We start from the raw sequence: 53,652 nt of genomic DNA on the forward strand, positions 1-53,652 counted from the left end.
GCCGCGGCCGATGCGTCCGGCGTGGCGGCGGCCGGCGCGGCCTTTTGCAGCATCTCGATCTTGGCGGCCGCGCGCAGGCGCTTGAGCTCGACGTCGGCCGCGTCCTTGGCTTTCTTGTTGGCCAGGAACTGCTCGATCTGCGGCGCCGCCGCCTCCAGCGCGACCGGGCTGTCCTTGGTGTCGGCGATCGCGTTCACCAGGCTGCGCTCGCCTTCACGGATGATGAACAGCTGGCCCTTGCCCAGCGAGGTCAGCTTGGAAGCCAGCTGCGGCGGCAGGTCCGAGGTAGCACGGCTGAGCTGGCTGCGCGCGTACTTGATCTGCTGCGCATCGAACAGCGCCGCCACCTCGTCCACGGTCTTGACCTTGTCGATCGCGGCGCGCATGGCGTCGTCCAGATCCTTGCTGGCGAGTACCAGCTGGCGCACGTCGAAGATCTTGCGCTGGGCGAAGAACTCCGGGTGGGCCGTGTAATATTCCTGCACCTCTTCCTTGGTGGGCTTGACCGGCGTGCCGATCTTCTTCTGCAGATAGAACTGGGCCACGATCAGCGCCTTGGCGCGTTCAATCGACTGCGCCACCTTGGGATCGCGATCGAGCTTATCCTTGAGGGCGGCGTTGAGCAGCAGCTGGCGGTCGATCAGCGACTCCAGCAACTGCTTGCTGGCCTGCTGCTGCTGCTGCTGCTGGACGCCGGCGCGCTGCAGCTCTTCGTTCAGCTGCAGCACGGTGATTTCCTCGCCGTCCACGCGCGCCAATGACTGTCCCGGCTTCTTGTCGCTGGCGCCACCGCAGGCGGCCAGGCTGGCCGCCACCAGCAGCGCGGCGGCGTAGGTCACACGGCGGCCCGGGCGCTGGAGGCTGGCCAACTTCAATCGCGACAGTTTAGATTGGTTCAAAATAAGGGTTCCTAACGAGTTTTCTATCCGCCTGGAAGCGTATGCCCCCAAGCCCCACCACGCGCAAGGACGTGGCATAACGTTGCAAATATTGACAGGAATAATACAAATTTGCAATAGCCGCACGGCGCCGGCGCGGCGCGGTCATGCCGCGTCACCGCCGATATTTTAGGCGTTCCCGCGGCCGATCGCGCACTTTATTCAACCGTGCCGATGTCATTTAAGCAAAAGCTAAGTCAATGCGCGTTTTCGCGCTTGAGCACCACGCCGACGGTCTTGAAGATAATCACCAGATCGAGCAGCAGCGACCAGTTACGCAAATACGACAGATCGTACTGGATCCGCGCCTCCATCTTGTCCAGCGTCTCGGTTTCCCCGCGCATGCCGTTGACCTGGGCCCAGCCGGTGATGCCCGGCTTGACCTTGTGGCGCAGCATATAGCCCTTGATCAGCTTGCGGTACTGCTCGTTGTGCGCGACCGCGTGCGGCCGCGGACCGACGATGCTCATCCGCCCCTGCAGGACGTTCAGGAACTGCGGCAGCTCGTCGAGCGAGCTGCGGCGCAGGAAGGCGCCGATCCGGGTGACGCGCTGGTCGTTCTTGCTGGCCTGCACGATGGTGCCGCCGTCGTCGACCGTCGTCATCGAGCGGAACTTGTAGACCACGATCTCCTCGCCGTACAAGCCATAGCGGCGCTGGCGGAAGATCACCGGCCCCGGCGAGGTCAGCCGCACCGCCAGGGCGATCACCAGCATCAACGGCAGCAGCAGCGCCAGGATCAGCACGCCCAGCAGGAGATCGCTGGCGCGCTTGACCATGCTGTTAATGCCGGTAAACGGCGTCTCGCAGATGGCCACCACCGGCATGCCGCCCATGCTGTCGAAGCGCGCCTGCATCAGGTCGAACACATAGATATCCGGCAAGAAATACACCGACGCCGTCGTGTCCTGCAGCTCGTCGAGCAGGCGGCGGATGCGCGGCTGCGCCGAGATCGGCTGGCTGATGAAGATCATCTTGACGTTGTGCTCGCGCACATAGGCGCTGACCTGCTCCATCTTGCCCAGCATCGGATGCCGCAGGCCGGCCGGGTGGCGGTCGGCGGTGCGGTCGTCGAAGAAGCCCAGCATCTCCATGAACAGGTTCGACTGCTGGTCGCAGGTGTCGGCGAAGCGCAGGCCGACGTCGTTGGCGCCGACGATGATCGCCGAGCGCATTTCATGGTTGCGGTTTTTTCCGACCAGCAAGCGCCAGACCGCGGCGCGGCTCAGCAGCGACAGCAGCGGCGCGGCCACGCTCCAGCACAGCAGTACAGCCGGGCTGAAGTAGCCGCCCAGGCCGCTGACCATGCCGATCAGGCCCAGGATGGCGGCCGTCAGCACCCAGCTGACCAGGGTGTCGCGCATGTAGGCGCCCATGCGCCCGCTACGCCAGGTGCGGTAGGGGTCGATGTAATTGGCCACCGCGCTGGAGATAAAGAAGGCCAGTATCATCAGCACCAGGTAGTAGCCGGTGAAACGGTGGTTCAACAGCACGCAGCTGCCGTACAGCGATCCCATGACGATCAGCGGATCGGAAACCCGCTGGACGAACGGGACTAAGGGAATGTCATTCAGGGCCATATTCAGAACTGCGTATTGGCATTAATCGAGAAGCCGGTGGCTCGGTAAGCGCCCAGGCCGAACAAGGCGGCGCCGTTGCGGGCGTCGCGGTACAGCGATGCGCGCAACTGCACCGCGTCGGCCGGCACGAAGGTGACGCCGAGCGTGCTGTGGCGGGAGGTGTCGCCGCTCGCGCCGAAGGCGGCGCGGTTGACCAGGTTGAAGTCGCGTTTTTCATAGCGCAGGCTGGCGTCGAAGCGCAGCTTGGCGGTGCGCGCCCAGACCGCGTTGAAGCTGGCGCCGCGGTTCAGGCTGTAGCTGACCAGCGAACTCTCGATCGGCGAGAACTCGCGCCAGGCCGCCGCCGTCAGGCTGACCGCCGAGGTCGCGGCCCAGTTGGCGGACAGGCGCGTGTTGAAGCCGCTGGTGTCCTCGTTGCTGGCGTACAAGTGGGTGCGCCGGGCGCGGCCGCCGAGGAACTGGGCGTCGAAATTCTGGTTCAGGCGCCAGACGATCCGCGCCTTGAGCTCGTCCTGGTTATAGCTGCTGTCGAACACCGTGTGGGCCAGGCCGCCCTGCAGGGGATAGCGGCCCTCGGTGCGGCGCGCCACCAGGCCGACCGTGCTGCCGGTGCCGACCGCGTAGTCGAGGCCGGCTTCGTAGCTGCTGTCGATGCGGTTGACCACCTGCTGGCTGGCGACGTCGTACGACGATTTTTCGCGCGCATAGCCGCCGCGGACGCGCCAGCGCGGATGGAAGCGCCAGCCGCCGTCGACATAGGTGCGCTCGCGCTGCCGCAGCACCCGCTCGTTGCTGCGCACATCGGCGTAGGACGCCAGCGTGTCGCTGTAGGTGGCGCCGGCATGGCCGTCGACATTGCTGCCCAGATACCAGCTCAGCGCGGCCTGATAGTCCTTGCCGTTGTAGTTGAGCTGGCTGAACCGATTGTAGCGCACGTTGTTGAGGTTGCCTTGCAGGGCCAGCACCTGGCGGCCGAAGGTTTGGTTGTAGCTCAGGCCGACCGTGGCCTGGCGCCAGGAATCGCCGCGTTGGCCGCCGTAGCCGGGGGCGTCGTCGGCCAGGCGAAACAGGTTGTTGTCGTGCGCATAGGTCAGGCCGCCGCTCACTTGCAGCGGATCGGCGGAGTTGGCGTGCGCCAGTGAACAGGCCATATAGCCGAAAAAGAGGAACCAGCTACCTGCAGGGCAGGCATATCGCGAGAAACTGAGCATTGTTGATCGTCGTTTGATAGTGTCAGACAGTTAATAAATGATCATACTACCAATAGCGCCAACTGGCAGTATAAATAATCCACCCCCCCAGCACGCCATTGGTGACGGCGTGCGCCAGAATGGGGACCCATAAGTTGCGCGTGCGCATGTACAGCAGACCGTAGACAGCCCCGGCAACCATGCCTGAGAGCCACAAGTCATGTTCGACAGCGAATAATATCACCGTAACAACAAAAGCTCGCCACTTTATGTGTGCGGGGTCTAAACCGGCGAAATCCGGGCGCTCCAGCCAGCGCATCAGGAACGCGCGCCAGAACAGTTCCTCCATCACCGGCACCACCAGCGCCGCGCCGCCCAGGCGCAGCGCGGCCAGCACCCAATCGATGCGGCCATCGACCAGCGGCGCGTAGCCGGTGGCGCTGCCCAGCCGCATCCACGGCGCGGTCAGCGTAATCCACAACCCGAACACCACCACGCCGGCCAGCAGCGCCAGCGCGACGGCGGCGGCGCCCGGCCAGCCCTGGCGCAACTCCTGGTAGTCGCGCCGGAAATACCACAGCACCAGCACGACGGCGCCGATCTTGGCCGGATACAACCAGTGCAGTTGCCCGGGCGCCCAGCCCGCCCTGCCCAGCAGGTCGGCCAGCAGCACGAACGCCATATACACCAGGAACGGCAACGTCCGCGCCACGGCGGCGCGGCTGAAGGAAGGCAGCGGGTAACGGTTGCGGACAGCGGACATGAGACCTTTCAACGAGTGGTGGACGGGCATCGACGGCGCGGCGCGGCGCTCACTCCCGGGCGCGCGCTTCGATCGCTTCCCATTTTTCCAGCGCCTCCAGCAACAGCCCGTCGATCTCGGCGTAGCGCTGGTTGATGCGCTTGGACTCGGCCGGATGCTGCTTGTAGAAGTCGGGCGCGGCCAGTTGGGCGCTGATGGCCGACTGCTCGTCCTCGAGGCTGGCGATCAGCAGCGGCAACTCCTCGAGTTCGCGCTGCTCCTTGTAGCTGAGCTTTTTCTGCTTGGCCGCCGCGGCCGGCGCCGCGACTGCCGGCGCGACGCTGACGGCCGCGCCCCGGCCCGCCTTGGGCTTGGCCGCCGCCACCGCCTGGACCCGCTCCCAGTCGGTGTAGCCGCCGACGAATTCGCGCCACATGCCGCCGCCCTCGGCCACCACCACCTGGGTGACGACGTTGTCGATGAAGGTGCGGTCGTGGCTGACCAGGAACACCGTGCCGGTGTAATCCTCCAGCAACTCCTCCAGCAGTTCCAGCGTATCGATGTCCAGATCGTTGGTCGGCTCATCGAGCACCAGGCAGTTGGCCGGCTTGGCGAACAGACGCGCCAGCAGCAGGCGGTTGCGCTCGCCGCCCGACAGCGATTTCACCGGCGAGCGCGCGCGCTCCGGCGCGAACAGGAAGTCGCCCAGGTAGCTCATCACGTGCTTGCGCTGGCCGTTGACCTCGACCCAGTCGCTGCCGGGGGCGATGGTCTCCATCAGATTGGCCTCTTCGTTGAGCTGACTGCGCATCTGGTCGAAATACGCCACCTGCAGCTTGGTTCCCAGGCGCACGGTGCCGCTGTCGGCGCTCTCTTCACCCAGTATCATTTTCAGCAAGGTGGTCTTGCCGGCGCCGTTGGCGCCGATCAGGCCGACTTTGTCGCCGCGCAGGATGGTGCCGCTGAAGTCCTGCACGATCACTTTGTCGCCGTAGCGCTTGCAGACATTTTCCAGGTCGGCCACGATCTTGCCCGAGCGCTCGCCGGACGACACTTCCAGCTTCACCTGCCCCTGCTGTTCGCGGCGCGCGGCGCGCTGCACGCGCAGCGCCTCCAGGCGGCGCACCCGGCCTTCATCGCGCACCCGGCGCGCCTTGACGCCCTTGCGTATCCAGACTTCCTCCTGCGCCAGGAATTTGTCGAACTTGGCCGCCTCGACCTCTTCGACCTCCAGCTGTTCGCTCTTGCGGGTCTGGTAGGCGGAGAAATTGCCGGGATAGGACAGCAGCTTGCCCCGGTCCAGCTCGACAATACGCGTGGCAACATTATCAAGGAAGCTACGATCGTGAGTGATAAACAACACGGAGCCCTTGAAATCGCGCAGCAAGCCCTCCAGCCACATGATGGACTTGAAATCGAGGTGGTTGGTCGGCTCATCGAGCAGCAGCACGTCCGGCGCCGACACCAGCGCCACGGCCAACGCCACGCGCTTCTGCATCCCGCCCGACAGCGTGCCCATGGCCGAATCGGCCGCCAGGTTCAGGCGGTCCAGCGTGGTTTCGACCTTATTGGCCAGGCCCCAGGCGTCGGCGGCGTCGAGCTGCACTTGCAAGTCGTGCATCCGTTCCAGCAGCGCGTCGTCGTCGCCGTTGCCGAACTGGCCGGTCAGCGCCTCGTACTCGGCCAGCATTTGTTGCTGGGCGCCAAGACCGGACGCCACCGTGTCGAACACCGTGCAGAGCGGGTCGAACTGCGGCTCCTGCTCGACATAGGCGATTTTCACGCCCTGTTGCATGACCAGCAGGCCATCATCGAGCTTGAAGCGGCCGGCGATGATTTTCAGCAGGGACGATTTACCGGTGCCGTTGCGGCCGATCAGGCCAACCCGTTCACCAGCTTCAATCGACAATTCTGCGTGATCGAGCAGTGCCACGTGACCGAACGCTAGTTGCGCGGACGAAAAAGAAATAACAGCCATAGTTTATAATCGTGTGCAGCCGCGGCACCAGGGCGATGCAGCGAAAGAGAAGCAAAAAAAATGGTACCGCCAGCGGGAATCGAACCCACATCTACCCCTTAGGAGGGGGTTGCACTATCCATTGTGCGATGGCGGCACGTGCGAAGAGCCACTATTGTACAGGTTAGCAATTGAACCGCTCAAGGAAGCTGATGTTAAATTCGCAGATCCCGACCACGCGCCAGCGCGGCGCGGCATTGCTGGTGCTGTTGGCGATCTCGGCTTTGGGCGCCGGCGCGATCCTGATCGGCACTTTCAGCCACACCGACCTGACGGGGCGCCGCGAGCGGCAGACCCGGCAAACCCTGGCCGAGGCGCGCGAAGCCTTGCTGGGCTTTGCCATGACCCAGGGCCGGCTGCCGCGCCCGGCGATCTCCGCCACCGACGGCCGGGAAGATCCGAGCCCCTGCGCCGACGAGCGCAGCTGTACCGGCCTGTTGCCATGGGTGACGCTGGGCGTCGGCGACATCGACGGCTGGTCCAAGCATCTGCGCTACAGCGTGACCCCGGCCTTCACCGTCGCGCCGGTCGATCCGCTGCAGGTGACGCCGAACAAGGTGGTGCTGGGGCGTTACCACAGCGGCGAGCAGTTCTATCTGCAGGGCCAGGCGGCGTGCAGCATCGTCAACCCTTGCCTGGCCGCGGTGTTGGTTTCTTTTGGGAAACGCAACTTCGGCCTCAGCGCCGACGGCCTCGCCCAGGCCAACAACGGCACCGGCAACGCCGACGAAGCGAGCAACCACAGCGTCCACAACCGCTTCATCCTGCGCGCCTCGACCACCGACGCGGCCGCTCCCGGCGGCGAATTCGACGACGCCGTGCAATGGATCACGGTGAAAAAGCTCTACACCGCCATGAACTCCGCCGGCCAACTGCACTAGCGCGGCGGCTCGACCGGCACGATCGCCGTCACCTCGATCTCCACCCGCGCCCTGTCCTCGACCAGCCCGGCCACCTGCACCGCCGTCATGGCCGGGAAATGCAGGCCGATCAGCTCGCGGTAGGCCGCGCCGACTTCCTTGTAGGCGCCGACGTATTCCTTTTTGTCCAGCACATACCAGGTCATGCGCACGATGTGCTCGGGCCGCGCGCCGGCCTCGGCCAGCACCTCGACCGCGTTGCGCAGCGCCTGGCGCACCTGGCCGGCGAAGTCGTCGGTGTGGAACACGCCCTGCCCGTCCCAGCCTATCATGCCGCTGACGCACACCGTGCGCCCGCTGGCGGCCACGCCGTTCGAATAGCCACGCGGCCGCACCCAGCCCGGCGGTTGAAGAAATTCCATCATTGTTCCTTGGTGTTTGCCGCGCGCAACAATTCGCGCGCGATGATCAGTTGCTGTACTTCGGTGGCGCCCTCGTAGATGCGCAGCGCGCGGATCTCGCGGTACAGCCGCTCGACCGGCTGCTCGCTGACCACGCCCAGGCCGCCGAACATCTGCAGCGCGGCGTCGATCACCTGCTGCGCCGTTTCGGTGGCGGCCAGCTTGGCCATCGCCGCCTCCTTGGTCACGTTGCGGCCCTGGTCGCGCTGCCAGGCGGCGCGGTAGGTCAGCAGCGCGGCGGCGTCGATGCCGGTCGCCATCTGCGCCAGCTTGGCCTGCGTCATCTGGAAATCGGCCAGCATCTGGCCGAACATCTTGCGCTGCATGGCGTGCGCCAGCGCCTCGTCCAGCGCGCGCCGCGCGAAGCCCAGCGCGGCCGCCGCCACCGAGGTGCGGAACACGTCCAGCGTGGACATCGCCACCTTGAAGCCCTGCCCCGCCGCGCCGATGCGCTGCGCGGCCGGCACGCGGCAATCGCGGAACACCAGCCGCGCCAGCGGATGCGGGGCGATCACCTGGATCCGCTCGGCGATCTCGAAGCCCGGCGTAGCGGCATCGACGATGAAGGCGCTGATGCCGCGCGCGCCAGGCTGTTCGCCGGTGCGGGCGAACACCACGTAGAAATCGGCGATGCCGCCGTTGGAAATCCAGGTCTTCTCGCCATTGAGCACATAGTGCTCGCCATCCTGCACCGCCGCGCACTGCATGGCGGCGACGTCGGATCCGGCCTGCGGCTCGGACAGCGCGAAGGCCGCTATCGCCGCGCCGCGCGCCACGCGCGGCAGATAGGCCTCGCGCTGGGCCGGCGTGCCGTGCAGGCTGATGGCCCCCGAGCCCAGGCCCTGCATGGCGAAGGCGAAATCGGCCAGGCCGTTGTGGCGCGCCAGCGTCTCGCGGATCAGGCAGATGGCGCGGGTGTCGATGCCCTCCCCGGCCGCGCCGGCGATCGCATGCCGCAGCCAGCCGGCGTCGCCCAGCTGGCGCACCAGCCGGCGGCAGGCGGCATCGACGTCGGCCTCGTGCTGCTGCGCGATGTGCTGCGCGGCCCAGGCGTCGAGCTCGCGCTCCAGCACCACATGGCGTTTCTCGAAGAACGGCCATTCCAGATAGGTTTTATCGCTCATCAGTCGCCTTCGAATTCAGGTTTTTGCTTGGCCACGAAGGCATGGTAGGCGCGGTGGAAATCGTTGGTCGCCATGCAGATCGCCTGCGCCTGCGCTTCCGCTTCGATGGCTTCGTCGACGCCCATGTTCCATTCCTGCTGCAGCATCTTCTTGGTCATGCCGTGGGCGAAGGTCGGACCGTCGGCCAGGCCCTGGGCGAAGGCGTGCGCCGCGGCCAGCAACGCCTCCGGTTCCTGCAGGCTGTTGAAGTAGCCCCAGCGTTCGGCCTCCGCGCCGGACATCGAGCGACCGGTGTACAGCAGCTCGGCCGCGCGGCCCTGGCCGATCACGCGCGGCAGCAAGGCGCAGGCGCCCATGTCGCAGCCGGCCAGGCCGACCCGCGTGAACAGGAAGGCGGTCTTGCTGCGCGCCGTGCCGAGCCGGATGTCCGAGGCCAGCGCCAGGATCGCGCCGGCGCCGGCGCAAATGCCGTCGACCGCCGCCACGATCGGCTGCGGGCAGGCGCGGATGGCTTTCACCAGGTCGCCCGTCATGCGCGTGAACGCCAGCAGGCCGGGCATGTCCAGCCTGGTCAGCGGGCCGATGATGTCGTGCACGTCGCCGCCGGAGCAGAAATTCTCTCCGGCGCCGGTGATGACCACGGCCTTGACGTCGTCCGCATAGGCCAGCGCGCGGAACAGCTCGCGCAGCTCGGCGTAGGAATCGAAGGTCAGCGGGTTTTTGCGCTCGGGGCGGTTCAAGGTCAGCGTGGCGACGCCGCCGCTGACTGCAAACAGAAAATGGCTGGCCTGGTAGTCGGCCAGCGCGGTGCGGTTGCCGGGCAGTCGCTGGGCTTCGCCGGGAAGATATCGCATGGTGTGGTTCCTTATTTTTCGTCCGGGGCGTTCAGGTGCTGCTTCATCTGCGACAGCAGGTCGATCATCTGGCTCTTGTCGGCGCCGGACAGGCCTTGCAGCAGCTCGGCGATCCAGCCTTCGTGTTCGGCGGCCATGGTGGCGAAGGCCTTGCGGCCGGCCGGCGTCAGCTTGACGCTGTAGGCGCGGCCGTCCTTCGGGTCCGGCACGCGCACCACCAGCTTCTCCTGCTCCAGCTGGTCGGTGATGCCGGTGATGTTGCCGCCGGTGACCATCATGCGCTTGGACAGCTCGCCCATGCGCAGGCCTTGCGGATAGCGCTCCAGCTGCGCCATCAGGTCGAAGCGCGGCAAGGTGATGCCGAAGCTGGCGCGCAGCCGGCTGCGGATCTCGTTCTCGATCCGGACGGTGCAGGACAGCATGCGCAGCCACAGCTTGAGCGACTGATGATGGTCCTGCGTCAGGCGGCTGGCCAGGTCCAGCACCGGCGCATCCTCGTCGTCGAGCGGGTTCTGTTCGTGTTCGTTGTCTGAAAATGGTGGCATAGTTTCCTTGTACTTCACATGACTTCGCCGCCGGCGACGGCGACGGATTGTCCATTCATGGCGCCCGCTTCGGGCAGGCAAAGCCAGGCCACGGCGCTGGCGACTTCCTCGCTTTGCACCAACCGCTTCTGCGGATTGCCGGCGGCCAGCTCGGCGCGCGCCTGGTCCTCGCTGCGGCCGGTCCTGGCGACGATGTTGGCGACCGCCTCGCGCACGATGTCGGTTTCGGTGTAGCCGGGGCAGACGGCATTGACCGTCACGCCCTTGGCCGCCACTTCCAGCGCCAGCGCGCGCGTCAGGCCGATCACGCCGTGCTTGGCGGCGACGTAGGCCGACACGTAACGATAACCGACCAGCCCCGCCGTCGACGCAACGTTGACGATGCGGCCCCACTTCGCCTCCAGCATGCCGGGCAGCGCGGCCTGGGTGCAGTGGAAGGTGCCGGTCAGGTTCACGTCCAGCATGCGCTGCCACAGCGCGGCGTCGGTCTTGCCGAATGGCGCGGGCACGGCCTGGCCGGCGTTGTTAACCAGGATGTCGATGCGGCCGAAGCAGGCGACGGCGGCGGCGAAACCGCTGCGCACCGATGCCTCATCGGTCACGTCCAGCACCTGCATGGCGACCGCGCCGCCCAGCGGCTGGGCGATGGCGTTCATGGAATCGACGGCGGCCAGCAGCGCCTGCGCATCGCGGCCCGCCAGCGTCACGCGCGCGCCGCGCAGCAGCAAGGCCTGCGCGCAGGCGGCGCCGATGCCGCGCGCGCCGCCCGTCACCAGCGCATGCTTGCCCGCCAGCGGCAGGTTCGCGCCAACCGGGGCCGAACCTGGCGCCAGATAGGCCGCGCGGGATTTGTTGGTGGTGTTCATCGGCTCATCCTTCCAGCAGCCTGGCCGCGACCTGCTGCGGCGTGAGGCCGCTACTGGCCGCCGCCAGCTGGCGTTCGCGTTCGAGATTGCGCTCCAGCTGCTGCTTGGCCGGCAGGTACTGCTTGGGCCAGGCGATGGCGGAATAGCCGATCTTGGCCGCTTCCGCCAGCGTCCACGCCGGATTGGCCAGGTGCGGGCGGCCGACGGCGCACAGGTCGGCGCGGCCGGCGGCGATGATGCCGTTGGCGTGGTCAGCCTCGAAGATCGAGCCGACCGCGATCGCGGCGATGCCCGCCTCGTTGCGGATGCGGTCCGCGAACGGCGTCTGGAACATGCGGCCGTAGACCGGCTGTTCCAGCTTGCTGACCTGGCCGGACGAGCAGTCGATCATGTCGGCGCCAACCGCCTTGAACAAGCGGGCGATGTGCACCGCGTCGTCCGGCGTGATGCCGCCTTCGACCCAGTCATGGGCGGAAATGCGCACGCTCATCGGCTTGTGCCGCGGCCAGGCGGCGCGCATCGCCGCGAACACGCGCAGCGGATAGCGACAGCGGTTTTCCAGGCTGCCGCCGTATTCGTCGCCGCGCTCGTTGGTCAGCGGCGAGATGAAGGACGACAGCAGGTAGCCGTGGGCGCAGTGCAGTTCCAGCCAGTCGAAGCCGGCCGCGTCGGCCGCCTGCGTGGCGCGCACGAAGTCCGCTACGATGCGGTCCATGTCGGCCAGCGTCATGGCGCGCGCGGTCTGCGATATGCCGGCCAGGTATTGCTGCGGCGAGGCCGAGACCAGCGGCCAGTTGTTCTGGTCCAGCGGCTGGTCGATGCCGTCCCACATGGCGCGGGTCGAACCCTTGGCGCCGGCGTGGCCCAGTTGCAGCGCGATCTTGGCGTCGCTGTGCTGGTGGACGAAGTCGACGATGCGCTTCCAGGCCTGCGTGTGTTCCGGCGCGTACATGCCGGGACAGGCCGGCGTGATGCGCGCATCGGCCGACACGCAGGTCATTTCGGCGAACACCATCGCCGCCCCGCCCAGCGCGCGCGCGCCGAGGTGGGCCAGGTGATAGTCGCCGACGACGCCGTCCACCGCGCTGTATTGCGCCATCGGCGAGACGACGATGCGGTTTTTCAAAACGATGTCGCGCACCTTGAACGGCGTGAACATCGGCGGCGCGGCCTTGGCCGGCGCCAGGCCGGCCTGTTCGCCGGCGCGGGCGGCGAACCAGCGCTCGTAGTCCGCGACATAGGCCGCATCGCGCAGGCGCAGGTTTTCGTGCGACAGGCGCTGGCTGCGGGTCAGCATCGAATAGGCAAACTGCGGCGCTTCCATCGCCGTGTAGCGGTCGACGTTCTCGAACCACTCCATCGAATTGCGCGCCGCGCTTTGCAGCTTGATGACCTCCACCGCGCGCGCCGACTGGTAGGCCGCCAGCGCAGCCTTGGCATCGGCATGCTGGCCGAAGCAGCGCGCCAGCTCGATCGCATCCTCCAGCGCCAGCTTGGTGCCGGAGCCGATCGAGTAATGCGCCGAGTGCGCGGCGTCGCCCATCAGCACCACCGGCGTATCGCCGTTCCAATGCACCCACTGCCCGCAGACGATGCGCGGGAACTTGATCCACATGCCGGAGCCGCGCAGGTGCGACGAATTGGACATCAGCTCGTGCCCGTCCAGCTGCTCCGCGAACAGCTGCTCGCAATAGGCGATCGACTGTTCCGCGCTCATCTCCTCCAGCCCCGCCGCGCGCCACACCGATTCCGGCGTCTCGACGATGAAGGTCGAGGTGTCGCCGTCGTACTGGTAGATGTGGGCCTGGAACCAGCCGTGCTCCGTCTGTTTGAAGGCGAAGGTGAAGGCGTCGAACTTCTTGCGCGTGCCCAGCCACACGAAGCGGCACTGGCGCGCTTCGATCTGCGGCTGGTAGCTGTCGGCGTAGCGGGTGCGGATGCGGCTGTTCAGGCCATCGGCGGCGATCACCAGCTGCGCGTCGTAGCGGGCGGCGATCTGCTGGTCGTCCAGCACCTCGGTCTCGAACACCAGCGACACGCCCAGCTCCTCGCAGCGCTGCTGCAGGATGTTGAGCAGGCGCTTGCGGCCGATGCCGCAGAAGCCATGGCCGCCGGACGTGACCTTCTCGCCCTTGAAGAAGACGTCGATATCGTCCCAGTGGTTGAACGATTGCAGGATGGCGCGCGCGGTCGCCTCGTCGGAGTTCATCAGGTTGCCCAGCGTCTGGTCGGAGAACACCACGCCCCAGCCGAAGGTGTCGTAGGGACGGTTGCGCTCCACCACCGTGATCTGGTGGGACGGGTCCTGCTGCTTCATCAACAGGCTGAAATACAGGCCGGCGGGGCCGCCGCCTATGCACACAATATTCATACGACTCTCTTCATTCTGTACGCAGCTTGAAACGCTGTAGTTTTCCGGTTTCGGTGCGCGGCAGCGCCGTCAGGAAGCGGATCGCGCGCGGATATTTGTACGGCGCGATCTGCCCTTTGACGAACTCCTGCAACTGCGTCGTCAACTCCGGCGACTCCTCATAGCCCGGCTTGAGCACCACGTGCGCCTCGACGATCTGGCCGCGCTCCTCGTCCGCCCGGCCGATCACGCCGCATTCGGCCACGGCGGGATGGCGCAGCAGCGCGTCCTCCACTTCCGGGCCGGCGATGTTGTAGCCGGCCGAGATGATCATGTCGTCGGTGCGCGAACGGTAGTAGAAATAACCGTCGGCGTCCATCTCGTAGGCGTCGCCGGTCAGGTTCCAGCCGTTGAGCACATAGTCGCGCTGGCGTTCGTCCGCCAGGTAGCGGCAGCCGGTCGGCCCTTTCACCGCCAGCCTGCCGATCACGCCCGGCCCGACCGGATTGCCGTCGTAATCGAGGATGCAGGCCTGGTAGCCCGGCACCGGCTTGCCGGTGGCGCCGGGCCGTATCTGGTCGCCCGCCGCCGAAATGAAAATGTGCAGCAGCTCGGTCGCGCCTATGCCGTCTATCATCGCCAGCCCGGTGGCCTGGCGCCAGCTCTCGCGCGTCGCCAGCGGCAGCGCCTCGCCGGCGGAGACGGTCTTTTGCAGGCTGCCGATGTCGTACTTGTCGGCCAGCGGCGCCATCTGCCGGTAGAAGGTGGGCGCCGTGAAGCACACCGTGGCCCGGTATTGTTCGATCGCCTTGAGCAGGGTTTCCGGCGTCAGTTTTTCCAGCAGCACGGCGGTGGCGCCGACCCGCAGCGGGAACAGCAGCAAGCCGCCCAGGCCGAAGGTAAAGGCCAGCGGCGGCGTGCCGATGAAAACGTCGCTGCGCTGCGAAGCCAGCACCGAACGCGGGAAGCAGTCGCAGATCGCCAGCACGTCGCGATGAAAATGCATGGTGCCCTTGGGGATGCCGGTGGTGCCGGAGGTGAAGCTGATCAGGCACACATCGTCGGCCGCCGTGTCCACCGCGTCGAAGCTGGCCGGTTGCTGCGCCATCAGCGCTTCCAACGTGCCGCCGGCGCCGCCGAACCACAGCGTCCTGGCCTGCACGGCGGCTGGCAAATCCACCGCTTCCATCTCGGCGCGCAAGCCGTCCGCGCACAGCACGGCGTTGATCTCGGCCTTGCCGGCGATGGTACCCAGCTCGCGCGCGCGCAGCAGCGGCATGGTCGGCACCGCGATGCAGCCGGCCTTCAGCACCGCCAGCACGCAGGCCGCCATCATCGGGTTGTTGGCGCCGCGCAGCAGCACGCGGTTGCCCGCCTCCAGCCCCAGCGGGCCGCGCAGCACATGGGCGATGCGGTCGATCTGTTCCAGCAGCTGCGCGTAGGTCCAGCTGAGCTGCTCGCCGCGCACCGCGACGCGCTCGGCGGCGCCGCCGGCCAGCGCGCCGTCGAACAGCTCGGCCACGCAATTGAGACGCGGCGGATATTGAAGCTCCGGCAGGTCGAAGCGCAACTCGGGCCACTGCTCCGGCGGCGGCAGGTGCTCGCGCGCGTAGCGGTCGGTATGCGCGCTGTCGCCGTTGGTAACGGAAGCGCTGTCAGAACTGGCTGTCGGTCTGGTCATGGTCGCCCTGAAGTTGAAGGTCGTTCGGTATCCGCTGCTCACCCAGCAGATACTTTAAACCTAAACTATCTCAACATCAAGTGCTATCGCTCAGGCGGAGACGCCCTGCCGCACCAGGCCGGATTGGTGGATCACGGCGCGCACCACCTCGGCCAGCACCGCTTGCACGGCCTCGTTGCTCAGGCCGCCCGGATCGAAGCCCTTCAGCGCGACCGCCGCGCCGTCCAGCCCCAGCGTGACGCAACCGGCGTGCAGCCGGTCGATGCGCGCCTGCGCCTCCGGCTGCTGGGCCTTGGCCAGCAAGACCTCCAGGTCGCCGCTGGCGGCGGTCAGCTGGTTCTGGAAACCGCTCAGGTAGACCAAAAGTCGCTCGGCGTTGATGCCCAGGCGGCGCATGGTGGTGACGGGATCTTCGGCGTGGTGGTCGTAGCCGGTGGCCGCCTGGTCGAGGAAATTCACCAGGTGCACGCGCACCTGCTCGGCCTGGAATGGTTTGACGATGTAGCCGGCCGCGCCGGAATTGGTGGCTTCCTGTACCGTATCCTTGTCGTTGGCCGACGTCACCAGCACGAAGGGCATGGTGTTGATTTCCGCATGCCCCTTCACGCGCTGGAGCAGCTCCATGCCGGACAGGCGCGGCATGCGCAGGTCGCAGAAGCAGATCGCCGGACGCAAGCCGGCTTCCAGCTGCTGCCAGGCGTCGGCGCCGTCTTCCGCTTCGACGATATCGAACTTGCCGCAGCTGTCGATCAGGTGCATCAACACCATGCGCGAGACGACATCGTCGTCGACTACCAGAACTTTCATGAGACTCCCTGTGCCCTTAACAACTACTTTTGTGTGACCTCAGTACGGCACTTAGCAACGATATTACATGAAAAACCGCGCTTGTACGTCCTGGACAGACAAGGATTTATACGAATTGCCGCAGCTTACAAAGTGCTAGCCGCGCCGGCGCGCAGCAGCAAGCCGCGCAACTGGGGCATGGCTTCGACGATGCGCGGCCAGTTGCCGTGATCCGCGTCGAGCTCCAGTTCCCCGCACAGCGCCTGCAATTCCTGCTCCTCCAGATAGCCGGCGCTGCCCTTCATGCCGTGCAGCAGACGGCTGGCGACATCGGCGTCGGCCTGCTCGACCGCGCGTTCCAGTTCCGCCAGCCGCAGCGGCGCATCCTGGCGGAAGGCGCTGCGCAGGCGCAGCTTCAAGTCGCTGCCGCCGCTGTGCTGCGCCAGCCGGGCCGGTTCCTCGGCGGCCGGCGTCACGCCGAACAGCGAGTCCAGCTCCGGCGTGCCCAGCGCCGGGTTGTGGCGCACCTCCATGCGCGGCAGCTTGACGCCCCGTTGCAGCTGGCGTTCGATCGCGCGGCTGAGCTGGAAATGCAGCTTGTCCTCGTCGATCGGCTTGGTCAGGAAATCGTCCATGCCGGCGGCCAGGTAGCGGCTGCGGTCTTCCTCGCTGGCGTTGGCGGTCAGCGCGATGATCATCAGTTCCTGGTCGCGCACCGGAGCCGCCTCGGTGCCGCCCGACCGTATCATGCGGGTGGCGCTGGCGCCGTCCATTTCCGGCATGCGGCCGTCCATCAGGATCAGGTCATAGCGCGTCAGCGAGCAGGCCTTGACCGCCAGAGCGCCGTTGGCGGCGATGTCGACCTTGTGGCCCAGGTCTTCCAGCATCATGCGAATGATGATCTGGTTGGTCGGGAAGTCTTCCGCGCACAACACCTTCAGTTGATGGCTGTGCGGCTCGCGCGGCACGTGCGGCACCAGCGGCGGCGGCACGCCGTTGGCCAGCGGCAGCTCGAACGAGAAGGTGCTGCCCTCGCCCGGCGTGCTGACGGCGTTGATGCCGCCGCCCATCAGCTCGACCAGCTGGCGGCAGATCGCCAGTCCCAGGCCGGTGCCGCCGTAGCGGCGCGTGGTGGAGGCGTCGGCCTGCTCGAACTGCTGGAACAGGCGCGGTATCGCTTCCGCCTCGATGCCGATGCCGGTGTCGGTGACGCTGAAGCGGATCCGGTTGAGCGCTCCCTTGAAGCCGGCGCGGGCCCGTTCGTCGTCCTCCTGCGGCACGCGTTCGACCCGCATCAGCACCGAACCGTGCTCGGTGAATTTGAAGGCATTGCCGACCAGGTTGACCAGCACCTGGCGCAGCCGGGTCGGATCGCCGACCACGAACTGCGGCAGGCCGTCGCCGAACTCCAGGCTGAATTGCACGCTGTGCGCGGCGGCCTGCTCCTCGAACAGGCTGACCACGTTCTCCACCGCCGACGACAGCGAGAAGTCGATATTCTCGATGGTCAGCTTGCCGGCCTCGATCTTGGAGAAATCCAGCAGGTCGTTGATGATCGACAGCAGCGACTGCGCGCTGGCCTGGCCGCGCAGGATCTGCTCGCGGGTGCTGACCGCCAGCCGGCTGTCGCGCAGCGCGAAGCCCAGCATGCCGATCACGCCGGCCAGCGGGGTGCGCATCTCGTGGCTCATATTGGCCAGGAATTCGGATTTCTGGCGGGTGGCGTCTTCCGCCTTCTGCTTGGCCAGCCGCAGGCGCTCGTCGTTTTCCTGCAAGGCGCGGTTGGCCAGCGCCAGCTCCTCGGTGTGCAGCCGCACCTGGCGCTCCTGTTGCAGCAACTGCGCCTGGGTCTGGCGCAGGGTTTGCAGCGTCTCCTCCAGCTGCTGGTAGGCGCGGGCGTTCTCCAGGCCGGCGGCGGCGTGCGAGGCCAGCGTTTGCAGCATGTCCATGTGCACCTGCTGGTAGCGGTGCTTCTCGACGCTCTGCACGCACAGCAGGCCGACCACCTTGTCGTTGGCCACCAGCGGCGCGTACATCATCGATTGCGCCACGGCGGCCGGCAGGCCGTCCTCGCGCAGGCAAGGCACCAGCGTGTCCAGGCCCGATTCGTCCATGTAGTTGCGGAACTCGGCCTTGAAATCGTTGATGAACACCGGCTTGCGCTGCCTCAGGCACCACACGGCCAGCTGGTTGGGTTCATCCAGGCGGCGCTGGTAGGGCAAGGTGCGCACGCCGGCGTCGATGGCGAACGGGAAGTCGATCACGCCCCGCTCTTCGCGCACGAAGCCGATGCCGAAGATCTGCGCATCCATCAGGTGATGCACGTGGCGGTACAGCGTGCGCATCGAGGTTTCCATGTCCAGCGTGGCGCTCATCTCGCGACCCAGTTCGCTCAGCACCGAGATGTTGCGGTGCGCCTGCTCGACGTTCTCCTTCTGCCGCTCGACTTCCTCCTTCTGCCGCTCGGTGTCGACCCGGCGCTGCTCGGCCTCGGCGCGCTGGGCTTCCGCCTCCAGGCGGCGCTGCTCCAGTTCCTGCTTCTGCTGTTGCAGCAGCAGGTTCTTTTGCTCGACTTCCGCCGTGCGCGAGCCGACCAGTTCCTCCAGCCGCTGCTGCTGGTGGTGCAGGCTGCGCACGCGCGCGGCGTAGGCGGCATAGGCGGCGCCCAGCAGGGCCAGGCCGAACAGGCCGCGGAACCACCAGGTTTTCCAGAACGGCGGCAGGATGGTGATCTCCAGCGTGGCGGCGTTGTCGTTCCAGATGCCGTCCTTGTTGGCGGCCTTGACGCGGAAGGTGTAGCGGCCCGGATCGAGGTTGGTGTAGGTGGCGAAGCGCTTGGTGGAGTCGGTGACCACCCAGTCCTCGTCGAAGCCCTGCAGCTGGTAGGCGAAGCGGTTGCGCTGCGGCGCCGCGTAGTGCAGCGCCGCGAACTCCAGCGAGAACACGGAATCGCTCTCGAGCAGCGTCAGCGCATTGGTGTATTCGATCGCCACCTTGAGCACGTCGGGATGCTCGCCCTGCCCCGGCTTGAGCGACTTGTTGAAGATCTGGAAATCGGTGATGGCGACGGTCGGCGCCACGCTGTTCTCGCGCACTTCCGGCGGCGCGAACGCGGTGATGCCGTTGAAGCCGCCGAAGTACAGCGTGCCGTCCGCCGTGCGCAGCGCGGCGCCGTCGAAGTAGGCGCCCTCGATGGTGCCGTCGGCGCCGCTGTAGTTGCGCACCAGCCCCGTGCCGGTGTTCAGGCGCGACAGGCCGCTGTTGGTGCTCAGCCAGAGGTTGCCGGCGTCGTCCGGCAGGATGGAGGCGATGGCGTCGTCGGCGATGCCGTCCTTGCGCAGGTAGCGGCGGAAGCGGATGCCGCCGTCGGCCGCCACTTCCATCTTGTTCAGGCCCGCCGCCGTGCCGACCCAGATGGTGCCGCGGCCGTCCTCGTACAGGTAGTGCACCTCGTCGTGACTGAGGCTGAACGGGTCGGCCGGGTCGCGCCGGAAGTGGCGGAACCTGCCGGTCTTGCGGTCCAGCAGATCGAGGCCGTTGAAGGTGCCGATCCACAGCTGGCCGTTGCGGTCCTCCAGGATCGGGCGCACCACGTTGTCGGACAGGCTGTTCACGTCGGACGGATCGTGGCGGAAGGTGCGCACCTCCATGGTCTGCGGGTCGAGCCGGTGCAGGCCGCCGCGCGAGGCGATCCACAGGATGCCGCTGCGGTCGCCGACGATGTTGCGGATGGTGTCGCTGGCCGGGTCGCCGCGCACGAAGGACAGCGCCTTGATCGCGCCGCTCTCCACGTTCAGGTGGTTGACGCCGGCCCGCCCGCCGATCCACATATTGCCGTTCTTCTCGCGCCACAGCGCGGTGACCTGGTCGTCGCTCAGGCTGTTGGCGCGCCGCGGGTCGTGGCGCCACACCCTGCCCTCGCCGCTGACCGGGTCGTACAGATTCAGGCCGCCGCTGCTGCCCAGCCACAGCTGGCCGCGCGCCTCGGCGACGATGGCGCGCACCTTGTTGTCCGACAGCGTGTTGGGGATCTCGGCCTGGCGCACGATGCGGGCGAAGCCGCCGCTGCCCAGGTCGACCCGGCTGGCGCCGTCGTTCCAGGTGCCGACCCAGAAGGTGCCGACGCGGTCGCGGAACAGCGCAGAAATCTGGTTGTCCGCCACGCTGTGGCTGTCGCTGAATTGATGTAGATACTGCACCAGCCGGTTCTCCGACGCCAGCCAGCGCAGCAGGCCGTCGGCCTGGGTGCCGACCCAGACGTTGGTTTCGGCGTCGACGTACAGCGTGGTGATGCTCATGCCCGGCTTCATGCCTTCGCGCAGGCCGAGGCGGCGGCGCTGCGGCTCCTTGCCCAGCAGGCGCCATTGTTCCAGCCCGCCCAGGGTGCCGACCCACAGCGTCTGCGCGCTGTCCACCTGCAGCGCCAGCACCGCGTTGTACTTGCTGTCGCCGCTGGCGTCGATCGTGAAGTGCTGGAAGCGCGAGTCGCCCGGCGCCAGCATATCGAGGCCGGTGGCGGTGGCCACCCACAGGCGGCCGGCGGCGTCGCGCGCCAGCGCGTTGACCTGGTCGTTGGCCAGGCTGCCGGCATCGGCCGGGTCGTGGTGCCAGCTGGTGAAGCGCTTGCTGGCCGGGTCGAAGTGATGCAGGCCGTCGGCGCTGGCCAGCCACAGGCCGCCCTTGCCGTCGTCGGCGATGGCGCGCACGTGGCGGTTGCCGTTGCCGCGCTGCGGCGATTCGTGCGGCAGGTAGTGGGTGAAGCTCTTGGTGGCGGCGTCGTAGCGATCCAGGCCGCCGTCGGTGCCCACCCACAGCTGGCCGTCGCGGTCCAGGTGCAGCACGCGCACCCAGTTGTCGGCCAGGCTGCGCGGATCGGAGACGGCGCTCTTGTAGGTGATGGTGCGGTAGCCGTCGAAGCGGGTCAGGCCGGCCTGGGTGCCGAGCCAGACGAAGCCCTGCTTGTCCTGGGCGATGGCCAGCACCGATTCCTGCGCCAGCCCGTGCTCGACGCTGAGCTGCTCGAAGCGCAGCGTGCGCGGCGGCGCCCCCGCCCATGCGGCGGCTCCGCCCAGGCCCCACAATAGCAGGACGGGCAGCAGCAAACGGCTACAGAGGCGTATTAAGAACAGCAAGGGAAGCCCCGTTTATCCAGATATCGCGCGCACGTCAGGACTCGAAAAAGGCCAGTACGTCGTCCTTGCGCGCTTGCGTGTCGCGCTGACCGAGGCGGATCAACTCGCAAGTATATGTCGATTCGAACAATAGGTACGACGCAAGTGCGGCGCCGCGTGTCTCGGTGGCGCCTATCCCCGACAGCATGGTGCGGATCGGCGCCGGCAAACTGGCGATGTGGCGGCTGGCGATATCGTCGAGCCGCTCGGACGGCGCGATCACCAGCAGCTGCACCGGCTTGAGCGGGGTTTTCTCCAGCAGCTCCGGCGGCAGCATGGACAGCGTCTTGTTGATCCGTTCCAGCCGTTCGATGTCGACCGCCAGGCTGTCGAGGAAGATCGACGACATGGCGTGGCCGGCGATCTGCGCCAGGCTGGGATAGCGCGCCGCGCTCTTTTCGGCGGCGCTGCGGGCCGGCTCGGTCAGGCGTCCGGCGCCGACCACCAGCACCTTGCTGGCGCCCAGGTGGATCGCCGGCGAGATCGGCGCCAGCTGGCGCATCGAGCCGTCGCCGCAGTATTCGCGGTGGCCGCCCATGTACAGCGGCGTGGCCGGGAAGATGAACGGGATCGCCGACGACGCCAGCAGATGCTCGACGCCGATCTGGTCCTGCAGGGCCACGCGCTGCATGCGTATCCACGGCGCGATGTCGGCGGCGGTCTGGTAAAAGGTCAGGTGGTTGCCGGCGGTGTAGGACGAGGCGGTGACGGCCAGCGCGTGCAGCAGGCCTTCGGACAGCACCGAATCCAGCCGCGGCAGATCGAGCATGCGGTGCAGCAGGCCGACCAGCGGCGTATTGTCCAGCAGCGAGGCGGGCGGCGCGGCGCGCCACTTGCGCAGCAGCCAGCCGAACGACAGCAGCGACAGCCAGCGCGCGCCGGAGCGGATCACGCCCAGCGAATCGGCGCGGTAGACCTGTTCCACCTCGATGTTCTGCCAGACGTCGAGCAGCTTCTGCACGCCCTCGCCGAAGTTGTCGGCGCGGCAGGCCAGCGCGGTGGCGTTGATGGCGCCGGCCGAGGTGCCGCAGATGATGTCGAAGGGATTGCGCGCGGGCGGCCAGCCCGCTTCCCACAGTATCTCGGAGATCGCCTGCAACACGCCCACCTGGTAGGCGGCGCGGGCGCCGCCGCCCGTCAGGATCAACCCTGTTTTCTTTTGAATTCCCATACGACAAGATTAGCAGGGTCTGCCGGGTTTGGGGAGCGTTTGGCGCCTTTAATCGCCTAATACGACACCTTCGCGCCGGGGATCGGCGCCGCCAAACCACTCCTGCCTGCCGTTGACCGTGCGGCGCTGGATGCCTTGCAAGCCGGAATTGAGATCGAACTCGCGCACCTGGTGGCCGCGCGCCTTGAGCTGCTCGACCACCGCCGGGCTGATCCGCCCCGCTTCCAGTTCGGTCGGGCCGTTGCGGCTGCCGATGTTGGGCAGGCCGATGGCCTGCTGCACGTCGAGCTTCCAGTCCAGCGTGCCGACCAGCACCTTGGCCACGTAGTTGATGATGGCCGAGCCGCCCGGCGAGCCGGTGGCCAGCACCAGCTTGCGCGTGCCCTTGTCGAACACCAGCGTCGGCGACATGGCGCTGCGCGGGCGTTTGCCGGCCTGCACGCGGTTGGCGATCGGGCCTTTCTCGTCCTGCGAATCGAAGGAGAAGTCGGTCAGCTGGTTGTTCAGCATGAAGCCGTCGACCATCTGGCGCGCGCCGAAGGCGTCTTCCACCGAGGTGGTCATCGACAGGCCGCCGCCGAAGGCGTCCACCGCCACCAGGTGCGAGGTGGAAGGCTTGTCGATGGCGGTGTCGGCGCCCCACGCCACCTGCATGGTGGCCGGCACGCCGTAGCTGGCGCGGCCCATGGACTTCTCGCCGATCAGCGCCGCGCGCTGCTTCAGGTAGCCCTTGTCCAGCAGCGCGGCCACGCCCTTGCCGGGCAGCGGCACGAAGTCGGTGTCGGCGGCGTAGCGGTTGCGGTCGGCGTAGGCCAGGCGGCCGGCCTCGGTGAACAGGTGGATGGCTTCGGCGGTCAGCGCGCCACCGTTGAGCTGCGGTTTGTACGGGCTGATGTCCTTCACTTCCAGGATGCCCAGCATCTGCGCGATGGCGATGCCGCCGGACGACGGCGGCGGCGCGCCGCACACGGTCCACGCCTTGTAGTCGCTGCAGATCGGGGTGCGCTCCTTGGCCTGGTAGGCGGCGATGTCGGCGGCGCTCAGCTTGCCGGGATTGGTCGGATGCGCGGCCACCTTGGCGGCGATGTCGCGGGCGATGCGGCCCTGGTAGAAAGCGTCGGCGCCGCCGTCGGCGATCTCGCGCAGCGTGCGCGCCAGTTCGGGGTTCTTCAACAGGTAGCCGACCGGGCGCGGCTTGCCGTCCTCGCCGAAGAAGTAGGCCTTGGCGACCGGGTCGCGCGCCAGGTAGCGGTCGTAGCTGAGCAGCGCGTTCAGGCGCGGGCTGACGTTGAAGCCGTCTTCGGCCAGCTTGATGGCCGGCGCGAACAGCGCTTTCCAGGCCAGCTTGCCGTGCTCCTTGTGCGCCAGTTCCAGCATGCGCAGCACGCCGGGCGCACCGACCGAACGGCCGCCGATCACGCCGGTCTCGCGCGAAACGGCCTTGCCGTCCTTGTCCTGGAACAGGTGTTCGTCCGCCGAGGCGGGCGCGGTTTCGCGGCCGTCGTAGGATTGCACGCGCTTGCCGTCGGAGTACAGCAGGAAGGAACCGCCGCCGATGCCGGACGATTGCGGCTCGACCAGGGTCAGCACCAACTGGGTGGCGATGGCGGCGTCGATCGCGCTGCCGCCCTGCTTGAGCATCTGGTAGCCGGCCTGGGTGGCCAGCGGATTGGCCGCCGCCACCATGAATTTTTGCGCGGACTTGCCGGCTTTTTCGGTGTAGCCGGTGGCGATTTCGGGCGCCACGTCGGCGCCGGTGCGTTGTGCGTAGGCCGGCGCGTGCAGCAGCGCAAGGGACAGCGCCAGGCTCAGCGCCAAAGGCTCGATATGAAACTTGCAGAACATGGACTCTCCAAAATAAGAGGCGCGCGGCCAAGGCCGCGCGCCCGATCACTTTGGCATCCTACACGAAATCGAGTAAACCGTTTACGTGCCGCTTACTTCGGCTGCATGCGGATGGCGCCGTCCAGGCGGATGGTTTCGCCGTTCAGCATGGTGTTCTCGATGATGGCCTTGGCCAGGTGGGCGTACTCGTCCGGGCGGCCCAGGCGCGGCGGGAACGGCACCATATTGCCCAGCGCGGTGCGCACTTCTTCCGGCATGCCCATCAACATCGGCGTTTCGAAGATGCCGGGGGCGATGGTCATCACCCGGATGGCGCTGCGCGACAGGTCGCGCGCCATCGGCAAGGTCAGGCCGGCGACGGCGGCCTTGGAGGCGGCGTAGGCGGCCTGGCCGATCTGGCCGTCGAAGGCGGCGACCGAGGCGGTGTTGATGATCACGCCGCGTTCGCCGCTGTCGGTGGCGGCGGTCTTGCCCATCGCATCTGCGGCCAGGCGGGCCATGTTGAAGGTGCCGACCAGGTTGATGTTGACGGTGCGCTGGAACACGTCGAGCGGGTGCGGGCCGTCCTTGCCGACGGTCTTGACGGCCGGCGCCACGCCGGCGCAGTTGATCAGGCCGCGCAGCGTGCCCAGCGCGACGGCGGCGTCGACCACGGCCTTGCCGTCCGCTTCCGAGGTGACGTCGCACTTGACGAAGACGGCCTTGAGTTCGGCGGCCAGCGCCTCGCCCGGTTCCACCTGCACGTCGGCCAGCACCACCTTGCCGCCCTGCTCGGTGATCATGCGCGCGGTAGCGGCGCCCAGGCCCGACGCGCCGCCGGTGACGATGAATACATTGTTCTGAATTTGCATGTCTGTCCCTATCTCGTTTTTATTTGACGTTTACGTTAACGTCACATCGCAATTGTAGCTAATTTTTCATCTTCGAGTAAGTCGTTTGCTGCACCGTTTTTTCCGGCCGCACGCGTCCCTGAATCGCCTGCTCGACAGCCATTGCGGCAAGCACGATCAACAAGGGCATAATCGGCTCCCGGTAGCGATAAATCACGTAAAACAACATGTGCACGGTGGTGTAGCACAGGACCGCCAGCCAGAGCAGGCCGGTATTTTTATTGCGCAGCCGCCGATCAACAACGCCGGCCAGCGCCGCGCCGCAGATCAACAGATATTGTGCGAGCCATGCCAGCCGCGTCAACGCCTCGCCCCTGGGCTGGGGGCCTTCGCCCTCGTGTACCGGCGGCATCCAGAACAGAACAACTTTCCTCAATGCAAGAGTGACAAACTGTGCCGGATGCTGCTTGATCCAGGCGATCGCTTCGTGTTTCAAGGTGTCGTTTGCGACGACCTCGCCTTGCTTGCGCAACTGTTGCCAGGTGGCGCCTCTTGGTGTGTCGGCAATGGAGACAAACATGCCGTCTGCCGAGGAATTGTTGCCTATGTAGAGATTAAAGCCTCCATTGGTATTTAAGACGGGGGCGCCTACGACCTGGTAGTTGCGTATCAGCCAGGGCGCCACCACCAGCGCGGCCACCAATCCGGCCAGGCCCAGCGTTGCCAGCTTCCGGGGAAGCGGCCAGGCTGTCGTCATCAACGCGATCGCCAGTATCGGGGTAAGCGCCAAACCGGAATTTCCTGTGATTGCAAGCAAACCAAGAACCGCGCCAACCGAGATCGCGATCCGCGCCGACGGACGGGATGTGCATCGCATGGAAAGCAGGACAACGCCGAGCATCAGCGGCGTCATGAGATTTTCCTTGGAAAGATATGCCGCATATATCCACGACGGCAAGTACACGGCGTACAGGCCGGCACTAAGCAGCCGCCCCGCCTTGCCGGCGCCGGCCTCCCGCGCGATCAAATAAATCAGCCATGCGCTGACGGTGCACAGCAAGGCGTTGGCCAGTAGCGCCGCCAGCAAATGGTGGCCGAAGATGGCAAACACCGGCGCCAGAACAAACAAAGGGTAGCCGGCGCTCAGAAATGCGGCATTTCCGCCATCAACCAGACCCTTGCCCGCCAACAGGCTCACCGCCATGCGTTCGTATCCGGCATAGTCGCTGACCGGCTGGAATTGAAAAGCAAACGCTGTCGCGATCCGCGCCAGAAACGCGACCAGCAAAATCAACACCAGCCACTGCTTTTCACGCATAGCTATCCCCTAGTTCAGCACGAAAAAGTGTGCGATCAGCATCGTGACACCCATGACGATGATGACGCTCCGGCTTCCACCGTCTTTGATCGCATAGATCACGGGATCGTCGTGCATCTCTCCGCGCCAGGTCTTGATCCACAGCCGGCCTAGCCAATAAATCAATCCTATGGCCACCAGCCACAGTAAATCTGGTGTCGCGTAGCGGGATTGGGTATCGGGGGAGTTGATGAAAAGCCCGAACACAACGACCGCGGACATGGCGGACGCCAACCCCAGCGGCGATAACACTGCCAAGTCCGTTACCCGGTAATCGCGGCCACGGGCGGCTGCCTTCCCCATCTGCTCCAGCGAAATCAGTTCAGAGCAGCGTTTCACCAGTGCCAGGCTCAAGAACATGAACACCGAAAAGGCCAGTAGCCAGGCACTGGTGACAACGGCGATGGCCACGGAGCCGGCCAGGATGCGCAGGGTGTAAAGAAGGGACAGCATGATCACGTCTATCAGCACGTATTCCTTGAACAGCCAGCTGTAGGTGCTGGTCAGAATGACGTACAACAGCAACATGAAAACGAAGGCCTGGGAGACCACCAGCGCCAGCGCAAACGCCAGGATGAGCAAGCCGCCGGCGACAGCGAGTCCGGCAAGTATCGGTATCCTGGCGCTGGCAAACGGGCGATTCTTTTTTCGTGGATGCGCCCGGTCGCTTTCCAAGTCCCATAAATCGTTGACCACATACGTTGCGGACGCGGCCAACGAAAACGCCAGGAAGGCGATCGCGATGGTCGCAAGCTTGGCACCATCCATGAATGAAAAAGCGGTCAGCAAGGGAACGAACAACAGCAGGTTCTTCAGCCACTGGTGAACCCGTAGCGCCTTCACCCATGTGGAAAAACCGATAGTCTCCCTGGGGAATTCTTGCTCAACCGTGTTACGGCGTCGGACGGACTTGCTCAAGCCGACCGAGGCCCCAACCAATACAGCTGCCTGCGCCGCATTCCAGATGGGAATGTCCGCGCGACTGTCGCCGGCATACACAAACTCGGTTCCGACCTCTTGCTGGATGGCTGCCAGTTTGGTGTTGCCCTTGAGGTTGTTGCCCATGTCCGTCGCAAGTACCTGGTCAAACAACGCCAGGTGGTCAGACACGTCATGGGCGATTGACCGGTGCGCCGCGGTGGCCAGGATGATCCGGCGCCCCTGGTTTTTTTCGTTGTAGAGATACGCCAGAAAGGCCTCGCGATAAGGCAAGTGGGCTGCCGAGATCGATGTTTGGGATGCGACCGTTTCCTTGAATGCGGCACGACCTTTCAATAGCCAGAAAGGCAGGCGCAGTAAATTGACGGGAGATTGCTTGACGAGCTGAATGAGCGACTCAAGCAGCGTATCGGTTGGCGTCAAGGTGCCGTCGAGATCGACCACCAATGGACAAGCGGCGGCTGCGTTGGCCTGGGCTAAGTCGTTGACTTCTTGCGCTTGGCTCAAGTCGATGGTCATGGGAGTTCTTGATAGTCCTGGGTTTGACAAACCAGCTCTATCACTATGGCATTGACGTCAGGTGCCGATGTCGAATGCGTCAAACAAACCCGTCAATTTTGTGCGCGCTTGAAACGCGGCGGCACCGCCTCAGCGGTTGATGACAGCCACCAGTTGAGACGCACGTTTGGCTGACTTGGCATCTGTCGCGGGGAGATGCAGCCTGAACGACAGGACCTGCGGCGGTGCGTTGTCGGCGCTAAGGTTCAATTCGTAAAACACCGGCTGCCCGTCGCTGGCGGTAGACGCGTAGCGGACTTGAACAAACCTCTGGACTTTGAACGGGAGATTTTTGTGCAGGGGAACTTCCAACTTGATGCTTTTCCCGTCAGGCAGCGCCGCGACCGGATGGATCGTCGAAAAACCGCCAAGGCTATCGTCGACGCGCTTCAGGGCACGCTCGGTCGTCCCGGCTTTTTGCGTTGGCTCCGGCGCGAACAGCGCCGCCGCGTCCTTGTACCGCTGATGCTGTAGCGCATCCACGAACCTGTCGGCGACCATGACCGGGCTCACGTCGCCAGCGGCGGCGGCATGGGAAACGACCGACGTGCAGACCAGAAGTGCGCCAAGGCCGACTAAGTTGAACTTCATGTGCGCTTGGCCCGTATTCATTGACAAGCACACAGGATACTTGATCACAGGGTACAAAAGTTACTCACATTGTCACAACAGGCAAGCCAGCCAGGCACTAGCATTGCAACCAGACGCCATTGCGACTGCAGACCTTGCCGGAGGGTGAAATCGCCGCGCCGGGACCGGCGTTGTTGATGCGCGCGCCGCTGGCGTCGTTGCAGCCGGTGGGGTCGCAGTTGTTGAGCGCCTTCGGCGCGTTGGGCGGATCGAGCAAGGTTTGCAGCGACGGCGATGGCGGCGCGGCGGGCATCGCCACCTGCGGCGCCGGCTTGACTACCGGCATGCTCTGGATGATCTGCGTGACGGCACGGCGCGGCATTGGCTTGCGCGCCGGCGCGGTGCGGCAGGGTTCGACGGCCAGCCGCAGGCCGTCGGCACTCAGCGTGCAGACTGGCAGTTTGGCGTATTCACGCAACTCGGCGCTGGCGGAAGCGGCGATCCTGGCGGCAGCCGACGCCGGCGCCTGGGCGGCGGCCTGCGCCCAGGCATTGGGACTGATCAGCATCCCCAGCAGGAAAACCAGCGTCAGCGCCGGTTTCAACATATTCATGGCGTCCCCTCGCGAAGTGCTACACCTTTCATTAATAGCAGGTGTAGCACCGGAGGGAAGTGAATGAAACAATTGGTAACGCTTACTTGCCTGGCGGTGGCGCAGCTGGCGGCTGGTCGGCTGGCGCGCCCTGGCCCGGTGGCGGACCTTCGGTCATCGGCGCTCCGGCCGGTGGCGGTGGCGGCGCATCGGCCGGCTTCATCAGGGCGTCGCTCGGCGACACCAACATCGTCGGCGACGGCAAGGTGAACGCCGCGGCCGGCGGCGACACGGACACCGCCAGCCAACCCGAGGCCGGCAGCAATGGCACCAGCAGCAAGGCCACGATGTTGATGATCTTGATCAGCGGATTGACCGCCGGACCGGCCGTGTCCTTGTACGGATCGCCCACGGTGTCGCCGGTCACGGCCGCCTTGTGCGCGTCCGAACCCTTGCCGCCGAAGTGGCCGTCTTCGATGTATTTCTTGGCGTTGTCCCAAGCGCCGCCGCCGGTGGTCATCGAGATCGCCACGAACAGGCCGGTGACGATGGTCCCCATCAGCATGCCGCCCAGCGCGGCCGGCCCCAGCAGCATGCCGACGATGATCGGCACCACCACCGGCAGCAGCGACGGGATGATCATTTCCTTGATCGCCGACGCGGTCAGCATGTCGACCGCCTTGTCGTACTCAGGCTTGGCCGTGCCTTCCATGATGCCCTTGATGTCGCGGAACTGGCGGCGCACTTCCACCACCACGGCGCCGGCGGCGCGGCCCACGGCCTCCATCGCCATCGCGCCGAACAGGTAGGGAATCAGGCCGCCGATGATCAGGCCGACGATCACCATCGGGTTCGACAGGTCGAAGGTGATGCTCTTGCCGGTCGATTCCAGCGCGTGCGTGTAGTCGGCGAACAGCACCAGCGCGGCCAGGCCGGCCGAGCCGATCGCATAGCCCTTGGTGACGGCCTTGGTGGTGTTGCCCACCGCGTCCAGCGGATCGGTGATCGCGCGCACCGATTCCGGCATGCCCGACATTTCGGCGATGCCGCCGGCGTTGTCGGTGATCGGACCATAGGCGTCCAGCGCGACGATGATGCCGGCCATCGACAGCATCGCGGTCGCCGCGATCGCCACGCCGTACAACTGGCCCAGCTGGTACGACACCAGGATCGCCGCGCACACCGCCAATACCGGGTAAGCGGTGGATTTCATCGACACGCCCAGGCCGGCGATGATGTTGGTGCCGTGGCCGGTGGTCGAGGCTTCGGCGATATGCTTGACCGGCGCGAAATCGGTGCCGGTGTAGTACTCGGTGATGTAGACCATCAGCCCGGTCAGCACGATGCCGACCACGGTGCAGCCCATCATCTTCATGCGCATGGCCTCGTCCGGCCAGATCTGCCAGGTCACCGCGGCGAAGCCGATCAGCGACAGGCCGGCCGCCCACCACAGGCCGGTGTACAGCGCCGACATGATCTTCTTGCCCGGCTTGGCCTTGACCATCGAGCAGCCGACGATGGAGGCGATGATGGACACCGCGCCCAGCAGCAGCGGATAGACGATGGCCGAGGTCGGCGCCGAGGTGATCAGCAAGGCGCCCAGCAGCATGGTGGCGATCAGGGTCACCACATAGGTTTCGAACAAATCGGCCGCCATGCCGGCGCAATCGCCGACGTTGTCGCCGACGTTATCGGCGATCACCGCCGGGTTGCGCGGGTCGTCCTCGGGGATGCCCGCCTCCACCTTGCCCACCAGATCCGCGCCGACGTCCGCGCCCTTGGTGAAGATGCCGCCGCCCAGACGGGCGAAGATCGAAATCAGCGACGCGCCGAAGGCCAGGCCGATCAGCGGCTTGATCACATCGTGCGGATTGAGCGGCGGATTCGGCGCGCCCGGCGAAGTCCCAGTCAGGAACATATAGAACAGCACCACGCCCAGCAGGCCCAGGCCGACCACCAGCATGCCGGTGATGGCGCCGCCCTTGAAGGCGACGTCGAGCGCCTCGTTCATGCCCTTGGTGGCCGCCTGCGCCGTGCGCACATTGGCGCGCACCGAGACGTTCATGCCGATGAAGCCGCAGGCCCCGGACAGCACCGCGCCGATCAGGAAGCCGATCGCGGTCTTCATGTCGAGCAAAGCAGCAATGAGGATGAGCAGCACCACGCCGACGATCGCGATGGTGCGGTACTGGCGCGCCAGATAGGCGGCGGCGCCCTCCTGGATGGCCAGGGCAATTTCCTGCATGCGGGCATTGCCCGCGTCCTGACGCAAAATCCAGCTTCTTGACCATAAGCCGTAAATCACGGCGATAACGCCGCACGCCACTGCAAACCAAAGACTAGCTGCCATAGTGTCCCCTTATTTTTATTGATCGAGCCTACAAACCCACACTTCAGAAAACCAACGCCCGCCGGGTAGGCAAGCGCAGCCAACTAAACCTGCGAACTGCAACACTTCATAAAACGGGATGGCATCGAGCCGATGTCGGGCGCAAAAAAAGCGGACACTCGGTCCGCTCTACTTTAACGCTTAATCCGCCAGCGCGGCAAACGCGCTGTCGCGAATTTGCTCGACCGGACCGACGCCGACGATGCGGCGATACTTCGGCGCGCCCGGCTGACCGGTTTGCGCCCAGTTGTTGTAGTAGCTCAGCAGCACTTCGGTCTGGTTGTGATAAACGTCCAGGCGCTTCTTGACGGTTTCTGCCTTGTCGTCGTCGCGCTGCACCAGCGGCTCGCCGGTGACATCGTCCTGGCCTTCGACTTTGGGCGGATTGAATTTGACGTGGTAGACACGGCCCGAACCCGGATGGCAACGGCGGCCGTCCATGCGTTCGATGATCGATGCGTCCGGCACGTCGATTTCCAGCACGTAGTCGACCGCCACGCCGCTGTCCTTCATCGCGTCGGCTTGCGCCACGGTGCGCGGGAAGCCGTCGAACAGGTAACCATTGGCGCAATCCGGCTCGGCCAGACGGTCCTTGACCAGGCCGATAATGATGTCATCCGATACCAACCCGCCAGCATCCATTACCTTCTTGGCTGCCATGCCCATTTCCGTGCCCGCCTTGATCGCGGCGCGCAGCATGTCGCCGGTGGAAATTTGCGGGATGTTATATTTTTCTTTGATGAAATTAGCCTGGGTGCCCTTGCCGGCTCCTGGTGCTCCTAAAAGAATAAGACGCATGAAAAATTCCTAAAACAGATATGGATGGGTTAGTTGGTATCGGATCGTACGAAACTTACCACAAAACTTCGTCTCAACGCCAATTTGTGACGGCTTTGACCGTTCTTAGCTGGCGAAACCGGGGTACGGAGAGATATTCCGTATGAATATCGCACCGTTGTCTTCGTTATATCAGTTGTAACTGACTACTGGCTGACGCGCCTGTTTGATACAAATCAATAGAACTGCCGAACGCGCACCAGGTCTTCCGGCGTGTCTACCCCGGCCGCCGGGGCCGATTCGGTCACATGGACCGCGATCGGATAGCCGTGCCACAGCACGCGCAACTGCTCCAGCGCTTCGATACCTTCCAGCGGCGACACCTCCAGCGCCGGGTAGGCCTGCAGGAAGTCGTTGCGGTAGGCGTACAGTCCGATGTGACGGAGCGGCGGGTAACCATCCGGCAGCGTTGATTTAGACTGCGCAAAGGCGTCGCGGTTCCAGGGTATGGTCGCGCGCGAGAAATACAGGGCCCGGCCGGCCCTGTCCAGCACCACCTTGACCACGTTGGGGTTGAAGGCGTCGGCGGCGTCGTGCAGCGGGTGGGCGCAGGTGGACATCGGCACGTCGGCGTTGATGCGCGCGGCGGCGGCCTGCAGCAGCGCCGGGTCGATCAGCGGCTCGTCGCCTTGCAGGTTGACGACCACGGCGTCGGCTGGCAGGTTCAGCGCGCGCGCCACTTCGGCGATGCGGTCGGTGCCGGACGGATGGTCGGCGCGCGTCATGCACACTTCCACGCCGTGCAGCTCGCAGGCGGCGCGAATGTCTTCATGATCGGTGGCGACGATGATGCGGGTGGCGCCGGCCTGCTGCGCGCGCTCGGCCACGCGCACCACCATGGGCTTGCCGCCCAGGTCGGCCAGCGGCTTGTTCGGCAGCCGGGTCGAGGCCAGGCGGGCCGGAATGATGACGACGAACGGGGACAATGAGGACACCGCTTAGTCCGCCTTGTCTTGCAGGGTGCGCGCTTCGTCGGCCCACATGATGGGGATGCCGTCGCGGATCGGATAGGCCAGGCGGTCGCCCTTGCATATCATTTCCTGGGCTTTTTTATCGTACTCCAGGGGGCCTTTGCAGACCGGGCATACCAGGATATCAAGCAATCGAGCGTCCACGACATTTCTCCACAATTTGTTCGGCCAGCGCGCCATCGAGGTGCGCCGTCACCGGGACGACCCATAGTCGCGGATCGTCTCTGAGTTCTTCAATTTGCGCACATTTTACTGCATCCTTCTCGGTCATCAAGATCAGGTCCGCATCGAGCGCGGCAAACGGACGGTCCTGGAAGTCGTGATGGTCGGGCAAAGGCAGCTCGGTGATGCGCAGGCCGGCTGCCTTCAGCATGCCGAAGAAGCGCGCCGGATTGCCGATGCCGGCGGCGGCGGCCATGCGCAGGCCGGCGCCAGCGCTGCCCTTGTCTCCGTTGCTGGCTGCGGCCAGCTCGGCGAAGCTGCGGCGCTGGTTGCGGTCGCGCAGCTGCTCGGCGTGGGCGCCGGCCAGCGTCATCTGGATCGGCATGGCGGCGGCGCCGACCGATGCGGCCAGCTGCTGGCTCAACTGTGGTGTGTTGATGACGGTGAAGTCGCGCCGGCGCGAAACCGGCTCCCGCAGCGGGCCGGCCGGCAGCAGCCAGCCGTTGCCGGCGCCGCGACCGTCGAACAGGATGATTTCCACGTCGCGTTGCAAGGCGTAGTGCTGCAAGCCGTCGTCGGTCAGCAGGATGTTCACGTCGGGATGGGCGGCCAGCAGCGCGCGGCCGGTGGCGGCGCGGTCGCGGCCGACCATCACCGGGCAGGCGGTACGCTGCTTGATCAGCAGCGGCTCGTCGCCGACCTGCGCCGGCGTGGACGCCTGGGTCACCTCGCGCGCGTTGCCGCCGTCGCTGCCGTGGCCGCGCGAGATCACGCCGGGCGTCATGCCGGCCGCCTGCAGGGCCTGCACCAGCCAGATCGTCAGCGGCGTCTTGCCGGTGCCGCCGATGTAGATATTCCCCACCACCACCACCGGCACCGGCAGCCGCGACGACTTCAGCACGCCGGCGCGGAACAGGGCCGCCCGCACGCCGCTGAGCGCGCGGAACAGCAGCGACACCGGCCACAAGGCGCAAGCCAGCGGCCCGCGCCGCAGCCAGTTACGCGTCAGCGTCGATTCGAGCGCTGACGACTTGGAGGGAGAAGAAGTGGACACTTATTTTGCGGCACTGGTCTGCGCGGCAAAGGTCAGCTTTTCGTAGCCTGCGATGCGCGCCGCTTCCATCACGTTGATCACCATCTGGTGCATCGCGAACTGGTCGGCGTTGACGATCACCACCGGCGACTTGCCGCCCGCCCCGCCCTTGTCGGCAGCGTTCTTCATGGCCTGCGCGAAGCCGGCCACGTCGTGGAACGACACCGGATCGCCGTTGATGGTGTAGTTGCCCTTGGCGTCCACCGTCACGTTCAGCTCGAACGGCTTGTCGGTCGCCTTCTGCGCGTCGGCGGTCGGCAACGTGATCTGCAGCTCGGTGAACTTGCTGTAGGTGGTGCTCACCATCAGGAAGATCAGGATCACCAGCAGCACGTCGATGAACGGGATCAGGTTGATCTCGGGGTCCTCACGGTGCCGGCCTTTGCGGAAATTCATGCGGCGTCCTTACTTGCGCTTGCAGTGCACGACATCGACAAACTTCACCGCCAGCTGTTCCATCTCGATGACGAAGCTGTCCACCAGCGCGCGGAAGTGACGATAGAAGACCAGCGTCGGCATCGCGATCGCCAGGCCGAAGCCGGTGTTATACAAGGCCACCGAAATACCGTGCGCCAGTTGCGCAGGATTGGCGCCGGTCGCATTCTGCGCGCCGAAAATCTCGATCATGCCGACCACCGTGCCGAACAGGCCCATCAACGGCGCCAGGGTCGCGATGGTGCCCAGCGTGGTCAGGAAGCGTTCCAGCGTGTGGGCCACGGCGCTGCCGGACTCCTCGATGGATTCCTTCATCACGTCGCGCGGCGAATCGATGTTGCGCAGCGCGGCCGACAGCACCACGCCCAGCGGCGAACTTTTCTCCAGCTTGTCGATCACGTCGGGCGTGATATTGCCGCCGCGATAGACCTGCACCACTTCATCCAGCAACTTTTTCGGCAGGATCTTGCTGCGACGCAGATAGAGCAAGCGTTCGATGATCAGCGCTGTCGCAACGACCGATGCGACCAGCAACAACCAGATAGGCCAACCGGCAGCTTGTAAGATGGCGAGCAAAAGGAACTCCTGTCTAGATAAATACCTGAAGGCGCAATGTATCTTGTTGGGCCGTCCTCGGCAAGTGGTGGATGACTGCTGAACTGTTGCCGAAAAGAAGTCATCGTACAACATCAAGAGTTTTGCACATTTTCTGTGGACAATTGTGTGCGCAATGCCCATCCACCCCATCCAAGCCATTGATTTTAAAGAAGATAATTTCAAAGCTTAAAAATGACGCAGTTGACGGCCTCAGGCCCGCTTTTTGCTCAGCAAAAGTTGTGCCCGGTTATGCCCATATTCTGTTGATAAGATTGTGTGCAAGGCACGCCATGACTATCCAAGTCATTGATTTCAATCAAACTTATACCCTTGCGTAAAAATCTGGCATATGGCCGTATCGACGCCGTATGCGTTGCCTTTCCACCAATTTCAGCCACCAAAAGTGGCCAACGGCTGGGGTTGGCCAAGTTCTGCACAAATAATGTGGATAAGATTGTTAGCAAGGATCCCGACTGTATACAAAGCCATTGATTTATAACGATATTTTTACCATGCGTAAAAAAAGCGCAGGCAAAAACCGCCAAAAACGCCGGCCGTCGGCGCCGATTTGGCTGTGGACTTCTGCACACATAATGTGGATAAGATTGTGAGCAACGCCTTCCACATAGTGAAAGACCGTTGATTTATAAGGGAATTTTTGCCGTGAGTAAAAATAGTGCAGACCTCGGTTTTTGCCCCCTTTTCATAGCTTAAAGCTGGTTTTCCACCGGTCCGAACCCGTCCGCGACCGATAACGCCTGCCTATCGCCGGAAAGCGGACACTTCTGCACATTTTGTGTGGATAAGATTGTTAGCAAGGCTGCACAGTGTGGGCAAAGTCTTTGATTTATATCGTTTATATTGCCCTGCGCAAAAATGAAGCAAGCGCTTTTTTATCCCCAGCCTGGCGCGCCGCCGATGCGGAGGCCGGCCTGCCCCTCATTCACCGCCATACGTCGCCTGGGGGCAAGTCGGGAGTTTTGCACATCTTCTGTGGATAAAAGTGTGTGTAATACCCTGCCTCACTATCTAAGTCATTGATTTATCACAATATACTTGCTCTGCGTAAATTTTGAGCATGACAAAATAGACAAGAAGAAAATAGCTATCGGTCACAAAAGTTTCACACATCTTTTGTGGATAACTTTGTGCGTAACTGCTGGTGGCTGCGGCAAAGTGCTTGATCCGTAAGGGTTTTTCCTTGTTGCACGCAAATACGGCAGAAATGTTTACCCTTTAAAATCATATACCTACCTATAATACTTACCGCTTTAGATACTCTATGACCGCTGTGTTACAAAAATAACAAAGTGTGGATAGTTTCAATTTTTGAACTTTATGAACTTCGACGACCGTAACGACACCGCCCCTGCCGCCGCCCCTGTCATCAGCGTCACCGCGCTCAACCAGGCGGTCGCGCGGCTGCTGGAACGCAGCTTTCCGCTGACATGGATATCCGGCGAGGTGTCCAACTTCACCAAGGCCAGTTCCGGCCACTGGTACTTTACGCTCAAGGACGATGCGGCCCAGGTGCGCGCGGTGATGTTCCGCGGACGCGCCCAATACGCCGGCTTCATTCCGCGTGAAGGCGACAAGGTCGAGGTGCGGGCGCTGGTGACCTTGTACGGCGCGCGCGGCGATTACCAGATCAATGTGGAAGCGATACGGCGCGCCGGAGTCGGCTCGCTGTTCGAAGCCTTTCAGCGGCTCAAGGAGAAGCTGGATGCGGCCGGCCTGTTCCACCCTGAGCGCAAGCGCGCCTTGCCGCTGTTCCCGCGCACGGTGGGCATCGTCACCAGCCCGCAGGCCGCTGCGCTGCGCGACGTGCTGACAGCGCTGAAGCGACGCGCGCCCCATGTGAACGTGGTGCTGTATCCCACGCCGGTGCAGGGCCAGGGCGCGGGCGACAAGATCGCCGCCGCCATCGATACCGCCTCGCTGCGCAACGACTGCGATGTGCTGATCGTCTGCCGAGGCGGCGGCAGCATCGAAGACCTGTGGTCCTTCAATGAAGAAGACGTGGCCTACGCCGTGGCCAACTGCCGCATGCCGGTGATCTCCGGCGTCGGCCACGAGACCGACTTCACGATCTGCGATTTCGCCGCCGACCTGCGCGCGGCCACGCCCACCGCCGCCGCCGAACTGGCCGTCACGCCGCGCGCGGACTGGATGGCATCGCTGCGCGCCGACGTGATCGACCTGCGGCGCGCGATGCGGCGCAGCGTCGGCGAAGCGTCGCAGAACCTGGACAACTACACGCGACGCCTGCTCAGCCCCGGCGCGCAGATCCGCCAGCAGCGCCTGAAGCTGCTGGCGCTGTCGACCGCGATGACGCACGCCAACCGCGCCCCGCTGTCGCAGGCGCGCTTTCAACTGGACCGCTTGAGCGGCCGGCTCGGCGCGCGCAAGCCGGATGTGACGGCGGCCCGGTCGAAACTGTCGGACTTCCAGCACCGCGTGACGATGAGCGTCTCCACGCAGCTGGCGCAGCGCCGCGATGCGCTGGCGGCATTGTCCTCGCAACTGGAACTGTTGAATCCCCAGCGCACGCTGGAGCGCGGCTACGCGATCGTCACCGACGACCAGGGCGCCATCGTGCGCTCGCCGGCGCAAATCAAAGCTCGCGGCACGCTCAATTTGCGTCTGGCCGAGGGCAGCGCGCAGGTCAATGTGGAAGCGGTGCAGCCGACTGGCCGCAGCCCGGACTGACAACCGGCTGCTCAAAAGGGATGTAATTCATCCAGAACCACGGCAGGCAAGTCGAGCCGAATATGTGTTCCACCGCAGGGAAGAACATCCGATCGGCGTTGGAGCTGTTGCTCAACATGACGACGCCGCTTTGCGGCTGCAGGAAGCCGAGCGCGAAGTTGTTGGTGCCGTCGTCATTGCCTTCCTTGAAGAAGGCCGGTCCCAACGGCGAGTTGTACACCCGCCGCGCGCGCGCGACTGCGATGCTGGTGGGCGATGACCGCGCCATCGCGCCCGTAGTGCCTGACCTCACGGCCGGCGAAGTCGTCGCGCCACACCATGCTGGTATTGCGCATGTCGAAGCGTTCGAACACGCGCTCTCGCATCAAGGATTGCAGCGGCTTGCCGGTGCGCTCCTCCACCACGATCTGCAGGATCTGCAAACCCTCCCCCGAGTACGCATAGCGGCTGCCCGGCGGATACTTGAAATCGAGCTTGCCGTCCGGGTTGATGAAGCGCCAGTTCAGCAAGCCGCTGGTGTGGGACAACAGCATGCGCGGCGTCAGCAGCCGCCAGCGCGGGTCGTCGCGCAAGTCGGCGAAGGCGGGGTAATCTGGCAGCGGCATGTTCAGCAAGGCCGGCAACGGCGCATCGAGCGCCAGCACCTGTTCGTCCACCAGCTGCATCACCATGTAGGCAAAGGCGGCCTTGGTCAACGAGGCGCCGTACATGATGCTGTCCGTGCGCAGCGGCCGGCCTGCGGCCACGTCGGCGTAACCATACGCCTGGCGATACACGACCTGCCCATGGTCGATGACCGCCAGCGCCAGGCCCGGCACCTTGGCGGCCGCCATCAGGCGCTGCATCTCGACATCGATGGCAGGACCGCGGCGCGGCGCGGTGGCGCAGCCCACCAACAACAGCGCGGCAAGAATGATCGGCGATGAGATTTTCATGACTGGAGTGTAAGCCCGGCATGCTTGTTTCGGTGTTGCATTTGTGATACTTTCATGCCCCGCCACCGCAATTCTAAAAATGAAAAATTCGCATATCTGGTTGCATCTGCTGGGCGCGGCATTGCTGCCGCTCGCCGCCCACGCAGCAACGGTCGATGTCGACATCAAACTGGCCTCCGCCGATACCCTGGAAGTGAGCTTTGCGCTGCCCGAGCATTGCACCGCCCTCGCCTTCCTCAAGGACGGACGCGGTGGCCAGGAGATCCGCGCCGCATGGCAGAAGCAAAACGATTGCGCCATTCCGGAGGGCGATCTGCTGAAGAGTGCCGGCGCCTGCACCGCGCGCTTCCGCGTGCCGGCGACCATGCAAAAAATCAGCGGCTATCCGGGCGCCTTCCCCGCGCCCGGCGGCATGTACGTCCACAGCTCCAACTACGCACTGGCCGACAGCTGCGGGCCGGTGCGCTACCGCTACCTGGCGCCGGACATCGTCATGGACGGCCAGCGCTACCGCGACACGGCAAGCGCCAGCGCCGCCAGCGGCGGCGACACGCCAGCCATGCTGATGTTGGCGCCGCAGACTTCGGCCTCGCTGGATTACTTCGATCCGCGCCTGTCGGCGGCGACGGTGGCGCAGATTCGCGAGGTGGCCGACGGCACGATAGCCTATCTGAGCAGGCAACTGCCGCTGGCGCGCTTCACCCGGCCGGTGATTGCCGCCATCTCCGCCAGCGAACCAGGCGGCCCCAATATCGGCGGCGACGCCAGCAACATCCTGCGTCTGACCTTGTTCAATTGGCCGCAGGTGCAGGGACCGGACGAAAAATCCAAGTTGACGCTGCTGGTGTCACACGAATTCAGCCACCGCTTCCAGCTGCGCGACGCGGTCGACGTCTATCCCGACGCGCGCCTGATCAACGAAGGCGGCGGCGAGTTCCTGCGCTGGCTGACATCGGTGCAGCAGGGTTGGCTCACGCGCCAGGAAGCGGCAGCGCAGCTGGACAAGGCGCTGGCCGAATGCATCCTCTACACCGAAGGCAAAAGCTGGCGCGCGCTGACGCCGAACCAGATCGGCGGCCAGCGGCTTGAATACCTGTGCGGCCTGCCGGCCTACATCTACGGCCTGGCGGCCCGCCAGGGACACGGCACCGCGCTGGCGCGCTTCGACCGCTTCTACCATCAGCTGCGCCAGGGCCAGGTGCCCGACTTCGCGCAGGCGTTGGAATGCGGCGACACGCCGGCCTGCAAGCCGCAGGTGCTGCCGGCATTGCTGACCTCCACCGCGACCATGGAACAACAATGGAACGAGGTGCTGCCCAAGACCGGGCTGGCGACGCCGCGTCCGCCCAGCCAGGCCTTGCGGGACCGGATGGTACTGCGCGCCGTGGTCAAGCTGATGGTCGACGACTGCGCCGGCCGCAGCGGCACCACCGAGACGCCGGAAGGCATCATCCTCGACGGCATGGCGGTCTGCAAATCGATCCACAAGGACAGCTACGTGACCAGCGTGGAAGGCCATCCCATATTCGGCGACGCCGCCACCGGCCCGGCCATCACCAACGCCTGCCTGGCGCGGCACGAAGTGGCGTTCGGCCTGAAGGACGGCGGCAAGCTGGTCGTGCCCTGCCGGACGCCGTATCAGATGCGCACAACGTTCTACGCGATCGACATCGACAAAGCCTTGTCCCAGTTGCTGCGCGAATGAGCAAGGACATAAAGAAAATCGGATGCGCTGTGGGGTGCAAAGGGTTCATGCCACTCTCCAGCAGTGGAGAAAATAGTTGCGTACGCTTGTCGAAACTCAGTCCCCGCACTCGTCGTTGGAGTGGAGCCACTTGCCTGAACGGCTCCATCCGCACTGCAGCAACAACTGACATGACTGAAAGGATTCAACATGGCAACTCAAGAAGTGGTCAAAGGCCCGGCTTCCTACTTTCCATCCATCGAGAAAAAGTACGGCAAGCCTATTGCCCACTGGATGCAGGTACTTAAGCAAGCGGGGCCGCTCAAGCACATGGAGCTTGTCAACCAGCTCAAAGCCGAGCATCAGCTGGGGCACGGCCACGCCAACGCCTTGGTCGCTTGGTTCCTAGCCAAGAAATAGCCGCCAAGCAAGCCACCATCCCAGACCGCATGGCAATGCCTACCGCTTCCATCGAGGGGACGCCCAACAGCAGGCTTCGCCAGCTTTCGGCCGCACCTCATGTGCAGTGACAATGAATCAAAAGCGAGATAAGCAAACACCAGTCCCGTAGGATCACATTTACTTGACATTAGTATCTACTTGGATACAATCAGAGTATGTTCACCGTAAGGCAAACACAAGAATTCCAAGACTGGCTCGACGGTCTCAAGGACAAGAAGGCGCAGTTACGCATCGTCGCTCGGCTACGATTGGCCGAAGCCGGAAATCTTGGTGATTGGAAGCCTGTCGGAAGCGAATTGTCAGAGATGCGTATCGCCTTTGGCCCAGGCTACCGTTTGTATTTCACTAAACGCCAGAATGTCCTCATCGTCATGCTGGCAGGCGGAGACAAATCAACTCAGGCAAGAGATGTCAAACGGGCTCAAAAAATCTTGCATCAGCTGGAGCTTGAATAATGAATACTTCTAAGGCCAAAACAAAGCTGCTTCCATTCGATGCGGCTCGTTACCTCACGGATGACGAGGCAATTGCCGAATACATGACTGCGGTCCTTGACACCGAAGATACGGAACTTTTTCTTCTTGCGCTCAGTGACGTCGCACGAGCAAAGGGTATGGCACAAGTTGCCAAGGATGCGGGGCTCGGACGGGAAAGCCTTTACAAGGCGCTGGCGCCTGGCGCAAAGCCACGTCTCGAAACCATTCTCAAGGTCGCTCGTGCGCTCGGCGTTAAGTTTTCCGCACACCCTGCATGATACCGCGCTCCGATTTATCGACAAGACACGCTCAAGCTGACCTGGTCAATCGCCCAACCCCACACTCCAGCGGACCGCCTTTGGCTGCAGCTCAGCAAAACGTTAGATACTAAGGCCAACATGGCAAAATACGACGACGCAAGTTGGCACTCCGGCGGCGACTTCCCGGAGCACCAACCGGAGGAACACGGCGGCACCCACATCGCACTTTTCCTGAAATGGTGCTTCATCAAAGGATGGGCCGGCAAGCTTCACCTGGACGAGGAACCAGAAGCGGTAGCGGCTGTGATTTCCGGTGTTATGCCGGCGACTGAGTTTTTCTTTAAGTACTGCGACGGAAAGCTCATTGACGACATGTTGAACAACGGCGGGAACGCGTTCGCGGAGCGCTACTACGGCGACGACGGGCTTTTTCTGGGAGACTATGCGGCAGCGTTTGGGGAAAAAATGTACGTTGCTCCAGAATCAGAGCATGACTTTGGAAAGTTCGCGGCCATCCTTGATGCGCGTCTCGCGAGCGGTATCTTGACCAAGAAACAGTTCAAAGCAAAACCATGGTGGAAGGTATGGTGATACCTAACCTGACGCTCGTGCGAGCTCTTGTCAATCCGCTGGCGACCAGCCGCACAGTTTGAAAACGGTATAGACTGTTGGTGCTAGCTCCGGGGAGATTATCATGAATGACAAAGTGAAAGAACTCGCGCAGCGCGGCATAGCGCTATCGACCGACGATCGTTCGCGCCTCGTTGACCTCTTGCTTGAATCGCTCCACGAGTCACCTACCAACGAGGTGGAGGCGGCTTGGGCTATTGAGATTGAGCGACGCTTGGCTGCATACGACAGTGGAGAAGTACAGAGCGTCGCGGGGGAAGATATTTTTGTCAAAGCGCGAATCCTCGAACTGGTTACCTCTGCGGCAGCCGCAAGGAGATGAATCATGAATCTTGATCCCCAAAAAATCGACGACGCCATACTAGCGCTGCTGCAACTTGGGCTTCACGACGGCGACCGGGTTTGGAAGACCTTTGATTGGGACGCGATGAGTCGCCTTCATGCGCAAGGGCTAATTTCGGATCCGGTCGGAAAAGCGAAGTCTGTCGTACTTACTGAGCGTGGCATGACGGAATCCAGCCGCTTACTGGAACAGCTTTTTGGGGCGGATTGATGTGCGCCGACGGAGCACATCAATCCGCACGGACAACTCTTACGGCTTGAGCGTGCGAGCCTCCAGTTCGACATTGATGCTGGCCGCGCCGGCATCGGCTGCGCTGCGCGCCAGCAGCACCTTGTAGCTGCCCTTGGCCACGCGCCAGCTCTTGCTGCGGCTGTCGTAGGTCGCAAGCAGGCGCGGATCGACTGTCACGCTGACTTCCCTGCTTTCGCCCGGCGCCAGTTCCACCTTGTCCCAGCCGGCCAGGCGTTTCGGCGCTTCCCACTTCACACCCTGCGGCGCCACGTACAGCTGCGGCACGTCCTTGCCTTTGACCGCACCGGTGTTGGTCACCTTGAAACGCAGTTGCAGCTTGCCGTCCTTCTGGCTGGCGGCCAGGCCGGAATACGCGAACTGCGTGTACGACAAGCCATGACCGAACGGGAACAAGGGCTTCAAGCCCTTCAGGTCGAACCACTTGTAGCCGACCGCCGCGCCTTCGTGATAGGTGACGGCGAAGCGGGTTTTCTCGTCCTTCGGATCGCCGTCCAGCACCGGCCGTGGCAGCTGCGACGCCGACGCCGGATAGGTCGCCGGCAAGCGGCCCGACGGATTGACTTCGCCAAACAGCACGCGGGCGATGGCCTCGCCGCCGCTGGTGCCGGCGTACCACGCTTGCAGCACGGCGGCGCTCTGGTCCAGCCACGGCATCAGCACCGGACCGGAAGTCTCCAGCACCACCACCGTCTTCGGATTGGCCTTGGCGACGGCGGCGATCAGCGCGTCCTGGTTATCCGGCAGCGACAGCGAGACCGCATCGAGCGCCTCCCCAATCCACTGCTGCGCGAACACCAGCACCACATCGGCGTCGGCCGCTGCGCGGGCGGCGGCTGCGGCATCCAGGCCATCCAGGTAGACCACCTTGGCGCCCGGCGCGCGCGCCTGGATCGCCTTCAGCGGCGACGACGGATGGTAGACCACCGGACCCGGCCAAGTGGTCGGCGCGATGCCGGTGACGGCGCTGCCGCCGGCCGGATACACCAGCGACGATCCGCCGCCGGCCAGCACGCCCACATCCGCATGCGCGCCGATGACGACGATCTTCTTCGCCCCGGCCTTCAACGGCAGCACGCTACCGGCGTTCTTCAGCAGCACCATGCCGTCCTCGGCGTCGCTGCGGCTGACCAGCGCATGCGCGGCGAAGTCGATCGCCCCGCCCTCCGCCACCGGATGATCGACCACGCCCTTGTCAAACATGGTGCGCAGGATGCGGAATACCATATTGTCCAGGCGCGCCTGCGGCACATGGCCGTTGGCGACCGCTTCCTCCAGCGCGTTGCCGAAGTAGCGGCTCTTGTCGAACTCCCAGGCCGATTGCTGATCGAGGCCGTTGTTGGCCGCAGCCACGGTGCTGTGCACCGCGCCCCAATCGGACATGACGTAACCCTTGAAGCCCCAGTCCTTCTTCAGCACCTGGTTGAGCAGGTAGTCGCTCTCGCAGGCATACGCGCCGTTCAGGCGATTGTAGGCGCACATCACGGAACCGGGATCGGCCTGCTCCAGCACCAGCTGGAAGGCCAGCAGGTCCGACATGCGGTTGCTGGCGTCGTCGATACGGCTGTCGAGGATGAAGCGGCCGGTCTCCTGGTCGTTGACGGCGAAGTGCTTCATCGTCGCGATCACGTGATTGGATTGGATGCCTTTGATCTGCTGCGCCACCATGGTGCTGGCCAGCAGCGGATCCTCGCCGGCGTACTCGAAATTGCGGCCATTGCGCGGCTCGCGCAGCAGGTTCACGCCGCCGGCCAGCATGACGTTGAAGCCGGAGGCGCGCGCCTCGGCGCCTATCATCGCGCCGCCGCTGTAGGCCAGCTTGCGGTCCCAGGTGGCGGCGGTGGCCAGGCCGGATGGCAGCGAGGTGCGTTCGCGCGGCGTCTTGCCGGCCTGGCTGGCGACGCCCAGGCCGGCGTCGGTCTCGAACAGGGCCGGCAGGCCGAGGCGCGGCACGCCGGCGATATAGCCCGCCGATAAAGGCAGCGCGGCCGGATTGCGTTTCTTGTCGGCGAAGTCGTTGCCGAACCAGCCCATCACCCAGCCCAGTTTTTCCTGCTGCGTCATCGCTTGCAGCGCCAGCGTCGCGCGCTGGTCGGCGCCCAGCTTGGCGTCCAGCCAGGGACGGTTGGTCGGAACGGTATCGGCGGCGTAGGCCGGCAGCGCGCCGGCAAGCGCCAGCGCCATCGCCAGCAAACGAAGATTCAAAACAGATTTCAAAGTGTCTCCTTGTGGTCGGTGCAAAACCACGGCGTCCACCGACGCCGTGGCGCTCCGCGTTTAGTAGTTGATGCCGAGCCGCACGCCGACCGTGCGCGGTTCTATGTAGCCGGCCTGCATCTGGCCGCCGGTCGCCGAACCGCCCCAGGTTTTAGCCCAGGTATCGCTGACGTTGCGCACATAGCCTTCCAGGTTCCACTTGTCGTCCGGGCTGATCAGCTTGAGCGAGACGTCGCCCTTGGCGTAGCCCTTCTGCGACAGGCCGATATGCGGGTCGTCGAAGTTGAGCAGGTCAAAGTATATCTTGCTCTGGTAGCGCATACCGCCCCAGGCCACCAGCTTGTGGCCGCTGTCGAGATTGAAGTCCTGCGACAGGTTCAGGCCGAAGGTGTATTTCGGCGCGTTCGGCAGTGTGTGGCCTTCGAGGTTGCGGGCGCGGCGGCCGCGCAGGCGCGCTTCCGGTCCGCTGTACATCGCCGGGCATTGCGAGGCCGACTTGAACTCGATGCGCTCGTTGCACAGATAGCCGTCGTTGTAGGAATCGTAGTCGTGGATGGTCGGCTTGATGTAGCTGGCGAAGCCGCCCAGCTTGGCGCCGGCCCACGGCTTGTAGTCCCATTCGACTTCCACGCCGGGGATGTTGACCTTGGCCACGTTGACGGTCTGCCAGCCGTGCTGGATGTCGCACGCCGGATCGGAGGTACACGGGCTCTTCGGTATCACCTGGGCGAAGAAGTTGTCGCCGGTGATCTGCATGTCCTTGTAGCGCTGGAAGAACGCCACCACCGACAGGCCCAAACGGTTCTGCAACAGCTTGCCCTTGTAGCCCAGCTCGAAGTTGATGACCGTCTCCGGGCCGTACGGCGTGTACGTGATGTTGGGGGTCGGCCCGCTCACGCACACCATGCCGCCGCACAAATCGTGCTTGTCGCCGAAGCCGCCGGACTTGTAGCCTGTCGAAATCGAACCGTAGGCCATCTCCTGCGCGTTGATCTGCTTGCTCAAGCCCAGGCGCCAGGTGAGTTTGCGCCAGCTGTCTGCGTGGTCGTTCGGGGTCGGATCGCCGAAGCCGAGCAAGGCTTGCGGGCCGTTGTTCGGGCCCATCGCCGTGGTCAGGTCGTTGCCGTTGTGCGGACGCCAGCCGGGCGAACCGGGCACGCCGGGATTGATCAGGCCGAGGTAGTAGGCGTTCGGGAAGCCGCCGCCCCAGCTGCCGCCGCCGTAGTTCAGGCCGCCCTGGTCGGATTTGCTGTCGCGGCTGTAGCGGGCGCCGGCGGTGCCGGTCCAGCTCGGCGCGAAGGTCCAGTCGGCCTGCGCGAAGGCGGCCTTGGCGTCGATCTCACGGTCGGGCTGGGCGTAGTACTGCGAGATCGGCGCGCCGTACGGGCCGTAGACCAGGTTCTCCTGCGAGAAGTTGATCTGGTTTTTCTCGTGCATCCAGAACAGGCCGGCGACGTATTTGAGCGGGCCGAAGGTCTGCTTCAGTTGCAGCTCGTTGACGGTGGACTTGTAGCGCGAGTCATGGGTGCGGGTGGCGCTGTCCTTGACCGGCCAGGTGCCCCAGTTGCCGCCCGACGACAGCGGCAGGCTCGCTTCAATCTGGAACGGCAGCGGATGGAAGCCGTTGTCGTCGTCGTGCACTTGGCTGCGCTGCTGGTCGGCCCAGGCGAAGCCGTAGTCCAGCGTGGTGTTGGCGTTGACGTTCCAGGTGGCTTGCGAGCGCACGGTGTTGATCGTCATGTCGGTCTTGCCCGGCACGTTGATCAGCACATCCCACTGGCCGCGCGTGCAGGCGTAGCGGGTGCCGGCGGCCTGGTCGCAATCGCGCAGGTTGACGTAGCCGGCGCCGTTGTTCTGGAATTTTTCCGCCGTCAGCAGCCATTCGACATCGCGCCCGAACTTCATGCGCGCGGCCAGCCGGCCGGCCCATTCGTCCTGGTTGTTGTAGGCGTTGGCCGCGTCGACCTTGGTGTTGTAGCGCTGGTCCACCAGCGGCGTACCTGCCGGAAACACCGCGCCGAAGCCTTTGTCGGCGTAGCCGCTGAAGTCCTGCAACTGGTTCAGGCGGCTGTCCTTCTTGACCTTCATGAAAGTGGCGCGCAGGGCCAGCTTGTCGTTGACGGCGATGTTCTGGATCATGTTGAGCTGGCGCATGTGCAGGCTGCCCATCTCGTAGGAACTGCTGCCGTAGGTGCTGCCGAATTCCGGCTTGGCCGGAATGATGTTGATGCTGCCGGCGGTGGAGTTGCGGCCGAACAGCGTGCCCTGCGGACCGCGCAGCACTTCCACCTGCTCCAGGTCGAACATCAGCGCCTGCGCGCCCTGCGGACGCGGCGAGTACAGGCCCGCCACGTGCAGGCCGGCCGAGGGATCGCCGATCTCGGTGAAGTTGGTGGCGCTGATGCCGCGGATGGTGATCTGCACCGCCGAATCGTTACCCTCGCTCATCTGCACATTGGGCAGCTCGCCGGAAATGCCCTTGAGCGTGGTGATGCCCTGGCGGGTCAGCTTGTCCTGGGTGAAGGCGGTGACCGCCAGCGGGGTCTTCAACAGCGAGGTGGCGTAGCGGGTGGCCGATACCGTCACCTCCGGAATGCCGTCCTTGTCGGCGGCGTTGCCGGCGACTTTGGGCGCGCCCTCGGCGCCGTCCTCCGTTGCGGCATAAGCGTGCTGCGTCCCCAGGCCGAAGGCGCCGGCGATCGCCAGGCTCATCAACGTTTTCTTGGTCATCGAATGCAAAATATGTCTCCTGCTTTTATGGTGTAAAAAAGCCGGCCCCTGTGTCGAGGCCGGCAACTTCGCGGCGGGCGAAGCGATGAACTTGTTGCTGGCTGGTCCTTATTGGGCGATCAGCTTGAACGACTGGGCCGGTGTGCCGTTGCAATCCCATACTTGCAGTTGCACGCCGTTGGAGGTGGAGGCGGCCGGCACGTCCAGGCACTTGCCGCTGGCGCGGCCGACGAATTTGTAATAGCCGTCGCCCTGGTCGACCGCCTGCCATTGCTGGTTGCTGCCGCCGCCGTAGGTCCACAGCTGCACCGGCGAACCGTTGGCCGTGCCCCAGCCGGCCACGTCCCACGCCAGCGCCGGCGCCTGCTGGGTGCTGACGCGGTAGTTGCCGCTGTCGGTGGGCGTGAACTGCCACTGCTGGTTGGCGGCGCCGCGGCTGTCGCAAGCCCATTGCTGGACCGCCGCGCCGTTGCTGGTCGAGTAGCCGGCGTCGTCGACGCAGGAGCCGCTGTTCTTGTTGACCACGCTGTACCACTTGCCCGGGTCGATGCCCTTGACCGGGTCGGTGTGGAACTGCACGTCGAAGGCGCTGCTGGTGAAGCCGGCGCCGTTGCGCCAGATCTCGGTGCCGGCCTCGACATCGAGCAGGTACCAGTTGTTGTTGACCACGTTACGCCCGACCGAGTCGCGGAAGAACGGCACCAGGTCGAAGTTGACTTCGTTCACCGGCGAGGTGGCGACGTAGGAAATGATGTTCCAGCCCGGCCAGCCGCCCGGATTTTTCCAATCGACCCACACGTCCCAGTTCATACCGTTGAGGTTGACGTTGCCGGTCTTGCTGCCGGCCGGTTGCGCCGGGCCGTTGTGGTTAATCCAGATCATGATCTCGGCGCCGTCCGGCTGGCCGCTGGCCGGCGCGGTGGGGCCGGACGAGAACCAGATGTCGTAGGCCACGTCCCAGTTGCCGGCCGCGCCGGGCGCGATGCGCCAGCGGGTCGGCGCGTAGGTCAGCGCCTTCGCTTGCAGCGGCAGGCCGCTGTCCTTGGTGCACGAGCCCCAGTGGCAGCCCTTGAAGATGGCCGGATAGGAAGCCGGCGTGCTGTCCGGCGACGACGGCGCGCTGCTCAAGCTCCATTCGCCGGTGTCGGGGTTGACGTTGATGCACTGGGAACCGCTGGCCTTGTCGTTCCAGAAGTTGGTGATGACGGTGTAGGTTTCGCCCAGCACCGGATACGAGGCGTAACGCTCGCAGCTGGATGCGGCCATGCCGGGTGCGCTGTAGGCGAGCGTGATGGCTGCCGCGAGCGTCAATTTGGATAACGTGGTGAAGGTCATTTGCTTAGTCTCCATAATATTTTTGTAAGAGATCTCCCTGTCTGCAATGCCAAGCAACAACATTGCATACGGATAAAGCATAGTCAGATTGCCAGCCTTCCACCCGTTCAAAGTTGCGCAGCGTGGGGAGTGTCTTTTCAACCACAGCACATGTAACGGTGCTGGTCTTGCAAGAAAGAGATGACTATGATGGAAACGTTTCACTCGTCTTTATATATTAGCAGCATTTGCCATTTATCAACTAGCAGGACGGTACAAGTTTATGCATATGCCATCCCCCACGTCCCGGCCGCTGGAGTACAGGCTCAATCAGGTCCTGGACTACATCGATGGGCATCTGGGCCAGAACCTGAATCTCGACTGCCTGGCCGCGCTGGCCCATTTGTCGCGCTACCATTTCCTGCGCCGCTTCCAGCAGTGGAGCGCCGAGGCGCCGCACGCCTACGTGCGCCGGCGCCGGCTGGAGACCGGGGCCTCGCAACTGCTGTATTCGTCCGATTCGATCGCCGCGGTCGCGCAGAATTGCGGCTTCGACACCGCCGACGGCTTCGCCCGCGCCTTCCGCCAGTACTTCGGCCTATCGCCGTCGCGCTGGCGCGATCAGCGGCGCGACATGGCCGCCGCCAGCAGCCAGGGTCCGGTGGCCGGCCAGAACGGGCCGGTGCGCATCGTCCGCCTGCCGACCGCGCGCGTGGCCTACACGCGCCACTTCGGCCCCTACGACGAGGACAGCGCGGCGCAATGGTCGCAGCTCGACGCCTGGTGCCGCCAGCATGCGCTGCCGCCCTCGCCCCGCTACGGCATGGGGCTGGACGATCCCGACATCACGGCGCCGGAAAAGTGCCGCTACGACGTGTGCGTGGAACTGCCCGACGGCTTCGTGGCGCCGGCCGGCATGCCGATCAAGACCATCGCCGGCGGCGCGCATGCGGTGCTGCGGTTTATCGGCCCGAGGGTGTTGAGCAAGGACGCCTGGCACCGGCTGCTGCGCGACGGCGTGCTGTATGGCCGCTACAAGGCCGCCGCCCGGCCCTGCTTTGAACGTTACGAGCCGGATCGGCTCGACGCCTGCGTGGAGGCGCAGGATTGCGAGCTATGCCTGCCGCTGGAGCCGCAGATGGATTTATGATCAGCCGGCCGACAACATGGCCGACATGCCGATCAGGGTGGGATACTGTTCGGTGATGACGAAGGTGGGGATGTGCGACAGGTAGTCCGAGAAGCGGCCCTTCTGCTCGAAGCGCGCGCGGAAGCCGGAGCGTTCGAAGAACTCGCTCATCTGCGGCACGATGCGGCCGCCGATGTAGATGCCGCCCTTGGCGCCGAGGGTCAGCGCGACGTTGCCGGCCACGGTGCCGAGCATGTCGCAGAAGGCGTCCAGCGTCTCCTCGCACACGGGGCACAGGCGATGCAGGCCGCGCTCCATGATCTGCGCGGTGTTCAGGTCCTGCGGCTCGATGCGGGCGCGCTCGGCCAGCGCGCGGTACACCAGCGCGATGCCGATGCCCGACACCAGCCGCTCGCTCGACACATGCTCGTGATAGCGGCGCGCGTAGCGCAGGATGTCGATCTCGCGCTCGTTCATCGGCGCGAAGGTGCTGTGGCCTCCCTCGCTGTCGATGGCGATCCAGCGGTCGCCGGCCGGCACCAGGCCGGACACGCCCAGTCCCGCATCCGCGCCCACCAGGCCGATGGTGGCGCCGGCGCGCGCCACGCCGCCGCCGATCTGGCGCTTGTGGTCCGGCGCCAGGTAGGGCAAGGCGCTGGCCAGCGCGGTGAAGTCGTTCACCACCACCAGCGATTTCAAACTGAATTGCGAACACACCGCCTCGATCGAGAACGACCAGTGATGGTTGGTCATCGTCACCCAGTCGCCGTCGATGGGATTGGCGATGGCGATGCCGGCGAAGCGCGCCTGGTAGCCGCCCGCCGCCACCGTGGCTGTCTGCGACAGATAGGCCACCAGCGCCGCGCCCAGGGTCGGATAGGCCGCGCAATCGGTCACCCAGATCGCCTCGATCCGGTTGGGGGCCGTCTCCAGGCCGAAGCTGGCGCTGGTGCCGCCGATGTCGGCCAGCAGGCGCGGGCCGTTTGCGAGGTGCGAAAAAGCGTCGCGTTTCATGGTCTCATCCTTGTTTTTTCCGGCGGCTTGATTATATGCCACACTGCTTATGAAAACGTTTTCAAGCGCCGTTTTCATTAAATACCGTACGCGCATGAAAGTCAATGCGGGATCCAGGGTGGATTTGGCGGAAAGCCGCAAAATTTATGGTAATCTTCCGGCGAAAAGGTTTTCAGAAAAGAACAGGACACTCCTTGGCAGACACCCCCCACTCCTCCGGACCATCGACCCTGATGGATGTTGCACGCCAGGCGGGAGTATCGCCCAGCACCGTGTCGCGCATCCTCAACGGCACCGCCAAGGTGTCGGACGACAAGCGCCTGGCCGTGCTGGCCGCCATCGACAAGATGAAGTTCGCGCCCAACCAGATGGCGCAGGGCTTGAAAAAAGGCCGCTCGATGACCATCGGCATCGTGGTGCAGGACATCTCTTCCCCCTTCTTCGACGAAACGCTGCGCGGCGTCGACGACGGCTTGAAGGGCACCGGCTACGCCTCGGTGATCGTCAGCGGCCACTGGAACGCGGAAGAGGAAGCGGACCGCATGCGCCTGCTGCTGGCGCGCAAAGTCGACGGCATCATCCTGCTGTCGGGCCGCATGTCGGACCAGGCCGTGCTGGGCTTTTCCAGCCAGCGCCCGATCGTCTCCACCGGCCGCGCGCTGCACACCCGCAGCGCGCTGGGCTTCAAGCTGGACAACGAATCGGGCGCCTACCTGGCGGTCCACCACCTGATCGAACTGGGCCACCGCAGGATCGCCTTCATCTCCGGCCCGGCCAACAACATCGACGCCGCCGAGCGCCTGGCCGGCTACACCCGCGCGCTGGGCGAAGCCAACATCGAGCTGGACGCCAACCTTATCGTCGAAGGCAACTACCACGAGTCCAGCGGCATGCTGGCGATGAACCGCCTGTTCGACACGCACCAGCAATTTACCGCGGTCTTCGCCGCCAACGACCTGAGCGCGTATGGCGCGCGGCTGGCGCTGTACCGCAAGGGCATCCGCGTGCCGGACGACATCTCGCTGGTCGGCTTCGACGATTTGCCCGGATCCTCATATACCACGCCGCCTCTGACGACTATACGCCAGCCCTTGTATGACATCGGCCGCATCGCCACCCAGGCGCTGCTGCGCATCATCAACGGCGAGGAGGCACGGGGCGAAGTGCCGCCGCTGGAGCTGATCGTGCGCGAAACCACGCGGCGCGTGCGCTGACCGAAGTAGCCACACAGAAAACTGGTGTTTTCTGCAGCGAAGCCCCAACCGCTTTACAATGACGGACGTTTCGGCAAGAATCACCTCGATCTTTTAACATCGTCAAACCAACAAAAGGAAGAACAATGGAACATACCCTGCCACCACTGCCGTATGCAATCGACGCCCTGGCGCCGCACATCTCGCAAGAAACGCTGGAATACCACTACGGCAAGCATCATCAAACGTATGTGACCAACCTGAACAACCTGATCAAGGGTACCGAGTTCGAGAACCTGTCCCTGGAAGAGATCGTCAAGAAATCGTCCGGCGGCATCTTCAACAACTCCGCCCAGGTATGGAACCACACCTTCTACTGGAACGGCCTGACCCCGACCGGCAAAGGCGCACCGGACGGCGCGCTGGCCGATGCGATCAACGCCAAGTGGGGTTCGTTCGACAAGTTCAAGGAAGAGTTCACCAAGTCGTGCGTAGGCAACTTCGGTTCGAGCTGGACCTGGCTGGTGAAAAAAGCCGACGGTACGCTGGACATCGTCAACACCTCCAACGCCGCCACCCCGCTGACCACCGACGCCAAAGCGCTGCTGACCTGCGACCTGTGGGAGCACGCCTACTACATCGACTACCGCAACGTCCGTCCCAAGTATGTAGAGACCTTCTTCAAGCTGGCCAACTGGGACTTCGCAGCCGCGAACTTCGCCTGAGCTAGCTGAACTAACCCGGGGTCAGGTCTGACATTCGGACACGAGCTCTGCCGTAACGGTCAGTCTGTCTC

46 protein-coding genes and 1 tRNA gene are annotated in these 53,652 nt (G+C 64.5%); 12 read left to right on the top strand and 35 right to left on the bottom strand.

All coding sequences use genetic code 11. The features are described 5' to 3' along the window. The 6 genes from AC1RMD_RS29560 to AC1RMD_RS29585 form a co-directional block, all read right to left on the bottom strand. Window positions 1–899, bottom strand: an 899-nt coding sequence (locus AC1RMD_RS29560; protein ID WP_492932157.1) for an EpsD family peptidyl-prolyl cis-trans isomerase, incomplete at its 3' end; no start/stop codon positions are given. A gap of 236 nt (window positions 900–1,135) precedes the next feature. Continuing rightward, window positions 1,136–2,518, bottom strand: a complete 1,383-nt coding sequence (locus tag AC1RMD_RS29565) for an undecaprenyl-phosphate glucose phosphotransferase (protein WP_492932159.1) — start codon at window positions 2,516–2,518, stop codon at window positions 1,136–1,138. Between the two features lie 2 nt (window positions 2,519–2,520). Further along, window positions 2,521–3,669, bottom strand: a complete 1,149-nt coding sequence (epsL, locus tag AC1RMD_RS29570) for an XrtB/PEP-CTERM-associated polysaccharide biosynthesis outer membrane protein EpsL (RefSeq protein ID WP_492932161.1) — start codon at window positions 3,667–3,669, stop codon at window positions 2,521–2,523. Between the two features lie 106 nt (window positions 3,670–3,775). Continuing rightward, window positions 3,776–4,471 (bottom strand): CAAX prenyl protease-related protein, encoded by a 696-nt coding sequence (locus AC1RMD_RS29575; protein ID WP_492932163.1) that lies wholly within the window; start codon window positions 4,469–4,471, stop codon window positions 3,776–3,778. 49 nt (window positions 4,472–4,520) lie between these two features. Then, window positions 4,521–6,428, bottom strand: a complete 1,908-nt coding sequence (locus AC1RMD_RS29580; RefSeq protein ID WP_492932165.1) for an ATP-binding cassette domain-containing protein — start codon at window positions 6,426–6,428, stop codon at window positions 4,521–4,523. 61 nt (window positions 6,429–6,489) lie between these two features. Beyond that, a tRNA-Arg gene (locus AC1RMD_RS29585) sits at window positions 6,490–6,564 on the bottom strand. Between the two features lie 55 nt (window positions 6,565–6,619). Between AC1RMD_RS29585 and AC1RMD_RS29590 the strand changes: the two genes are divergently transcribed. Then, window positions 6,620–7,348 (top strand): type II secretion system protein, encoded by a 729-nt coding sequence (locus tag AC1RMD_RS29590; RefSeq protein ID WP_492932167.1) that lies wholly within the window; start codon window positions 6,620–6,622, stop codon window positions 7,346–7,348. Here the strand turns inward: AC1RMD_RS29590 and AC1RMD_RS29595 are convergent. The 23 genes from AC1RMD_RS29595 to AC1RMD_RS29705 form a co-directional block, all read right to left on the bottom strand. Next, entirely contained in the window at window positions 7,345–7,749 is a 405-nt protein-coding gene (locus AC1RMD_RS29595) for a RidA family protein (protein WP_492932169.1), read from the bottom strand. The genes AC1RMD_RS29590 and AC1RMD_RS29595 overlap by 4 nt on opposite strands. Further along, entirely contained in the window at window positions 7,749–8,912 is a 1,164-nt protein-coding gene (locus tag AC1RMD_RS29600) for an acyl-CoA dehydrogenase family protein (RefSeq protein ID WP_492932171.1), read from the bottom strand. The genes AC1RMD_RS29595 and AC1RMD_RS29600 overlap by 1 nt, the downstream gene beginning before the upstream one ends. Beyond that, window positions 8,912–9,766 carry an enoyl-CoA hydratase family protein gene (locus AC1RMD_RS29605; protein WP_492932173.1) on the bottom strand — a complete coding sequence of 285 codons (855 nt, stop codon included), beginning with the start codon at window positions 9,764–9,766 and terminating at the stop codon, window positions 8,912–8,914. Before AC1RMD_RS29605 ends, AC1RMD_RS29600 begins: the two co-directional genes overlap by 1 nt. Before the next feature lie 11 nt (window positions 9,767–9,777). Then, window positions 9,778–10,311 (bottom strand): MarR family winged helix-turn-helix transcriptional regulator, encoded by a 534-nt coding sequence (locus tag AC1RMD_RS29610; protein ID WP_492932175.1) that lies wholly within the window; start codon window positions 10,309–10,311, stop codon window positions 9,778–9,780. A 14-nt stretch (window positions 10,312–10,325) separates the two neighbouring features. Continuing rightward, window positions 10,326–11,177, bottom strand: coding sequence for an SDR family NAD(P)-dependent oxidoreductase (locus tag AC1RMD_RS29615; RefSeq protein WP_492932177.1), 852 nt, complete (start codon window positions 11,175–11,177; stop codon window positions 10,326–10,328). 4 nt (window positions 11,178–11,181) lie between these two features. Continuing rightward, window positions 11,182–13,548 carry a bifunctional salicylyl-CoA 5-hydroxylase/oxidoreductase gene (locus AC1RMD_RS29620; protein ID WP_492932179.1) on the bottom strand — a complete coding sequence of 789 codons (2,367 nt, stop codon included), beginning with the start codon at window positions 13,546–13,548 and terminating at the stop codon, window positions 11,182–11,184. A 10-nt stretch (window positions 13,549–13,558) separates the two neighbouring features. Beyond that, on the bottom strand, window positions 13,559–15,208 hold the full coding sequence (locus AC1RMD_RS29625) for an AMP-binding protein (RefSeq protein WP_492932181.1): 1,650 nt from the start codon (window positions 15,206–15,208) through the stop codon (window positions 13,559–13,561). A gap of 90 nt (window positions 15,209–15,298) precedes the next feature. After that, window positions 15,299–16,015 (bottom strand): response regulator, encoded by a 717-nt coding sequence (locus AC1RMD_RS29630; protein ID WP_492932183.1) that lies wholly within the window; start codon window positions 16,013–16,015, stop codon window positions 15,299–15,301. 125 nt (window positions 16,016–16,140) lie between these two features. Beyond that, on the bottom strand, window positions 16,141–21,093 hold the full coding sequence (locus AC1RMD_RS29635) for a two-component regulator propeller domain-containing protein (protein ID WP_492932233.1): 4,953 nt from the start codon (window positions 21,091–21,093) through the stop codon (window positions 16,141–16,143). A 67-nt stretch (window positions 21,094–21,160) separates the two neighbouring features. After that, on the bottom strand, window positions 21,161–22,336 hold the full coding sequence (locus AC1RMD_RS29640) for a patatin-like phospholipase family protein (protein WP_492932185.1): 1,176 nt from the start codon (window positions 22,334–22,336) through the stop codon (window positions 21,161–21,163). 48 nt (window positions 22,337–22,384) lie between these two features. Beyond that, window positions 22,385–24,181 carry a gamma-glutamyltransferase gene (gene ggt, locus AC1RMD_RS29645; RefSeq protein WP_492932187.1) on the bottom strand — a complete coding sequence of 599 codons (1,797 nt, stop codon included), beginning with the start codon at window positions 24,179–24,181 and terminating at the stop codon, window positions 22,385–22,387. Between the two features lie 92 nt (window positions 24,182–24,273). Continuing rightward, window positions 24,274–25,032: a 3-hydroxyacyl-CoA dehydrogenase gene (locus AC1RMD_RS29650; protein WP_492932189.1), complete on the bottom strand. Its 759-nt coding sequence runs from the start codon at window positions 25,030–25,032 to the stop codon at window positions 24,274–24,276. Window positions 25,033–25,090: 58 nt separating this feature from the next. Further along, entirely contained in the window at window positions 25,091–26,329 is a 1,239-nt protein-coding gene (locus AC1RMD_RS29655) for an ArnT family glycosyltransferase (RefSeq protein ID WP_492932191.1), read from the bottom strand. Between the two features lie 9 nt (window positions 26,330–26,338). Further along, window positions 26,339–27,826, bottom strand: coding sequence for a UbiA family prenyltransferase (locus tag AC1RMD_RS29660; protein WP_492932192.1), 1,488 nt, complete (start codon window positions 27,824–27,826; stop codon window positions 26,339–26,341). A 129-nt stretch (window positions 27,827–27,955) separates the two neighbouring features. Next, window positions 27,956–28,456, bottom strand: coding sequence for a hypothetical protein (locus AC1RMD_RS29665; RefSeq protein ID WP_492932194.1), 501 nt, complete (start codon window positions 28,454–28,456; stop codon window positions 27,956–27,958). Between the two features lie 97 nt (window positions 28,457–28,553). Further along, window positions 28,554–29,048 carry a hypothetical protein gene (locus AC1RMD_RS29670; RefSeq protein ID WP_492932196.1) on the bottom strand — a complete coding sequence of 165 codons (495 nt, stop codon included), beginning with the start codon at window positions 29,046–29,048 and terminating at the stop codon, window positions 28,554–28,556. 82 nt (window positions 29,049–29,130) lie between these two features. Beyond that, a complete protein-coding gene (locus AC1RMD_RS29675) occupies window positions 29,131–31,377 on the bottom strand; it encodes a sodium-translocating pyrophosphatase (RefSeq protein ID WP_492932198.1) in 2,247 nt (748 codons plus the stop codon). 180 nt (window positions 31,378–31,557) lie between these two features. Continuing rightward, window positions 31,558–32,214 (bottom strand): adenylate kinase, encoded by a 657-nt coding sequence (gene adk, locus AC1RMD_RS29680; RefSeq protein WP_492932200.1) that lies wholly within the window; start codon window positions 32,212–32,214, stop codon window positions 31,558–31,560. A gap of 215 nt (window positions 32,215–32,429) precedes the next feature. Then, window positions 32,430–33,188 (bottom strand): 3-deoxy-manno-octulosonate cytidylyltransferase, encoded by a 759-nt coding sequence (gene kdsB, locus AC1RMD_RS29685; protein WP_492932202.1) that lies wholly within the window; start codon window positions 33,186–33,188, stop codon window positions 32,430–32,432. Between the two features lie 3 nt (window positions 33,189–33,191). Beyond that, window positions 33,192–33,368 (bottom strand): Trm112 family protein, encoded by a 177-nt coding sequence (locus AC1RMD_RS29690; protein ID WP_081632595.1) that lies wholly within the window; start codon window positions 33,366–33,368, stop codon window positions 33,192–33,194. After that, entirely contained in the window at window positions 33,349–34,440 is a 1,092-nt protein-coding gene (lpxK, locus tag AC1RMD_RS29695) for a tetraacyldisaccharide 4'-kinase (RefSeq protein ID WP_492932204.1), read from the bottom strand. Before lpxK ends, AC1RMD_RS29690 begins: the two co-directional genes overlap by 20 nt. Next, window positions 34,441–34,875 (bottom strand): ExbD/TolR family protein, encoded by a 435-nt coding sequence (locus AC1RMD_RS29700; RefSeq protein ID WP_020705552.1) that lies wholly within the window; start codon window positions 34,873–34,875, stop codon window positions 34,441–34,443. 9 nt (window positions 34,876–34,884) lie between these two features. Beyond that, the gene (locus tag AC1RMD_RS29705) at window positions 34,885–35,490 is read right to left on the bottom strand and encodes a MotA/TolQ/ExbB proton channel family protein (RefSeq protein ID WP_492932206.1); all 606 of its coding nucleotides are present in this window, start codon (window positions 35,488–35,490) and stop codon (window positions 34,885–34,887) included. Between the two features lie 1,359 nt (window positions 35,491–36,849). Here AC1RMD_RS29705 and xseA point away from each other — a divergent pair. After that, the gene (xseA, locus tag AC1RMD_RS29710) at window positions 36,850–38,220 is read left to right on the top strand and encodes an exodeoxyribonuclease VII large subunit (RefSeq protein WP_492932208.1); all 1,371 of its coding nucleotides are present in this window, start codon (window positions 36,850–36,852) and stop codon (window positions 38,218–38,220) included. On the opposite strand, the gene AC1RMD_RS29715 is transcribed toward xseA, so the two are convergent. Together AC1RMD_RS29715 and AC1RMD_RS29720 are read right to left on the bottom strand one after the other, a co-directional pair. Continuing rightward, entirely contained in the window at window positions 38,177–38,440 is a 264-nt protein-coding gene (locus AC1RMD_RS29715) for a hypothetical protein (RefSeq protein WP_492932241.1), read from the bottom strand. The genes xseA and AC1RMD_RS29715 overlap by 44 nt on opposite strands. Further along, window positions 38,394–39,155: a serine hydrolase domain-containing protein gene (locus AC1RMD_RS29720; RefSeq protein WP_492932210.1), complete on the bottom strand. Its 762-nt coding sequence runs from the start codon at window positions 39,153–39,155 to the stop codon at window positions 38,394–38,396. The genes AC1RMD_RS29715 and AC1RMD_RS29720 overlap by 47 nt, the downstream gene beginning before the upstream one ends. Window positions 39,156–39,234: 79 nt before the next feature. Between AC1RMD_RS29720 and AC1RMD_RS29725 the strand changes: the two genes are divergently transcribed. From AC1RMD_RS29725 to AC1RMD_RS29755, 7 genes are all read left to right on the top strand, one after another. Next, window positions 39,235–40,860: a hypothetical protein gene (locus AC1RMD_RS29725; RefSeq protein ID WP_492932212.1), complete on the top strand. Its 1,626-nt coding sequence runs from the start codon at window positions 39,235–39,237 to the stop codon at window positions 40,858–40,860. 189 nt (window positions 40,861–41,049) lie between these two features. After that, window positions 41,050–41,259, top strand: a complete 210-nt coding sequence (locus AC1RMD_RS29730) for a DUF4287 domain-containing protein (protein WP_492932214.1) — start codon at window positions 41,050–41,052, stop codon at window positions 41,257–41,259. 197 nt (window positions 41,260–41,456) lie between these two features. Beyond that, window positions 41,457–41,756: a type II toxin-antitoxin system RelE/ParE family toxin gene (locus tag AC1RMD_RS29735; RefSeq protein ID WP_492932216.1), complete on the top strand. Its 300-nt coding sequence runs from the start codon at window positions 41,457–41,459 to the stop codon at window positions 41,754–41,756. Beyond that, a complete protein-coding gene (locus tag AC1RMD_RS29740) occupies window positions 41,756–42,055 on the top strand; it encodes an addiction module antidote protein (RefSeq protein ID WP_492932218.1) in 300 nt (99 codons plus the stop codon). The genes AC1RMD_RS29735 and AC1RMD_RS29740 overlap by 1 nt, the downstream gene beginning before the upstream one ends. 120 nt (window positions 42,056–42,175) lie before the next feature. Beyond that, the gene (locus tag AC1RMD_RS29745; RefSeq protein ID WP_492932219.1) at window positions 42,176–42,628 is read left to right on the top strand and encodes a DUF7832 domain-containing protein; all 453 of its coding nucleotides are present in this window, start codon (window positions 42,176–42,178) and stop codon (window positions 42,626–42,628) included. Between the two features lie 103 nt (window positions 42,629–42,731). After that, window positions 42,732–42,989: an addiction module protein gene (locus AC1RMD_RS29750; protein WP_492932221.1), complete on the top strand. Its 258-nt coding sequence runs from the start codon at window positions 42,732–42,734 to the stop codon at window positions 42,987–42,989. A gap of 3 nt (window positions 42,990–42,992) precedes the next feature. Further along, window positions 42,993–43,220, top strand: a complete 228-nt coding sequence (locus tag AC1RMD_RS29755; RefSeq protein ID WP_492932223.1) for a DUF6429 family protein — start codon at window positions 42,993–42,995, stop codon at window positions 43,218–43,220. Window positions 43,221–43,259: 39 nt separating this feature from the next. On the opposite strand, the gene AC1RMD_RS29760 is transcribed toward AC1RMD_RS29755, so the two are convergent. The 3 genes from AC1RMD_RS29760 to AC1RMD_RS29770 form a co-directional block, all read right to left on the bottom strand. Then, window positions 43,260–45,443 carry a glycoside hydrolase family 3 C-terminal domain-containing protein gene (locus AC1RMD_RS29760; RefSeq protein ID WP_492932235.1) on the bottom strand — a complete coding sequence of 728 codons (2,184 nt, stop codon included), beginning with the start codon at window positions 45,441–45,443 and terminating at the stop codon, window positions 43,260–43,262. 93 nt (window positions 45,444–45,536) lie between these two features. After that, window positions 45,537–48,206 (bottom strand): TonB-dependent receptor, encoded by a 2,670-nt coding sequence (locus tag AC1RMD_RS29765; protein ID WP_492932237.1) that lies wholly within the window; start codon window positions 48,204–48,206, stop codon window positions 45,537–45,539. Between the two features lie 108 nt (window positions 48,207–48,314). Continuing rightward, window positions 48,315–49,541, bottom strand: a complete 1,227-nt coding sequence (locus AC1RMD_RS29770; protein ID WP_492932225.1) for an RICIN domain-containing protein — start codon at window positions 49,539–49,541, stop codon at window positions 48,315–48,317. Between the two features lie 262 nt (window positions 49,542–49,803). Here AC1RMD_RS29770 and AC1RMD_RS29775 point away from each other — a divergent pair, with 262 nt between their 5' ends. Next, window positions 49,804–50,670 (top strand): AraC family transcriptional regulator, encoded by an 867-nt coding sequence (locus AC1RMD_RS29775; RefSeq protein ID WP_492932227.1) that lies wholly within the window; start codon window positions 49,804–49,806, stop codon window positions 50,668–50,670. On the opposite strand, the gene AC1RMD_RS29780 is transcribed toward AC1RMD_RS29775, so the two are convergent. After that, complete coding sequence (locus AC1RMD_RS29780) at window positions 50,671–51,663, bottom strand: glucokinase (RefSeq protein WP_492932229.1); 993 nt, start codon at window positions 51,661–51,663, stop codon at window positions 50,671–50,673. A gap of 233 nt (window positions 51,664–51,896) precedes the next feature. On the opposite strand from AC1RMD_RS29780, the gene AC1RMD_RS29785 reads away from it, so the two are divergent. Both AC1RMD_RS29785 and sodB read left to right on the top strand, forming a co-directional pair. Beyond that, window positions 51,897–52,877 (top strand): LacI family DNA-binding transcriptional regulator, encoded by a 981-nt coding sequence (locus tag AC1RMD_RS29785; protein WP_492932239.1) that lies wholly within the window; start codon window positions 51,897–51,899, stop codon window positions 52,875–52,877. 125 nt (window positions 52,878–53,002) lie between these two features. Continuing rightward, a complete protein-coding gene (gene sodB, locus AC1RMD_RS29790) occupies window positions 53,003–53,581 on the top strand; it encodes a superoxide dismutase [Fe] (protein ID WP_492932231.1) in 579 nt (192 codons plus the stop codon). Window positions 53,582–53,652: the final 71 nt, after the last annotated feature.

The sequence above is a fragment of the Duganella sp. GW822-FHT06D06 genome (genome assembly GCF_058799615.1).

Bases quoted from the DNA above. Each gene is read 5' to 3' on its own strand.
- AC1RMD_RS29565 (WP_492932159.1), bottom strand. From the start codon at position 2,518: ATGGCCCTGAATGACATTCCCTTAGTCCCGTTCGTCCAGCGGGTTTCC.
- epsL (WP_492932161.1), bottom strand. From the start codon at position 3,669: ATGGCCTGTTCACTGGCGCACGCCAACTCCGCCGATCCGCTGCAAGTG.
- AC1RMD_RS29575 (WP_492932163.1), bottom strand. From the start codon at position 4,471: ATGTCCGCTGTCCGCAACCGTTACCCGCTGCCTTCCTTCAGCCGCGCC.
- AC1RMD_RS29580 (WP_492932165.1), bottom strand. From the start codon at position 6,428: ATGGCTGTTATTTCTTTTTCGTCCGCGCAACTAGCGTTCGGTCACGTG.
- AC1RMD_RS29590 (WP_492932167.1), top strand. From the start codon at position 6,620: ATGTTAAATTCGCAGATCCCGACCACGCGCCAGCGCGGCGCGGCATTG.
- AC1RMD_RS29595 (WP_492932169.1), bottom strand. From the start codon at position 7,749: ATGGAATTTCTTCAACCGCCGGGCTGGGTGCGGCCGCGTGGCTATTCG.
- AC1RMD_RS29600 (WP_492932171.1), bottom strand. From the start codon at position 8,912: ATGAGCGATAAAACCTATCTGGAATGGCCGTTCTTCGAGAAACGCCAT.
- AC1RMD_RS29605 (WP_492932173.1), bottom strand. From the start codon at position 9,766: ATGCGATATCTTCCCGGCGAAGCCCAGCGACTGCCCGGCAACCGCACC.
- AC1RMD_RS29610 (WP_492932175.1), bottom strand. From the start codon at position 10,311: ATGCCACCATTTTCAGACAACGAACACGAACAGAACCCGCTCGACGAC.
- AC1RMD_RS29615 (WP_492932177.1), bottom strand. From the start codon at position 11,177: ATGAACACCACCAACAAATCCCGCGCGGCCTATCTGGCGCCAGGTTCG.
- AC1RMD_RS29620 (WP_492932179.1), bottom strand. From the start codon at position 13,548: ATGAATATTGTGTGCATAGGCGGCGGCCCCGCCGGCCTGTATTTCAGC.
- AC1RMD_RS29625 (WP_492932181.1), bottom strand. From the start codon at position 15,208: ATGACCAGACCGACAGCCAGTTCTGACAGCGCTTCCGTTACCAACGGC.
- AC1RMD_RS29630 (WP_492932183.1), bottom strand. From the start codon at position 16,015: ATGAAAGTTCTGGTAGTCGACGACGATGTCGTCTCGCGCATGGTGTTG.
- AC1RMD_RS29640 (WP_492932185.1), bottom strand. From the start codon at position 22,336: ATGGGAATTCAAAAGAAAACAGGGTTGATCCTGACGGGCGGCGGCGCC.
- ggt (WP_492932187.1), bottom strand. From the start codon at position 24,181: ATGTTCTGCAAGTTTCATATCGAGCCTTTGGCGCTGAGCCTGGCGCTG.
- AC1RMD_RS29650 (WP_492932189.1), bottom strand. From the start codon at position 25,032: ATGCAAATTCAGAACAATGTATTCATCGTCACCGGCGGCGCGTCGGGC.
- AC1RMD_RS29655 (WP_492932191.1), bottom strand. From the start codon at position 26,329: ATGCGTGAAAAGCAGTGGCTGGTGTTGATTTTGCTGGTCGCGTTTCTG.
- AC1RMD_RS29660 (WP_492932192.1), bottom strand. From the start codon at position 27,826: ATGACCATCGACTTGAGCCAAGCGCAAGAAGTCAACGACTTAGCCCAG.
- AC1RMD_RS29665 (WP_492932194.1), bottom strand. From the start codon at position 28,456: ATGAAGTTCAACTTAGTCGGCCTTGGCGCACTTCTGGTCTGCACGTCG.
- AC1RMD_RS29670 (WP_492932196.1), bottom strand. From the start codon at position 29,048: ATGAATATGTTGAAACCGGCGCTGACGCTGGTTTTCCTGCTGGGGATG.
- AC1RMD_RS29675 (WP_492932198.1), bottom strand. From the start codon at position 31,377: ATGGCAGCTAGTCTTTGGTTTGCAGTGGCGTGCGGCGTTATCGCCGTG.
- adk (WP_492932200.1), bottom strand. From the start codon at position 32,214: ATGCGTCTTATTCTTTTAGGAGCACCAGGAGCCGGCAAGGGCACCCAG.
- AC1RMD_RS29700 (WP_020705552.1), bottom strand. From the start codon at position 34,875: ATGAATTTCCGCAAAGGCCGGCACCGTGAGGACCCCGAGATCAACCTG.
- xseA (WP_492932208.1), top strand. From the start codon at position 36,850: ATGAACTTCGACGACCGTAACGACACCGCCCCTGCCGCCGCCCCTGTC.
- AC1RMD_RS29720 (WP_492932210.1), bottom strand. From the start codon at position 39,155: ATGAAAATCTCATCGCCGATCATTCTTGCCGCGCTGTTGTTGGTGGGC.
- AC1RMD_RS29725 (WP_492932212.1), top strand. From the start codon at position 39,235: ATGAAAAATTCGCATATCTGGTTGCATCTGCTGGGCGCGGCATTGCTG.
- AC1RMD_RS29730 (WP_492932214.1), top strand. From the start codon at position 41,050: ATGGCAACTCAAGAAGTGGTCAAAGGCCCGGCTTCCTACTTTCCATCC.
- AC1RMD_RS29735 (WP_492932216.1), top strand. From the start codon at position 41,457: ATGTTCACCGTAAGGCAAACACAAGAATTCCAAGACTGGCTCGACGGT.
- AC1RMD_RS29740 (WP_492932218.1), top strand. From the start codon at position 41,756: ATGAATACTTCTAAGGCCAAAACAAAGCTGCTTCCATTCGATGCGGCT.
- AC1RMD_RS29745 (WP_492932219.1), top strand. From the start codon at position 42,176: ATGGCAAAATACGACGACGCAAGTTGGCACTCCGGCGGCGACTTCCCG.
- AC1RMD_RS29750 (WP_492932221.1), top strand. From the start codon at position 42,732: ATGAATGACAAAGTGAAAGAACTCGCGCAGCGCGGCATAGCGCTATCG.
- AC1RMD_RS29755 (WP_492932223.1), top strand. From the start codon at position 42,993: ATGAATCTTGATCCCCAAAAAATCGACGACGCCATACTAGCGCTGCTG.
- AC1RMD_RS29760 (WP_492932235.1), bottom strand. From the start codon at position 45,443: ATGGCGCTGGCGCTTGCCGGCGCGCTGCCGGCCTACGCCGCCGATACC.
- AC1RMD_RS29765 (WP_492932237.1), bottom strand. From the start codon at position 48,206: ATGACCAAGAAAACGTTGATGAGCCTGGCGATCGCCGGCGCCTTCGGC.
- AC1RMD_RS29770 (WP_492932225.1), bottom strand. From the start codon at position 49,541: ATGACCTTCACCACGTTATCCAAATTGACGCTCGCGGCAGCCATCACG.
- AC1RMD_RS29775 (WP_492932227.1), top strand. From the start codon at position 49,804: ATGCATATGCCATCCCCCACGTCCCGGCCGCTGGAGTACAGGCTCAAT.
- AC1RMD_RS29780 (WP_492932229.1), bottom strand. From the start codon at position 51,663: ATGAAACGCGACGCTTTTTCGCACCTCGCAAACGGCCCGCGCCTGCTG.
- AC1RMD_RS29785 (WP_492932239.1), top strand. From the start codon at position 51,897: ATGGATGTTGCACGCCAGGCGGGAGTATCGCCCAGCACCGTGTCGCGC.
- sodB (WP_492932231.1), top strand. From the start codon at position 53,003: ATGGAACATACCCTGCCACCACTGCCGTATGCAATCGACGCCCTGGCG.